We start from the raw sequence: 57,671 nt of genomic DNA on the forward strand, positions 1-57,671 counted from the left end.
CCGTCGGGCAGGGGCACGACGGCCAGAGTGGTCACTGGGCCGGTGGGGCCGGTGAGGGTGGGGCCGGGTTGTCCGGTGGTGGGGTCCCACAGTCGCACCGTGCGGTCGTCGCCTGCGCTGGCGAGGAGGGTGTGCCCGTCGGGGACGGGGAGTACGGCTAGGGCGGTCACCAAGCTGGTGTGGCCGGTGAGGGTGCGGTGTGTGGTGCCGGCCCACATGCCTGCGTGGATGGTCCAGCGCCGGGGGGTATGGCGGGCGGCGTTGTCTGCGAGGGTGGTGGCGCGGGTTTTGCGTGCCCAAACGTGCAGCCACCAGGCGGGTGGGTCAGCGGGGTGGGTGTCGATGTCGCTGAGAGCCTGTTCGTAGGCGTTGACAGCTGCGGCCCCGGCCGGGGTGGTGAGGCGGTGTCGGTGGCGCAGGACGCTGTCTGGCCGGCAGGCCAGCAGGAATCCGGGGTCGCCGGCCAGGTTGTCGAGTTTGCCGGCGAGGGCAGCGTGTTCGGGTAGGTGTGTCGTGGTGTAGGCGCTGCTGGTCCTCCAGGTGTGTTGGCTGATGGGTTCGGGGGGTGTGAGGGCCGCGGTGATGCGGTGGTGTGCATTCCGGGTGGCGGTGGTGAGGTCGTCGGCGAGGTGGCGTAGGTGTTCATCGTCGCTGGCCGCGAGTGACGCGCCGGTGGTGAAGTCGCGCAGGCTTTGGTGGCGAGGGTGGTAACGGTCGTCGTGGGCGGTGGCTGCGCGGTGGACGGCGAGGAAGGGGCGGAACAGTTCACGGAGGAGCGCGCGGGTGTCGGGTTCGGGGACACCGGCCCAGGCGGCAATAGTGGCTGCGTTCTGAGGTTCGCGGATGGCGGTGAGGGTGGCCAGGACGGGCAGGCCGTGGGCCTGCCATGTGGGTTCGCCGAGTTCGGATCGCCAGCGGCGGATGTTGTCGGCGTAGTAGCCGGCGAGTCCTTCGGGGAGCCGGTCGACGTCGGCGGGGCTGTGGCCGTGGTCGCGGATCTGGTCGAGGACGGTGAGGGCGTAGATCCATACTCCGCCGGAGCGTTCCAGCAGTGTTCGGCAGAACCGGTCCGCGGACATCCCGGCGTGGTGGAGGGCGTAGATGATCAGGGGGTCGGTGGTGCTGAGGGCGGTGAGGTAGTCGAGGAGGTCTTGACGGTTGGAGGTGCTTTCGACGTCGATGCGTTCGATAACCCGTGTCCCGGTGGGGATGGTGAGGGTTTTGGGTCGTGTGGTGGCGATGATGATCGTGCCGGGGGGTAGAGCGGTGGGGAGGCCGAGGGGGAGTTCTCCGACGGGTGGGGGAGGTGCTTCGTCGAGGCCGTCGACGAGCAGCACGACCGGCTGGTTTCTCTGGCCCGTGTCGCTGTCGCGGGTTTGGGCGGCGTCGCAGAGGCGACCGTAGAGCCAAGTGGCGGTGTCGGCGTCGTCGGGCAGAACGCCGCCGGAGACGGCGTCGAGTTTCCAGCGGGCGATGAGCTGGGCGGCGAGGTTGCGGCGCGCACGTTCGGGGCTGCGTCCGTCGGGGAGACGGGTGAAGTGCGCAGGCCAGGTCCGGGTGAACGCCAGGTAGGTGGCGAGGGCGGATTTGCCCATGCCGGCTTCGGCTTCAATGAGCAGGTAGCCGCCGCGGCGTTGCTGGACGCACCGTTGGAGGTAGGCGTCGATGGTGGTGATGAGGTCGACGCGTCCGCGGAAACGAGCGACGGGGTTGTCCGGCTGCGTGGGGTCGGTGAGGCGGAGGTCTCCGGGGAGCGGGTCGAGAGGGATGGCTGCGTGGCGGAGTAGCTGGAACGGGCCGGAGAACCGTTGCTGCCAAATCTGCCCGTAGTTGATGCCGATGGCCTGCCCATTCGGGGCGCTGACATGGTCGACCGCAGGCCGGCTCTGGCCGTCGGGGGTCATCGGCCGGGGGTGTTCCGGTTCTGGGTGATCTGCCCGTAGTTGATGCCGATGGCCTGTCCGTCGGGCGCCGTGACGGTCCCGATGTGGATGCCGCCCGCAGCGGGGGTGCTGGTGGTGCCCGTGCCTGCGTCGGGTTGGGTTGGGGGGAAGGGTGGCGGGGGCGGCCCAGCCTGTGGGCTGGTGGGGAAGTGGGGTGCGGTTGCGGGTTTCGCCCGCCCGCCGGAGACGGCGAGTTCTGCGGTGCGGAGTAGGTCTGCGCGGGCCGTGTCCTGCGCAGTGCCGAACAGGTCAAGAGAGACGACCTGGCTGAGCAGGCCCGGCCGTGGGCAGTCCTCCACGCGGGCGACGACGAGCTTCCGTGCGGCGCCGGTCGGGTCGGACGCCCAGGCGGCCTGCCACTCGGCGGCGCCGTAGACGGAGCGGGCGTAGGCGGCCGAGAGCACGGCGATCGTCCGCGACGCGGCGGCGACACCTTCGTCCATGCCTCGGACCCAGTTCGATCCGGGGGTGAAGTCCCACGCCTGGATCAGCACGCGGTAGCTGGCGTCTTCGAGGGTCCAGGCAATCCACTCTGCCCACGGCCGGTCGGGTTGGGCGTAGGAGACGAAGAAGTCCCAGCCCATGCCGCTGCTGCCGGTGGTGGTGCTGTGCGTGTTGCCCCCGTTGCTCACCCGGACAGTGTGCCACCGGGACAGGCCGGGTCAGACCGTGCTCGTACGGCGTTGGGCCAAGGCCCGGGTAGGGCGGGCGGCCGGGGCATCGAAGCTGCGGGCGGTGCGGCTGTGGGGGCTGATCCCGCTGCCCCCTAAGCGATCTTCTACGGCTAGTAGAGATAGAAAAGTTATCAGGTCGTTGAGCGCTGTGAGCCGAGATGCGGGTCGGCTCCTGCTCTGCTGGTCCAGGTCACAGAGCTACCGGCGACCGACGGGGAGCGGACAGGACACCCGGTGCCTATCAAGCGCCAGAGCGGGTTTCGGGGCCGCCCGATGGATCTTGCTCGGCATCGTCGCAGGTCAGAGGGCCGATTTGTGCGCCCGGCAGGGATCGAACCTGCGACCCAGTGCTTAGAAGGCACGGCTTACACCAAGTAACACTCGATCCGGCGCGGCTCCGCCGGTCTACCGGCGTCCACCAACGTCCGTTGGCGTACGTGCTCGTTGCTACAACGGTAGCTACACCTGCCTGTGCCCTTGGCGCGAATGCGCGTGCCAGGGCGGCGGGGGAAGTCACGTCCGTTGCCAGTCGTTGCCGGCCTTCCATGCAACGCTGATGTCCACGGTGGCGCAAAGTTGCAGCAGGTCCGGGCGCGGTTTCGAGGGGACAAGGAGGACCAGGCGCGGGGGTGGGTCTATGAAGCGCTGGTAGTCGAGGAGCTGGCCGATGCCCATGCGGATGGCCTCGCGGGTGACGGTGCCTTTGGCTTCGATGAGCTCACCGGCCGTCGCGTCGTAGAGATCAGTGAACAGTGGCCGTGGCTCGTTGGGGGGCACGATCTGCTTTCTGCACACCTCATGACCGAGAGACCGAAGATGCGCGGCGTAGGAACGGACAAGCGCGGCTTCCCGACGGAAAGCGGTGGTCGGCTCCTCTGGGCTGATCATTCCGTACTGCTCGGTGTTCGACGCCTCCACTGGTACAGAGGTGACACGGCCGGCTGCAGTGGGGGTCGCAGGCAGGGGTGCGTCGAACGCCTGCACGGGTCCCTCGGGGCGCAGCCGGAACATGATGACCGTTCGAAGCGGCCCGCCGCCGGTCTCCGGGGCTTCGCTGGTGTACCAGGGGCGGTCAGGGTCGACCTCGAACGGCCCCAGGTACTCGACGCCTTCTCGCACGACACGGAAGAGGCGAAGCGTACGGCCCTGGTCTCGGTGGCGCAGGATGGCCAGGTTCCCCTGAACCATCTGCTGATCTCCAAGCTGCCCTTCCCCGGTGTAGTGGAAGCAGCCGTCGTCGCCCCACCCATCGAAGTAGCCATGTGCCCTTCCCCGTACCGGATCAGTGAAGATCAGTACGTTGGGGGTGGACCGGGACGGACCGATACCGCCTTGTCGGCGACCGCCGTACCGCGCGTGGATGTCGCGCCGCACCGCGACCACTCCCGGCTGGATCTCCCAGAACACATCAGAGGTCCCACCAGCACCGGTGGCCTGCTCGATGAGAGCGCGCAGCGCCACCACGAACTGCTCACGATTGTGGTCCTCCCGCAGGAGCTCGAAGGCGGGCGCGGAGAGACCGAACTCGGGATCTTCCTGATCCAGCCAGCGGCGCGGCTGTGAGCTGTGCGCCGGTGGAGGCGGAGTGCTGGCGCGGATCTCCCACAGTGGCGAGTCTCGTAGCGCGACGACGGGATACTCCGGTGCTGCCCGTCGAGGATCCGCAGTACCGCCGGCCACAAGAGCGGCCGCAAGTCCTTCGCGGACCTGCGACCATCGGCTCAGTCGTACGCCTTCTGCCGCGGCACGCTCCACAGCCCACAGCAGCGTCACCGGCTGGTGCGGCAGCAGGGCACCCCGGTTGGAAGCACGCCGGAGCGTGCCCAAAGCGCTTAAAGCGTCATCGAGATCCACTACGCAACCGTACGGCGGATGCCCCTTGGCGCGACGCCTGGATGTCGCTGCCGACGCACGAACAGACCCCTGCCTTGCAAAGTCACTTGGGATCGCGCACAGACGTCCATGGATGTCCGCCGGCTTGGCTACACGGTTGGCTACAGGCAGTCCGGCGGATCTGGACGGGTTACGCAGCATGTGCGGCCTCCGAGGCCAGCGGTACAGCTGCCCGAGCAGAGCGACCTCCCAAGAAGATCGCGGCGGCAGCTCGCATGGGGCGCTGCTCGGTTCGTCGGGACGGGCCAGCCCGCGGCCCTTCGGAACTCGAGGCCGGTGGGCCGACTCACGCCAATAGTCAACAGCTGTCAAACTTTGAAGCGTTGTATCTTGCTTGCCGTCAAACCCAGCTGCCCTGACCTGGAGTTTTATAGCGATGACCTGGTAGTTGCGCCTCGAGTAGAACAACACCTCCAAAAATCTGCCTCGAGGAGGATGATCTCTACCTCGAGGCAGTTGACCAACGCCTCGAGATAGGGCAAAGTGAAGGCCCGGCGACGTCGTCGCCGGGCCTTCGTCCCCAGTTAGGGGTGCTCGCAACGCCACACTAGCTGGGGCGGAGGTCCTCACGCCAGCTGTTTCGGAGAGAGCTAGAGTGGACATCCGTCCGAGCGCCGAAATTCCCTGGGGCGAGGGCAGCCTCGTGCCCTGCATCGTGGTCGACAACCACAAGCTTCAGGCGGTAATGACCGTCGCCGCGCTGCGGCAGGCCGTCATCGAGCCAACCGATCTCGAGAATCCGAAGATCCTCGAGGCGGACAGCCGTAAGCGGGTCGCTGCAGAAGTTCGAAAGCTCGTGCAGCGAAGTGTGACGAATGCCAAGAGGACGAACGTCGCCGTCTACGGTCAGTATATTCTTGAAGGTATCCGGGGTGAGCGCGCCCTATGGGACACGCCAACTATGCAGCTGTTCCGCGAGGATCCTCTCGAACTCTACTACCTTCCAGACAATAAGGGAATCGGCTTTTTGCTCCGGCCGGGGGATTTCCTTGTAAACACGGATGGAGAGACGCAACGCCTCGCGTGGGCTTGGGCTTCTTCCCGCGAGCCAAGCGTGGATCAGGTGAAGGTAGCGGTTACGATTGCGCACGGCAAGTCCGTCGATTGGGCACGCCAAATCTTTCACGATTTCAACCTTCTAGGAGTCCGCCCCAACGTTGCGGTGGGGATCAGTATGGATAGCTCGGACCTTGCAACGCGACTTGCACGCGAACTCGAGGACCAGTCCCCGGTGCTGCGACGTAGGGTCATGCAGACCGGCCGGCAGCTTGGGAAGAACAGCCCAGAGCTGCTAACGGTCAGCGCTCTTCGTTCCGCGGTTGTCACAACACTTCTCGGACGATCGGGCCTAGCTCTCGGCTCGAAGCCTGTCGGAGATAAGTTGGCCGGCGTTGACGTCGATGCAGTCCGAAAAGCCATCATGGCGACCTGGCTGCCACTCCTCGAGATGCTCCAGCCTGAATTTAATAGGCGCAACGACACCGTGATTAGCGCTCCCGTTATAATGGCCGGTCTGGGCATGCTCGTGCATCAGACTATGCCCAACCCGCCACGGGCAATCACCACTCCCTTGCTGACCTTGGAGGACCTCAGGAGTCGGTTGTCTAAGGTTCGCTGGGATCGGACGCTGATAGTCGATGGTAAGGCGATTTCTCCCTGGGAGGGTATCGCCGGAAAGATCACTCCATCCGGGGCATTTTCGATCGGCGGAATCAAGGAATACGGCCACGCGGTGCTTGAGGCTCTGGCGGAACCGACATCCGATGCCGGGATGAAGGTGCGACTTCTCCAGGCCGTAACGGCAGGCTAGTTCGGTGGATTGGGGGAGCTCGTAGCCTCCTCGGGCTCTCCCCAATCTCGTCCAACGGTAGTTGGCCTTTTTGCTGTGTCTCGAGCGCGACGCGCCCGGCGAGCACGGCCGCTTGCGGCCGCGCGCAGTCGGCCGCGCGGCGCGGTCTTGATCATAAAACGAGCATTTCGGCAGTCTCGGGCTCTCGCTGACGGCCTGGTGGCGGTCGCCGTACCGTGATCGGGTGGATGTAGCGGTTGCTGAGCGGTTGGCGAGTGAGCTGCTGACCCCGTTGGGGGATCGGTGGCGGCATGTCCAGGCCGTTGCTGCGGCTGCCCGTGAGGTGTCCGCGGCTGTCGCTCCTGGCGAGCGTGACCTGCTCGTCGCCTCTGCCTGGCTGCATGACATCGGCTACGCCCCACCGATCGCTCACCTGCGGTTCCATCCGGTGGACGGTGCCCGGTTCCTCGAAGCCCGGGACGCCCCGGAGCGGCTGTGCGCCCTGGTCGCCCACCACTCGTGCGCCCGCTACGAAGCCGAGGAGCGGGGACTGACGGCGGAACTCTCCGCGTGGGAGCTGGAGGTCTCGCCGGTGATGGACGCGCTGTGCGCGGCGGACATGACGACGGGTCCGCAGGGCCAGCGGTTCACCTTCGCTGAACGGATCGCGGAGATCCTCGCTCGCTACGGCGAGGGGTCGATCGTGCACCGGTCGGTCACTCGGGCGCGGCCGGATCTCCAAACCACCGTCGAGCGCACCACCGCGCGGCTTGCGGCGGCTCAGCCAAGGTAGGGCGTCGCGCGGTTCTCCAGGTAGTGATCGATCCTGAGCCGCATCGACGGGTGGATGTTCAGCGTGTCCAGGTCCTCGGGTGCGACGAACTGGACCTCCTTCGTCTCGCTGGAGGTGCGTAGCTCTCCGCCGAGGTTGCGGGTGGTGAAGCAGAGCGAGAACTGCTGGCGGACCTCGCCATCGTCGTAGGCCAGGACGTGCCGGGGGTTGGTGTAGACCCCGATGAGTCCCGTCACCTCGATGTCGATGCCGGTCTCTTCCTTGGTCTCGCGGATCGCGGCGTCGGTGATGGATTCGCCGAGATCCATGCCGCCGCCAGGCAGGGCCCACAGGTCGTTGTCGGTCTTGTGGACCATGAGGATGCGTCCGGCCTCGTCGGTGACGACGGCGGTGACGGAGGGGACGACACTGTTCGCCTTGGGAGCGTTCGGGTCGTTGAAGTAGTCGATTCGCGCCAAGAGGGTTCAGGCTCCTTCGGTGGTGGCCCAGATGCGCTCGAAGCTGGCGGCGTAGTGGTCGAACAGGCCACCGGGCTGGGCGCGTAGGTGCATGACGGGGGAGTGCGCGGCGGGGGCGCCATAGACGTGGGTGTTGACGAGCATGTCGCCGTCAAACCGGTAGATCGAGTTGTAGAGCGTGGTGGCGTGTAGCCGTAGCTCGATCCCGGGTGCCTCGCGGAGGGACGCGAGGTAGGTGAGAGTGATCCGGGTCCGGGCGGCGAGCCCGTCGCCGATGCCTTCCTCTTCGCCGCGGAGGGCGACGGCGGGTGATTCGGGGTCGCCGAGTGCGTAGCGGATCGTCACGCCTTCCGCGCCTTTGCGGCGGAGGACGGTGGTGAAGTCGGCGTGGCCGTCGGGGAGGAACAGGCCGGCGATCACGAGGACGTCGACCTGGTGGCGCGCGCTGGCGAACAGCGTCCGCCACAGCTCGGAGGGGACGGCTGTCCGACTGGGATAGACGCGCACGATGTCGCCGGGCACGTTGACGACGGGTGCTCCGGGTTCGGTCCGTGGCTCGGGGACGGTGCCGGGTCTTTCGGCAAGTCCGATGCGCCCCCGGGGGATGTCGATGCCGTCGGCGATGCGCTCGAAGATCTCCAGGCTGGCGACCTGGCGGCGGCCGGTCGAGATCTCGCTGACGTGTGACTGCGGGAGGCCGCAGACGGCGGCGATCTGCGTCTGGGTCGCGCCGGTCCACTGGCGGTAGATCTTGAAGACGGTGCCGATGTCACGGCGGGCGAGTGCGTCGGCCATGTCTGGCCGGTCCCAGAGTCCCGGCGGGGCCTGGGGTAACGGGCGACGGACGGACACCACGGGCGCCTCCGGACGGTAGGTACAGGACCGCCTGTCCTTGATCGGACGCGCAGAGCCTATCCGGTCTCCGTATAGATCGGAACCCTCGGCGTATACGGCCGGCGGCCTTCCGTGACAAGCCGTCCGGTTGGACGGTGGGCGGGCACCAGATCCGCCGCAGGTCGAACACCTTCGCGGGTCGGTTCCGGTGCCTCGTCGCCCACCATCGAACGCAGGAGGACGGAACGTGATGTTCGACAGAGCAGACAGAACGAGTGGAGGTGATCCCGGGCCGCTGCTGTTCGGCATCGTCCGCTTCGAACCGGGCGAGACCCGCCAGGTACGGGACACGGTCATCACCTTCAACTCGCCGGCCGCGGCTGACCTGTTCGCGGTCGAACAGGGCTGGCACGACTACCAGGTCACCCCGCTGCGGTTCTTCGTCCACGACGTGCGGCCACCGGCCGTGGACTGGACCAGGTTCGATGACCTCGTGACGCGCTTCGCGGACCACCGGCGGTGGACATGACCTCCGCGGGCATGGGTCCGTTCCTACCCCCGGTGCCGGCTGGCGAGGGTGACGCCGAGCGAGCGAGGGAGAAGCTGCCGGCGGTAGTGATGCTGCCATGGGGCGCGGAGGAGTGGGCGGTCGTCGTCCAGCCGGGTTCGGACTCCGAAGATCTCCTGCGGGCGGTGGCGCGGATGCCCAGCGGGCTGAAGTTCACCGAGTCGTTCGGCGATGTGGACGTGGTGCTCGTGTACCGGGTGCCCGCCGGCGACCGCGCGCCGGTCGAGAGCGACGGTCCGGGGCCCTCACGGCGGGGCTGCGCGGGTGCGGCGCTGCGGACGGCGATGGATGCGCACCCGGCACGGCCTGACTCGCGGTGGATGACCAAGGGGGAACGGACCGCGTTCCGGGCTGGCCAGGTGGAGGCGCTCGAATCGGTCCGCCGGGCCGTGCTTCACGGGATCGGGGTTCCGGTGGCCACGACGGCTGGCTGACCGACCACCACAACGTCTCGGCCCCATAACGGGCCGGTACCAGCGGAAGCTACTCCGTCGGTACCGGCCCGTTATCGTTGCCGCTGTTCGTCCTCGGTGGGTCGGTGGGCGCGATCCGTTCCGAGAGATCGGTGAGTCGCTGTTCGATCCGCAGCAGGACGGCGAGGATCTGACGATTGATCGGCGTTCCTGCGCGGTCCTCGCTCTGGCCTGAGGTCGTCTCGCTGGGCTCCTCGGCGTGAACGAGGATGCGGGTCAGGTGGTCGTCCGGCCAGTCGAGCGCGCGGGCGACGGCGGCCAGGGTGGCGTCCTGGACCCGTCGGCCCTGGGCGCCGTGTTGGAGCTGGCGTAGCGTCGCGACGGACACACCTGACGCGGTGGCGAGTGCTTGCTGTCCCATCCGCTTGCGGGTCATCCTCGCGTTGAGGGCGTCGGCGACCGCCTGCCAGTCCTCACCCTCGACTCTGCCTCGTGCCGTGTACGGTGGAATCCCCCGTTTGTTTGTCACCTGTCAAAGGTAGCGTTGTGGCGGACGGGCATTCCAGCCGGTGAGTGGATAATTTCCATCCGGAGTCCGTATACGTCGGAACGAAAGCGCTTGGCGATTGGTTCGTGAGCGGTTCAGAGTGGGTGTTGCCCGACAGCGGCCGGAACACCGGCGGCGGGGCTGACCCTCACGGAGGTAGACGAACCGTGGCGGTTCCGCGACGCATTCCGGTGCGCTTCGAGGACGTGTTCCCCGCGGGGGCGTTCGTCCTCGGTGTGGAGGCGGCGAACGACTACGAGAAGGCCAAGGCCGGTGCGCCCGACCCGCAGGAACGGGACCCGAACACCGGCGAGCGGATCTGGACGGTGCGCGTGCTCGACGCGGACCCGGCGGCGCGCCAGGCGGAGCTGAAGGTGAAGGTCCCCGGCGAGGTTCAGCCGGTGCTGCCGGAGGTCCTGGCGGGCACGCCGTTCCGGCCGGTGCTGTTCGAGGGCCTGACGATCACCCCCTGGGTGGACAAGAACGGCAACTTCCCCAAGCAGGCGTACGCCCTGCGTGCCTCGCGGATGCGCCCGGCGGTTCCGGCCCGGCGTCCGACCGGAGCGGCGGCGTGAGCGGCGAGGGGAAGCGGTCGTACACGACACTCGGGCTGCACATCGGCGCGGAGTGGTCGGTGCTCTGCCACACCTACCCCGACCGGGCGCCGATCCTGGTCGTGGACGCGGGACGGGTGAGCCTGAGCATCTCGGCGATGGAGCAGGCTCCGGACGCCCGGCACGCTGACTTCGCGTACAAGCTGCTCGCGGCGGTCAACGACTACCTGATCGTTTACGAGAACTACCAGTTCGAAACCCAGGAAGTCGCGAACGCCGCCGCTCCGAACGACGACGCCTCCGGGTCGCGCGCCGCGTAGCTTTCTCGCTGCTCGTCGGCTACATCGAGGAAACGACTTCCCGTTCCTCGGCTCTTTCTCCTTTTCGTCGATTCCCTCTGTCTGTATTTCGTGCGCTCGAAAACAGGTGGTATTGCCATGTCCAGAATCAACGGTGACCAGCGTTTCCCGCGGGTGCCGTCGCGGGCCGACAAGGTGCGCGTGCCGGTGTGGATGCTGCTGTTGGCGGTGGCCGGAAAGGTGCTGTGGCTGGCGCTGCGGGGCTGCTGGCGTCACCGCGTCGCGGTGGTGTCCGCGGTCGGCCTGCTCCTGGTGGTGCACCGGATCGGGCTCGTCGGCCTGGCCGTGCTCGTCGCGGGGCTGGTCCTGGTGGCGGTCGTGTGGTGGCGGGTGCATCCGCGGTCGTTCGGGCCGGTGGCCTGGTGGCTGTGGGGCCGGGCGCGGCTGACGTTCGTCTACCGGTGGCGCTGGAAGCCGGCGATGGTTCATACCGACCTGGCGATCCGCATGCCGACGTCGACCGGTGATCAGGTGAACTTCGACGAGTACTTCCCGCGGATTCGGAAGATCCGCTCGTCGCGGTCGGTGGACGTGCTGCGGGTCGAGCTGCTGCCGGGTCAGACACCGGCGCAGTGGGCGGAACAGGCTGAGGCGCTGCGGCACGTGTTCCGCGCCCGGCGCTGCCAGGTGCAGGCCGAGACGGTCCGCTTCGTCCGCGTCTCCTTCCACCACCGGGACTCGCTGACCCGGCCGGTTTCTCCTCCCAACCTGGACGACTCCGGCGACGGTGCCGACTCTGACCCTGTCGGCGCCGTTCCGTCCGCAGCCGTCCGCCGTGGTGAGGGTGCGGCGCGGCTGCTGGCCGGGTTGTCGGCGGTGCCCGTCGGACGGTGCGAGGACGGCCGTTCCTGGACGCTGCCGGTCCGGGGAACTCACGTGCTCGTCGCGGGTGCGACCGGTGCCGGTAAGGGCTCGGTGCTGTGGTCGGTCATCCGCGGTCTCGGCCCGGCGGTACGGGCGGGGCTGGTCGAGCTGTGGGTGTGCGACCCGAAAGGCGGCATGGAACTCGCCTTCGGACGGGCGATGTTCACGCGCTTCGCCACGGACACGGCGTCGATCGCGGATCTCCTCGACGACGCGGTGACCGTCATGCAGAACCGGACGGCCCGCCTCGCCGGGAACACCCGGCTGCACGTCCCGACGGTCGCGGAACCGCTGATCGTCCTGGTGGTCGATGAGATCGCGTCCCTCACGGCGTACGTCACCGATCGGGATGTGAAGAAGCGGATCGGAGCGGCGCTGCCGTTGCTGCTCTCGCAGGGTCGGGCGCCCGGGGTCGTGGTCCTGGCGGCGGTGCAGGACCCGCGTAAGGAGGTGCTTCCGTTCCGGGACCTCTTCCCGGTCCGGGTCGCGCTGCGGATGACCGAACCGGAACAGGCGGATCTCGTGCTCGGCTCCGGTGCCCGTGACCGTGGCGCGCGGGCGGAGGAGATCCCGCTGTCGCTCCCCGGGGTCGGCTACGTCCTGCACGACGGCGATCCCGATCCCGTCCGGGTCCGGGCGGCCCACGTCGACGACGGCGAGATCGCCCGGACCGTCGACCGTTACCGGCCCGTCCTGGGTGGCTGGGTGCCGGACATCCCCGATGACCTTTTCGACCTGGACGGCGGCGAGTGGGGAGACGGCGAGCGTCTCGACCCTGCCGCATGAGATCCACCGGCCCGGCCGGCTCGCCGGACTTCGCCGCGCCGATACCGGAGCTGCCGGTGTGCGCGACCTGCGCTCATCCGCGGATCGCCCACCGGCGGCGCCGGTGCCGGGCCTCTGATGGCTGCGGGTCTCCCTGCGGCTGCTCCCGCTTCACCGAATCGTCCGCCAACCCGTCCGGCGGACACCACGACCCCGACGTCACGGAGGACCCTCCCGCGTGACCACTTCCGTCACCGGCACTGACCCGGCCACCTCGTGTGCACCCACCAGCCGTGACGATCGTGATGATCGTCCGGGTTCCCGGGCGGCGCGGATGCGGATGCCGCTCGCTCGCGCGGTCGTCGAGACCGTCGCCGTGGAGAACGGCGTGTGTGTCCGGCCGATGGCCATGCGCCGGACGAACCTCGACACCGGCGAAACCGCGATCATCCCGGTGCCCTGCGGGGCCACCCTGGCGAGCAAGTGCCCGCCGTGCGCGGAGAAGGCCAGGCGGCTGCGGATGGCGCAGTGCAAAGCCGGCTGGCACCTGGATGACGAACCGCTTCCCGACCCGGACCCGCCGTCCGCCGAAGCGAAGATCCTCGCCGGGTTCCGGGCTGATCTCGAAGCCGTCCGGCGGGAGGCCGAACGGGACAGTGACCCGGCCGGCGTCGCTGAGATCGACGAACTCATCGGCCAGGTGGACGAGGAACTCAACGCGCTCGGCGTGCGGGGGAAGGCGGCCCCGGATGATCGGGATCGCCCTCGCCGGGCCCGGTCGACCCGCCGGCGGCAGGACGCACCCGACCTGCCTCGGCTGCCCGTGGACAAGCGCACGATCGGCCGAACCTACGAAGCGACGGACGGCACCACCTGGCGGCCGTCGATGTTCCTCACGCTGACCTGCGACACGTACGGCCGGGTGAACTCCGACGGCTCCCCGGTCGATCCGGGCTCGTACGACTACCGGCGGGCGGCCCGGGACGCGATCCACTTCCCGAAGCTGATCGACCGGTTCTGGCAGAACCTCCGCCGGGCCGTGGGGTGGGAGGTGCAGTACTTCGCCGCGCTGGAACCACAGCGGCGGCTCGCTCCGCACCTGCACGCGGCCATCCGCGGCACCATCCCGCGTCTGCTGCTTCGCCAGGTGGCGGCGGCCACGTATCACCAGGTCTGGTGGCCTGCTGCCGACCGGCCCGTCTACGAGGACGGTCACCTTCCCGCCTGGGATGACGACACGGCCGGCTACCTCGACCCGGACACCGCCCGCCCGCTGCCCACCTGGGATGAGGCGCTGGACGAGATCGGCGAGGATGACGAACCGGCGCACGTCGTCCGCCTGGGCCCGCAGCTGCGCGCGGACGGCGTCACGGCGAACTCGGCGCACACCGGCCGGATGATCGGCTATCTGACCAAGTACCTGACGAAGAGCCTCGACGCCTGCCACGCGGCCACGTCCGAAGCGCAGCGTCGGCACGTCGACCGGCTCGCGGCGGCGCTGCGCTACGAACCGTGCTCGCCCACCTGCTCGAACTGGCTGCGCTTCGGGGTCCAGCCGAAGAACCCGAAACCGGGTCTCGTCCCTGGGCGGTGCCGGGGGAAGGCGCACCGGCGGGAGACGCTCGGGTTCGGCGGCCGGCGGGTCCTGGTGAGCCGCAAATGGTCAGGCAAGACGCTGACCGATCACCGGGCGGATCGGGTCGCCTGGGTCCGCGAGCAGCTCGAAGCTCTCGGCCAGACCGACACCGGTCCGGTCGCGTCGGCTGCTTCGGGCCTGGACCCGGCTCGGACGGCGTGGACGTTGCTCCGGCCCGGTGACCCGGCCGCGCCGCGCCGCGAACACCTGCTTCTCCAGGCCGTCGCGCAACGCCACGCCTGGCGCGCGCAACTCGACGCGGCCCGCCGTGCCACGGCCGGCGAACTTCCGGCAACCGGCCCACCGGTTCCGGCTCACGCTGCCTGATCTACCGCCCTGATCCTGTGGAGAGGACCGTGACCAAGCTTCTGCTGACGGTCGACGAAGCCGCGGAACTGCTCGGTGTCGGCCGGAGCACCGTGTACGACCTGATCCGCGGCCACCGGCTCGAATCCGTCCGCATCGGTCGTTCCCGGCGCGTTCCCCGCGTGGCTGTTCTCGCGTACGTCGACCGGCTGCGCAGCGACGGAGAAGCGGCGTGAACGGCTGGCAGACCGGCGACTCGGCGCGCGGACCCCCGGTCGTCCGGAAGTTCGGTAAAGCGGTCCCGGCGGGTGCGACCAACACCCGACCGGGACCTGAGACCTCACCCCTGCCTGTGACAGGAGCAAAGCCCTATGTCCATCTTCTCGTCTCGCGGTTTCGGCGCATGGCGCACCCCCGGCAACGGTGAGAACCCGCTCGTCTCGGTGTGCGCGACCGACACCGGCCATGAGCTGACGATCCGCCCCGGTGCGGACGTCGGCGACGTGGCGGAAATCCTCGCGGGACTGCCCGTGGACGCCTTCTTCACCGAGCACTTCGGCGACGTCGACGCGGTCCTGGTCTTCCGTCGGGTGCCCGGTCTTTCGGCAACGGTCCTGGACGGCTGGAACCCCTCGGCGGGTCCGGCGGCGGCGAGCGTCCCGCGCCCGTAGCGGCTGTTCTGCCTGCTCTACCCCCATTTTTCTTCCGTTCTCTGGTGGCGCTTGAAGCTGTCGGGGTGTCGGACGTGTCCAGGGTCGGCCGGAGGCCGATCGCGTAGCGACGCGCAGCGCCCTGGACGCGGCCGGCGCCCCGACAGACCATCCCAGCGCCAGAGAACGGAAACCCACCGGCACCGGGCAACGCCACCGCGGCCCGCGTGAACCTGTCCCGTTCTTCCGGCAAGGAGAACCCACCCATGCCCAGCAACACCAACGGCCCATCGAACGGCCGGCGCAAGGAACGCACCAAGCGTGCGAACGGTCAGGGCTCGATCTACCAGCGCGGGGACGGCCTGTGGGTCGGCGCGGCCTACGTCCTCATGCCGGACGGCACGACGAAGCGGCGGCCGGTCTACGGCAAGTCGGAGGAGATCGTCCGCGGCAAGCTCACCGAACTCCAGGCCAACTCGGACCAGGGAATCCCGGCGGATGCCACGGGATGGACGGTCGAGCGGTACCTGACGGCCTGGCTTGCCCAGACCGTGAAACCGAACCGCCAACCGAACACGTATGTCACCTATGAGAAGGCAGTCCGGATCTACCTCGTGCCGGGCCTCGGGAAGAAGCGGCTGAACAGGCTGACCGGCGCGGACGTCCGGCAGTTCATCCGGCGGACGGAGAGCACCTGCCGGTGCTGCGCGCGGGGAGCGGACAAGGCACGACCGGAGGGGGAGCGGCGTTGCTGCGCGGTCGGCCAATGCTGCAAGCGGCTGCCGTCGAAGCGTCAGGTTCAGGTCGTGCACGCCGTGCTCCGTAACGCGCTCCAGGCGGCCGTCCGGGAGGAGCTGATCCGGCGGAACGTCGCGAAGCTGGTGCAGGTCTCCACCCCCCGTTACGGCGTCGACCGCGGCCTGACCGTCGAACAGGCTCACGCGCTGCTCGACGCGGCGGCCGGCGACCGGTTGTATGCGCTGCTGGTCCTAGCGCTGTTCCTCGGGATGCGGCGCGGGGAGCTGCTCGGGCTCCAGTGGTCGGACATCGACACCGAGCGGGAGACGCTGACCGTTCGTCACACGCTCCTGCGGGTCGGCGGGGAGCTTCGGCTGTGCCCGCCGAAGACGGAGGACTCCGAACGCACGCTGCCGCTCCTCGGACTGGTCGCGGATGCGCTCGCGGAGCATCGCAAGCTTCAGGACGCTGAACGTGAGACGGCCGGCGACGCCTGGGTGCAGACCGGCTATGTGTTCACGACGAAGATCGGGACTCCGATCGAGCCGGACAACCTGCGCCGCTTCTGGATGCCGCTGCGCCGTGCGGTCGGTCTCGACGGGGTGGTCTTCCACGGGCTGCGCCACACCTGCGTCACGCTGCTCCTGGACCTCGGCGTGCCGCCGCACATCGTCCGCGACATCGCCGGGCACTCGGCGATCGAGGTGACGATGACGATCTACGCGCATGCCTCGATGGGGGAGAAGCGGCGCGCCCTGGGCAAGCTCGACGGGCACCTGACCGAGCCCCGGAGCTGAGGGCCGTTGCTGCACCCGTTGCTACAAAACGCCTCCGTCAGCAAGATCGGCGGGGGCGTTTTGGCTGGTGCGCCCGGCAGGGATCGAACCTGCGACCCAGTGCTTAGAAGGCACTCGCTCTATCCGCTGAGCTACGGGCGCGTTGTTCCATTGTGGGGCTCGCGGACGAGTCCCGGGTGGGATGGACAGTGTCCACCCCGGGGCGGTCGAAGTTGCACCGACCCCCGGTGTCCCGCCCGTCGGCTCCGCCTGGGGAGGCGGAGCCGACGTCCCGTCCTCTGGGCCGCCGGCCGTCCGGCGCTGGTCGGCGACGCGGTACCGGAAGCCGGTCGCGTGTCGCCGGCCGGGGCAGGTCGGCCGAGTGCGGCGTCAGCTGACCAGTTTGCTCAACTCGTCGAACTCGGAGTCGGTGAGGCTGACTCCTGCCGCGGCGACGTTCTCCTCCAGGTGGGCGGTCGAAGACGTGCCCGGGATCGGCAGCATCACGGGTGATCTGCGCAGCAGCCATGCCAGCGCCAGCTGCGCGGGTTGCGAGCCGTGCCGCTTCGCGGTCGCGTCTAGGACTCCGCCTGGTCGCGCGAGTGTACCGGTCGCGACGGGAAACCAGGGGATGAAGCCGATACCCTCGCGTTCCGCGTAGTCGAGGACGTCCTCGGAGCCGCGGTCCGCGAGGTTGTACCGGTTCTGCACGCTGACGATCTCCGCCAGCGACCGGCTGTGCTCCAGTTCGGCGACGCTGACCTCCGAGACCCCGATGTGGCGGATCTTGCCCTCCTGCTGCAGCGCCCGCAGTTCACCGAGGGACTCCTCGACGGGAGTCCTCGGGTCGATGCGGTGGAGCTGGTAGAGATCGATGCGCTCGAGCTTGAGGCGGCGCAGCGACATTTCGACCTGCTGGCGCAGGTATGGGGCGCGTCCCACGGCGGTCCACTCGTCCGGCCCCTGCCGCGTGAGGCCGCCCTTCGTCGCGATCACCAGGCCGTCCGGATAGGGGTGTAGGGCCTCGGCGATCAGCTCCTCGCTGACGTGCGGGCCGTAGGAGTCGGCCGTGTCGATGAAGTTCACGCCGAGCTCCACCGACCTCCGCAGCACCGCGATGGCTTCCGCCCGGTCCGTGGGTTCACCCCAGATACCCGGCCCGGTGATCCGCATCGCGCCGAAACCGAGCCGGTTCACGGGTAGTTCGCCTCCGAGCAGGAACGTCCCGCTCGCCGCCGCGGTCACGTCGCGGCTGGCTGCCTGAGTCGACATACCGTTCCTTTCTCCACGTGTGCGGGCACCGTCGCCAGGCACCGGCGGACAGGACACCGTCCGGTGGGGTGGTGCGCCGTCCTGCACGGCGGCAACCCGGATCCGCCTCCAGGTTGTTCCCGCCCGCCCGCCCGCCGCGCTCGCTACGTGCCCCGTGCTCGACGGCTGGCCGTCAGCTGCCGGTCGTCGGGCGTCAGCTGTCAGCCGTCGGGCGGCGGCCGCCTCCGCCGCTGGCAAGAACGAACGTAGAGACGCGCCACCGTGCGGGTGTGTCGCGAGGGCGGCCTGTGGATGGCGAACAGTTATCCACAGCTGACCGGAACAGGTTCCCAGCGGCTGGAACGCGGCGCAGAGTGATGGCGTGGGTGCGCGGCCGGCCAGCTTTCGCCGCCTGGATCCCTTCGGGTCCGTCGTGGTGGGCCGCCGTCCTCCGGGTCGTCTCCCTGTCCCCGAGATGTTCGCCAAGGAGCCTCTGATGCTCGACACCACGATCACACTGATCGGCAACCTCGTGGAGAATCCGGTGCTGCGGGTGACCGCCAGCGGCGTCTCCGTCTGCGGTTTCCGGGTCGCCTCCACCCCCCGCCGCTACGACCGCTCCGAACAGCGCTGGGTGGATGGGAACACCCTCTACCTGCGCGTCTCCTGCTGGCGTCAGCTCGCCGAGAACGTCTCGGTCAGCCTGTCGCGGGGAGACCGCGCTCTGGTCGTCGGCCGCCTGCGGCAGAACAACTTCGAGACGCAGGACGGCGACCGGCGCGTCACCTACGAGATCGACGCGGACGCGGTCGCGGCGGAACTCACCTGGCGCCCGGTCGACGTCCGGCGGGTCGCGCGCGGGGCCGGTCCCGCGGACGAGGTTCCGGTGGCGGAGACGGGTGAGCACCCGGGCGACCCCTTCGGCGCCGACTCCCACGAACTCGACGACAGCGGCACGGGGGGAAACGGCTCCTCCGGGGAGACGGGAGACGCAAGCCCGGTTCCCGTGGAGGCGGGCCGGCGGTTGGCCGTCGAGGCCTCCGCGAACGGCGGGTCGGGGTTCACGCCGGCGGGGGCCGTCCCCGTCGACGCCGCGCCGGTGGGCGGTAGCGCCCGGGCCACCGGAGGGTCGGGTCTGGAGCGGTCCGAGGCCGGGCCGGCGCCGGTGCCGGCCTCGCTGTTCGCGGAGCGCGGGAGCGTGCGCGGGATCGGGATCAGGCGCGGGCTCACGACGCCGGACTTCCCCACCTCGAGCACCACCTCAGCGTCCTCCGAGGGCGTCACCTTCGGCCTCGCCGACGTCGTCGGCGAGGCCCGCCTGCTGGGGCTGGGCGGGGCCTTCGGATAGCGGGGTCGGTGGCGGTCGCGCAATGGGCGGGTCTGACCGACATGCGGTGACCGATGGGGCCACCAGCCGAAAGGCGGTCCAGGCCGCTCGGTACCGTGCCGAGGGTGAGCAGGTCGAGTGATCCCGGCGCCGGCGCGGTTTCCGCGCCGGATGAGCCGTCCGACCGGATCGGCAAGGCCACCGCGAACCAGATCGGCGCGGTTCCGCCGGATCAGGGCGGCACAGTCCTCCGCGGCCCGGCCGGCCGGGCGGACACGGACCGCGCGGTGGGCACCGAACCGGTGGTGGGCACCGAACCGGTGGCGGACAGCGAACCGGTGGCCGGTGTCGAGCCGGTGGCGGGTGCCGAAGCCGTTGCGGGCCGCCTGGTCGTGACGCCCGAGTCGCTGCCCCGGCGGCTGTGGCGTCGGTGCCAGGCGGTCAGCCCGGCCGGCCGGTACGTGGCGGTTCTGGCCGTGGCCAGTGCGGCGGCGGCCGTCCTGCTGCGGCACAACCTCTTCCCGTACCTGTCGATCAACAATGACGAGGTCATCTACCTCCTGCACGCCCGGACGCTGGCGGACGGCCATCTCTTTCCGTCGGCGCCTGACCCGGCCGCGTCGTACGCGCCCTGGCTCGCCGCCATCTCGGGTGATCATTTTGTTCTGAAGTACACGCCGTTCGTCCCGGGGCTGTTCGCGCTGGGTCTCATGCTGACGGGCAGCGTCTCGCCCGTGCTGGCGGTCGTCGCGGCGGCGGCGGTGATCGTCACCTACCTGCTGGGTGTCGAGCTGGCGGGGGAGCGGAAGGTCGCGGCGCTGGCCGCGACGTTGCTGGCGTTCTCCCCGTTGGTGATCGTGCAGAGCGCGCTGGTGTTGAGCTACCTGCCGGTGCTCGTGCTGATGGAGCTGGCGTTCCTCGGCCTGCTCCGTGGGCTGAAGACCGGCGGACCGGGCGCCGGTGGGTCGAGCGGCGGCAGGCTGAGCAGCGGCGGGCCGAGTGCCGGGGGGCTGAACGGCACCGGACGGCGCTCGGGGCGGCCCAGCGGGCGGGCGCTTGCCGGCGCGGGGCTCGCGGTCGGGGTGGCCGTGGCGGTGCGACCGTACGACGTGGTGCTCCTGCTCGCCCCGGTGGCGGTCTGGGGTGTCGTGACGGCGCGCGGGTCCGGGCGGCTCGGGTGGGCCCTGCGCTGGACGGCGGCCGGGCTGGTGCTTCCGGCCGTGATCCTGCTGGCTTCCAACGCGGCGGCGACCGGCAGCCCGTTCAGGCTGCCGTTCGCGCTGCTCGAACCGGACGACAAGCTCGGCTTCGGCCCGCGCAGGCTCTACCCGTCGGACGGCGGGCATGACTTCGGGCTCGGTGACGGCCTGGCCTCGGTCGGGGATCATCTCTGGCTGCTCGGCGGCTGGGGCTGCGGCGGGGTGGTTCTCGCCGTCGCCGCGATCGTGGCGGCCGCGCGGCGCCGGCTGAGTGGCCCGGGGTACGCCCTCGGCCTCGGCATGCTGCTCTTCGTGGTCGGCTACCTCGGCTTCTGGGGGGCGTGGAACGCGGCGGAGCTGTGGGGCGGCATCCGGTACGTCGGGCCGTTCTACCTGATGCCCGTGCTGATCGGGCTCGTGCACCTCGGCGCGCGCGGGCTGGTCGACCTCGCCTGCTGGTCCCGGCGCCGGGCGGCCCGCGCGGTCACCGGGGTGTGCGCCGCGGGCGTCGTCGGGCTGACCACGTTCATCCTCGTCGGCGCGATCGACGCGAACGCGACGATGACGGACCACGACCGTGACCTGGCGGCGATGCTGCGGGCCCTGCCCGGGCGGTCTTTGGTGCTGGTGGCCGCCAGCCCGCCCTACCTGGGCCATCCGAGCGCGGTGCCCACCAACGGGCCCGCTCTCGACGGCGCCGACGGTGACGGCGCGTTGCTGTTCGCGGTCTCGCGTGGGGTCGCAGATCTGAAGGTCGTCGCCGACCATCCCGATCGGACGCCGTACCTGCTCCGCCTGCCGCCGGCCTACAACCGGTCCCCGGGCTCGGTGACGCGTTCACGGGTGGACGCGCTCACGGTGGCCACCGGTCGCGGTGTCGGTGTCGAGGTCAGCGTGGACGCGCCGCCGCGCGGGACCCGGGCGGCCCAGCTGGTGTTCGAGGCCGGTGGGGTCCGGCTGACCTACCCCGTCTCGGTGAACGGGCCGGTGACGGCCAGGCTGACCCTCGACGGGGACGGCCTGGACCCCGGCGACGTCACGGAGGTCGTCACCTACGGCGGTGGCGAGACCAGGGGGTCGCCGGCGGGGATGACCGCCGGGCGCCCGGCCGGCCTGGCGAAGATCACGAAGGTGCCCGGGGCGGGGACGTCGGTGACGGTGTCGCTGCTGGCCACCCCGGCATCCGGCGGTCGTGCGCGGACCGTCGACCGGCAGGTGATCCCCGTCCTGGTCGAGGATCCTCACGGCGCGGGGCCGGCGGACGTGGCGGTTCTCGCGCCGAGCGCCCACGTGGACGAGACCGGCCAGGGCCCGCGACCCGCCGTCCGCATCGCGCTGTCCTGAGCCGCGCTGTCCTGGGCTCTCAGTCCAACCGGTGGATCGACGGCAGGGAGTAGGCGCCGCTGAGCACCTCCTTGCCGGGCAAATACATCCGCAGGACGAGCCGGAAGTCACCCGCCGCGGCCGGCAGCCAGTTCACCGGCGTCGCCGCGTCGGTGTCCGCGCCCACGCCCATATCCGCGCCCGCGTCCGTGTCCGGAGCGTCGCTCTGGATCAACACCGGGACGGAGCCGTCAGTGGCGTGGACGAGATCGTCACGGCTGTCGATCGCGTACCGGTGCAGGGCGTTGTCGACGAGGTAGCCCTCGGGCTCGTCGTACATCGCGAGCGTCCAGAACGCGTCGACCGCCGGCGGCGGGAGGCGGAGCAGGTAGCTGTGCGCGCCGGTGAGGTGGCGCCCGTCGGCGTCCACCGAGCAGCAGGCTGACGTCGACTCGTAGGCGTGGACGATGCCGAGCGGGCGCCGGGCGGCCATCGCCCGGGCGATCCGGGCCTGGGCCCGGTCCGGGATCTCCCAGTGCCGGTCCTCCAGCACACCGGGGCCGAACCGGTCGAGGTTGTAGTCGGCCTCGTGCAGGGTGCCGATCCAACCCTGGTGGGCCCGGCGGCCGGCGGCGGCGAGCCGTTCCAGCTCGTCCCGGCCGGTGCGCAGGCCGCTGCGTAGCGACCAGGCGAGCCGCGGATCGGGGTCGATGTACGGAGACGGGTCCGTCAGCAGGCCGAGGGCCTCGAACCGGCGGGCGTAGTCGCGTTCGGCGGCCGGCGGGGGGAAGGCGCGCATCCAGGTGCGCAGTTCCTCCCAGAAGCGCAGGTCGTCGCAGACGCGCTTGGAACGGTCCGGCGGTCCTTCCGGTCGCCGCACGCCCGGGTCGAGCGGGCGCAGGGTCAGCGTGTCCTGAAGGGCCCGGACGGCGGGCAGGTCCGCCGGTCCGCGATAGCCGAACCGGGCGATGACGCTGATGACCCGCGACGGCGCCTCGACCACCCCGCCGTACGCCTCGACCACCCCGCTGTCCGCCTCGACCACCCCGCCGGACGCGGAGCCGTCGACCCGGTCGCCGTGGATGGGGCTGTCGGCCACCGCGCGCACGGATCCGTCCGCCGGGCCGGGCGGGAGCAGCAGGATCTCGCCGCCGCCGTCGCCGGTGACCCGGGTGCCGAGATAGGAGAACACGTTCAGCCACACGTCGTAGAGCTCCAGGACGAGGTAGCGCCCGGGGGTCGGCGGCACGTGCAGGACCAGCGGCCCAGGGCTCAGGTCGACCTGGGCCAGTGAGACCAGGACGTCCGGGCTGACGTGCTGGAAGTGCGAGTGCGGGCCGGGCGGGTCGGTCTCGTGCGCGAAGGCGTTGAAGCCGGCCGACCCGATCGGCCCGAGCCCGTCGTGGGCGACCCTGATGATCTGCCGGACGGCGCACACGAGGGGATAGCCGAAGAAGAACGCCTCGCAGGCAAGTCCGACCCGCTGGTCATCCGCTCGCATGTGGCCTCCCGGGAGCCCTGGCCCACCGGCACCTGTCCGACGTCCGACGTCCGTTGGCGGCCGACCGGTGCCCATGGTGCTCGCCTGACCTCGGGGCGTACCCGATCCGGGTCCGGTCGAACATCGGGCGGGACCGTCGGCGGCTCGCGGTGGGATCACCGCCGTGGGGCTTCTGGGCGCCATGCCCTAGGGTTGACACATGGCGCAGTACGTCTTCCAGATGCGCAAGGCCCGCAAGGCCCACGGCGACAAGGTGATCCTCGACGACGTCACCCTGGCGTTCCTGCCCGGCGCGAAGATCGGCGTCGTCGGGCCGAACGGCGCCGGAAAGTCGTCGCTGCTCAAGATCATGGCCGGCCTCGACCACCCGAGCAACGGCGACGCGATCCTGAGCCCCGGCTACACGGTCGGCATGCTCGCGCAGGAGCCGGTGCTCGACGAGAACAAGGACGTCCGCGGCAACGTCGAGGACGGTGTCCGTGAGATCCGCGCGGTGCTCGCCCGCTACGAGGAGATCAACGAGAAGATGGCCGCGCCCGACGCGGACTTCGACACGCTCCTCGCCGACCAGGCGACGCTGATCGACAAGATCGAGGCGGCGAACGCCTGGGAGCTCGACAGCCAGATCGACCAGGCGATGGACGCGCTGCGCCTGCCGCCCGGCGACGCGGCCGTCGCCCCCCTCTCCGGTGGTGAGCGCCGCCGGGTGGCGCTGTGCAAGCTGCTGCTCGAGGCGCCCGACCTGCTGCTGCTGGACGAGCCGACCAACCACCTCGACGCGGAGAGCGTCGCCTGGCTGGAGCAGCACCTGGCCCGCTACGCCGGGGCGGTGCTGGCCGTCACCCACGACCGGTACTTCCTCGACAACGTCGCCGGCTGGATCCTCGAGCTCGACCGCGGCCGCGCCCACCCCTACGAGGGCAACTACTCCACCTACCTGGAGAACAAGGCGTCCCGGCTCAAGGTCGAGGGCCAGAAGGACGCCAAGCGCCGCCGGGCGCTCGCCCAGGAGCTCGAGTGGGTCCGCTCGAACCCGAAGGCCCGCCAGGCCAAGAGCAAGTCCCGCCTCGCCCGTTACGAGGAGCTGGCCGCCGAGGCGGACAAGGCCAGGCCGCGCGACTTCGAGGAGATCCAGATCCCGCCCGGCCCACGGCTGGGCAGCCTGGTGATCGAGGCGAAGAAGCTCACCAAGGGCTTCAGCGAGCGGGTGCTCATCGGCGACCTGTCGTTCACGCTGCCCCGCGGTGGCATCGTCGGCGTGATCGGCCCGAACGGCGTCGGCAAGACCACGCTGTTCACGATGATCGTCGGCCAGGCCTCGCCGGATTCCGGCGAGCTGCAGATCGGCGAGACCGTCGACATCGCCTACGTGGACCAGTCCCGCGGTGGCCTCGACGCGAAGAAGAACGTGTGGGAGATCGTCTCCGACGGGCTGGACCACATCGTCGTCGGGAAGACCGACATCCCGAGCCGGGCGTACGTGTCGTCGTTCGGGTTCAAGGGCCCTGACCAGCAGAAGCCGGTCGGGGTGCTCTCCGGTGGTGAGCGCAACCGGCTGAACCTGGCGCTGACCCTCAAGCGCGGCGGCAACGTGCTGCTGCTCGACGAGCCGACCAACGACCTGGACGTCGAGACCCTGCGGTCGCTGGAGGAGGCGCTGCTGGAGTTCCCCGGCTGCGCCGTGGTGGTCTCCCACGACCGGTGGTTCCTGGACCGGGTCGCGACGCACATCCTGGCCTGGGAGGGCACCGAGGCCGACCCGGCCCGCTGGTTCTGGTACGAGGGCAACTTCGCCGACTACGAGACCAACAAGGTGGAGCGGCTCGGCGCCGACGCGGCCCGCCCGCACCGGGTGACCTACCGCAAGCTCACCCGCGACTAGCCGCCGCGAAACGACCGGCCGAAACGACCGGCGCGGGCCGGGAAGTCCTTCGACTTCCCGGCCCGCGCCGCGTCAGGACCGGAGCTCAGCCCGGATCGGCAGGATCAGCCCGGGCGGTTCTGCAGGGAGTTCGCGGCCATCAGCAGGTAGTCCCAGAGCTGGGCACGGTGTTCCGGGGCGAGACCGAGGCTGTCGACCGCGGATTCCATGATGCGCAGCCAGGCGTCCCGCTCGGCCGGGCCGATCGCGAACGGCACGTGCCGCATCCGCAGCCGGGGATGGCCGCGCTGCTCGCTGTACGTGCCCGGCCCGCCCCAGTACTGGATGAGGAACAGCCGCAGCCGCTCCTCGGCCGCCGCCAGATCCTCGTCGGGGTAGAGCGGCCGGAGCACCGGATCGCTGGCCACCCCCTCGTAGAACCTGGCCACCAACGCGCGGAACGTCGCCTCGCCGCCGACGGCCTCGTAGAAGTCTGCGCGCGGTCGCGCGGGTGACGGTTGGTTCACGGGTCCATTCTGCGCCACCGGACGGCCGCCTCCCGGCCCCGGCCCCGGCCCCGATCGGCCGGACGTCGGGCCCGGTGTCGGTCGTGGCCGGGTCTGCCAAGGTGAGCGGTCCGCCGGGCGGTGGACGTCCACCGGATGCCGGTAGCCGGGTGGGTCAACCCGAACGGGGGATGACCCACGCGGTGGTGTCCGGGGGCAGGACGAGCGTCCCGCCGTGGTAGCCGACGGGCCCGCTGGCCAGCACCAGCCGGCCGGCGATCTCCAGGCGCACCTCGCCGCGGGTGGCCATCACGCAGGTGAGGGCGCCGGCGGCGGCCGTCCGGTCGAAGGCCAGGCAGTCGGCGGGCAGATCGTCCCGCCAGCGGAACCCGGCCGCCGGCTCGGTCCGGAGCTCCGGTTCGGTCTGGAGCTCCGGCTCGGCCTGGCGCCCCGGGCCGGCAGGGAGCCCCGGCCCGGCCGGGCCGCCGAGGAAGGGCAGCGCGCGGCGCAGGGCCAGCGCGCCGCGGACGAGCACCCTGGTCGACATCGGGTCCACGGCCTGGGCGGACGCGGTCAGCGACGCCCAGTCGGGCGGTTGCGGGAGCCACGGCTCGGCGGTCCCGGCACTGAACCCGTACGGGGGCGCGTCGCCGGACCACGGAAGGGGCACCCGCGCGCCGTCCCGGCCCGGTGAGGTGTGGCCGGACCGTTCCCAGACCGGATCCTGGCGGGCCTCGGGCGGGACGTCGACCTGCGGCAGGCCGAGTTCGTCGCCCTGGTAGAGGTAGACCGTGCCGGGCAGCGCCAGCAGCGTCAGCAGTGCCGCCCGGGCCCGGCGCAGGCCGGTAGCGCCGCCGCCGTAGCGGCTGACCGGACGGACGACGTCGTGGTTGGCCAGCACCCAGGTCGGCGGCGCGCCCACCGCGGCTGTCGCGGCCCGGGCGGCGTCGATCGCGGCCCGCCAGGCCGGGGCGGCGAACGGCGCGTACAGCAGCGAGAACGTGAAGGTCAGGTGCAGCTCGTCGGGGCGGACGTACCGGGCCAGGCGCCCCGGGTCGGCGACCCAGGTCTCGCCGACGAGCACCCGCTGCCGCCCGTCGCGCCGGTCGTGGGCGTCGACGACCGCCCGCCACTCGCGGTAGATCTCGTGGACGCCGTCCTGATCCCACGCGTGCGGCTCGATCTCCTCCCGGAAGCCGGTCTCCGGCGTCGGCGGCGCGCCGGTCGGATGGTCGCGCAGCCCGCCGTCCTTGACCAGGCCGTGCGAGACGTCGATCCGGAAGCCGTCGACCCCCCGGTCCAGCCAGAATCGGATGATCTCGGTGTGCGCCGCCCGGACCCGCGGGTGCTCCCAGTTCCAGTCCGGCTGCTCCGGGGCGAACAGGTGCAGGTACCACTGGCCGTCCGGCACCCGGGTCCAGGCGGGGCCGCCGAACACCGAGACCCAGTTGTTCGGGGGGAGCGCGCCGTCCGGGCCGCGCCCGTCCCGGAACAGGTAGAGCTCCCGCTCCGGCGCGCCCGGCCCGGCCGCGAGCGCCGCCCGGAAGGCGGGATGCGCGTCGCTGGAATGGTTCGGGACCAGGTCGACGACGACCTTCAGCCCGGCCGCGCGCGCGTCCCGCAGCAACGCGTCGACGTCCGCCAGGGTGCCGAACAGCGGGTCGACGTCGGTGTGGTCGGCCACGTCGTAGCCGTGATCGGCCATGGGGGAGCGGTAGAAGGGACTGACCCAGATCCCGTCGACGCCCAGGTCGGCGAGGTCGGGCAGCCGCCGGCGGATGCCCTCGAGGTCGCCGACCCCGTCGCCGTCGGCGTCGGCGAAGCTGCGGACGTAGACCTCGTACATCACAGCGTCGCGCCACCACGCCGGGTGGTCGGTTCCCGCGGGCGGCGCGGCCGGGCCGGAACGGCCGCCGGACTGCCCGGGTTCGCCCGCACGGTCTGTGACAACGGGATTCATGGCAGCATCAAACCCTCTTGGCGGGCACGAAGTAAACGGGATGCTCCGGTTACGGAAAGTGTCCGTCGAGCGTCTCGCCGGGCGCGATGTCCGACTCCCGAACTACACTTCCGCGAGTGGATGACGTCACTGTCCGTTATGGTGTGCTTCCTGGGGGTGGATGTGTCCCGATGGGTAAACGTCCCCTCCGTGTTGCGGCCGATCCGGTCGAGGCATCCGGAGGGGAGAGTCGAGGCCAGGTGATCGACACGGATTCCCACTCGGCGGGCTGGGCCGCCACGACGGCCACGGTCGGCCGTGCCATCGTCCGCGAGCTGTCGGGCACCCGGCGGCGGCGGCGTGCGCACGTCACCGAGGAGGCGACGCTCGAACAGCTGTCGTTCCTCGCCGACGCGAGCCTGGTCCTGAGCAGCTCGCTCGACCCACAGCGGATCATCGACATGATCGCCGCCCTGGTGGTGCCCCGGCTGGGGGGCGCGGCCGTGGTCTGGCTGCGCGGGGAGGGCGACTGTGTCCGGCTGGCCGGCTCGGCCTTCGCCAACCCGAAGGCCGCGGAGTTCGTCCGGGCCGCGATCGACTTCCACCCGCCGACGGTCACCGAGGACATCCCGCCCGGCGTCGTGATCCGGACCGGCCAGTCGTACTACGTGCCGCGCTACACCGAGGAGGTCGTCCGCCGCCTGTTCCCGGGTGAGGCCGGCGCCCGGTTCTCCGACGACCTGCGGGCCGGGGCGACCGTCACCGTGCCGATGTACGCCCGCGGGCGGGTGCTCGGCGCGCTCACCGTCAGCCGCCGCGACGACGTCGAGTACACCGCGCTCGACATCCGCCTCATCGAGGAGCTGGCCCGGCGCGGCGGCACCGCGCTCGACAACGCGCAGCTCTTCCGGGACGTCGAGGAGTCCGCGCTGACCCTGCAACGCTCGATGCTCCCCGCGCACCCGCCCGCGCTGGACGGCATGGAGATCGCGATGGAGTACCGGCCCGGTACCGCCGGCACCGAGGTCGGCGGGGACCTCTACGACGTCATCCCGCTGCCCGGCGGGCGGGTCGGGGTGGCCATCGGCGACGTGATGGGCCGCGGCCTGCACGCGGCCGCGGTGATGGGCCAGCTGCGGGCCGCGCTGCGGGCGTACGCGTTGGAGGACTGGGGCCCCGCCGAGCTGCTGGCCCGGCTCGACCGGGTCGTCGACTCGCTGCCCGGCCTGCAGATGGCGACGTCCATGTACGCGGTGTACGACCCCTACTCGGGCCGGATGACGATCGCCAGCGCGGGCCATCCGCCGCCGCTGCTGCTGCTGCCCGACGAGGAGCCCGACTACCTCGTGCTCGAACCCGGACTCCCACTCGGGACGGGTGAGCAGGGCGTGTTCTCCGAGCTGACCATCTCGCTGCCGCCCGGCTCGGCGTTCGTGATGTTCACCGACGGCCTGGTCGAGTCCCGGCGCCGGCCGCTCGCGGACGGCCTGGAGCACCTGCGGTCGGGCCTGGGCGAGCAGATGGCCCGTCCGCGCGCTGTTCGGGCGTTCCTCTCGTCCTCGGGCGCCGCGCCTGAGGACACGCCGCCCACCGCCGCCGAGCCCGCCGAATCCGCTGTGTCCGCCGCGTCAACCCCGTCGACCGCGTCGACCGCGGGTGATCCGTCGGTATCCGCCGTGCCGCCGGCGGCCGGCGGGCCCGCGGTGGCCGGCGGGGCCACCGCCGCCCCGGAGCGGCGGATCCGGGAGCGGCGCTCGGGCCGGGACCGCCGTGGCGGCTACCGCAGGACGCGGGGCAGCGGCGACCGCCGCCGCGCCGGCGGTGGCTTCGCGGCCCGCAGCTGGTCCGGGCCGGACGCGGTGAGCGGCAGCGGGTCGGGCCCGAGCGAGGAGACCGCCCGGACCCTGCTCGAGCGCTGCCTGCTGGCCGCGGACCTCCCGCCGCGCACGGACGACGACATCGCGCTGCTCGCGCTGATCACCCGGCCGCTACGCCCGCCGCTGCTCCAGCTCGCGCTGCCGGCCGTCGCCGCGTCGGCCGGGCAGGCCCGCACGGCCGTCCGGCACTCGCTGCTCGACGCCGGGATCGGCTCACTCGACGACGCGATCCTGCTGGTCAGCGAGGTGGTCACCAACGCGGTGCTGCACGCGCGCAGCGATCTCGTGCTGCGGGCCACGCTGGAGCCCGGGCGGCTGCGGGTGAGCGTCGAGGACAGAGAGGGCACCGCCCTGCCCCGGCCCGGCGGCAGCTCCCAGAACGATCCGGAGGCCGAGCACGGCTGGGGCCTGCTCCTCGTCGAGGCACTCGCACAGGCCTGGGGCGTCGAGACGACGCCGGACGGCAAGCGCGTCTGGTTCGAGATGGAGATCCCCGACGAGGCCGACCACACCTGAGCCGGCGGGCGTCGTCCACCGGCGGGCGACGCGCGCCGAGGCCCGGTCACCGGTCGGCCGGCGTCGCCGGCGGGCCGACCGGCGTCGCCGGGGGAGTGGACTCGGCCCGGCGGACGATGGTCCGCAGCATTCCGCCGAAGACCACGGCGTGGAACGGGCTGACGGCCCGCCAGTAGAGGTGACCCGGCAGCCCGCGAGGCAGGAACAGCGCCCGCTGCCGGTAGACTGTCGCGCCGTCGGGGCCACCGCCCGGCTCGACGCGCAGCTCGAGCCAGGCGTGGCCGGGCAGCCTCATCTCGGCACGCAGCCGCAGCAGCCGGCCGGGGACCATCTCCTCGACCCGCCACAGGTCGATCGCCTCGCCGGTACGCAGATGGGCGGGATCGCGCCGGCCGCGACGGTGCCCGACCCCGCCGACGAGAATGTCGAGCCACCCACGCGCCGACCAGGCCAGCGGCCAGCTGTACCAGCCGTTCTCGCCGCCGATCCCCTCGACGACCCGCCACAGGCGGTCCGCCGGCGCGGCGACGGCCGTCGACCGCTCGTCGGTGCACAGCGAGCTCCCGGCCCAGGCCGGATCGGTCGGGACGGGCTCCCCCGGCGGAGCGGCGCCGGGCAGGACCCCGTCGGACGAGTGGCCGGACGACCCGTTGGACGGGTGGCCGGCCAGGTAGGCGGTGACCTCGGGGAACGGCGCGGCGATCGGGCTGCCCGGCCAGACCGCCGTCGACCACCGGGTCTCCACCGCCCGGTCGCGGACCCGCGCCAGCGCGTAGGCGACCGCGGTCTCGAACGGCAGCAGCCCCTTGGGAGGGTCCGGCACCCAGCGTGCGATGTCGTGCTCGCCGACGACGACCTCCGACCGCAGCGAGCGGACCAGCGGGCGCGCGATCGCCTTGGGGACCGGCGTCACCAGTCCGACCCACAGTGACGACAGGCCGGGGGAGAGCACCGGCACGCGGATGATCACCCGGCGGCGCAGGCCCTCCACCGCGGCGAAACGCTGCATCATGTCGGCGTAGGTCAGGACGTCCGGGCCGCCGATGTCGAACGAGCGGTTGATCTCGGCCGGCAGCCGCAGACATCCGAGCAGGTAGTGCAGCACGTCCCGGACGGCGATCGGCTGGATGCGGGTCCGCACCCAGCGCGGGGTGAGCATCACCGGCAGCCGTTCGGTGAGGTGGCGCAGCATCTCGAACGACGCGCTGCCGCTGCCGATGATGATCGCGGCGCGCAGCACGACCGTCGGCACCCCGGAGTCGAGCAGGATCCGCGCGACCTCCTGCCGGGACGCCAGATGCGCCGACAGGCCGACGCCGGTGGTCGGGCTCAGCCCGCCCAGGTAGATGATCCGGCGCACGCCGGCGACCCGTGCCGCCCGCGCGAAGGCCTCGGCCGCCCGGCGGTCGACGGCCGAGAAGTCGCCGCCGGTGTCGATCGAGTGGATCAGGTAGTAGGCGACGTCGACGCCCTCCATCGCCGCGGGCAGCGACGCGGGGTCGAGGGCGTCGGCGCGGACCACCTCGACGTCGGGGAGCCGGGCCCAGTCGACGTCGGCCAGCCGGGCCGGATCACGGGTCATGCAGCGGACGAGATGGCCCTGGCGGAGCAGGCGGGGAGCCAGCCGACCGCCGATGTACCCGGTCGCACCGGTGACGAGTATGCGCACCCCGGGTACCTGCCCCGGCCCGGCGGCGGGTACCGCCCGGCGACCGGGTGGGACGGGCCAGGCGGGCCGGGACCGGTCGGGTGGGCCGGGACGGTTCAGACGGGCCGGGTCAGGCGCTCGCGGCCTCGGAGACGTCCGCCACCGTGCTCAGGTACCGCGACCACCGCGGGTCCATCCGCCGGGACCCCAGAATGCGCCAGGCGGCTCCGCTCGGCGCTCTGGGCGCCGTGCGAAGCCGCCAACCGAGGTCCGCGACGGCCCGGTCGGCTTTGACGTGGTTGCAGCGGCCACAGGCCGCCACGACGTTCTCCCATACGTGCGGACCGCCCCGGGAACGGGGGATCACGTGGTCAAGGGACGTGGCCGGGGCGTTGCAGTACACGCACCGGTGATGGTCGCGCGCCAGCACGCCCTTGCGGGTGAGCGGAATCTGTGAACGGTAGGGCACGCGCACGAACCGCGCCAGCCTGACGACGATCGGAACCTCGACGGCGGCCGTCGACGAACGCAGCACCTGGCCGGCGGATTCGACCATCACGGCCTTGTCGGTGAGAACGAGCACCAGTGCTCTTCTTTGTGACACCACGCACAGAGGCTCGTACGTGGCATTGAGAACCAGCGCCTCTGCCACGCGCCGACCTCCTGCCCACCCGAGGGTCCTCGCGGACCGTCCTACCCAGCGTCTCCGGTGACAATGGACAGTCAACCTTCTTCGGCGGCAGAACGCGAGCCTGTTTGCATGGTCATCAGTCCCGGCAAAGCGCCGATGTGCATATCCGGTGCGGTTTGTGACGAACAACAACCTGATTCGACCGTGTGTCGTGACCATAAAATCACGGCGTGTGACGGCCTGTCGGTCGTGTCCGTGTGTGGCCGACCCGGGGGTGCCCGCCGGTCCGAACCCACCGATGGGCGAGACTGTCAAGGTCGACTCGGCGCCGCGCCAGCCGCCCGCACCAGCGGGGCGCCGCCGGGGGATGGGTGCCGGCCGCCTCGCCGCGGCCCGGCCGGGGGGCTTCCAGACGCACACGGCGCCCGATCGGCGTCGATCCGACTGAGAGACCTGCTTACGGAGGATGGCCGACGTTGTGCCCATCTCGCGTGTCCCGTTCGGCTCTGTCCGGTTCGGCGGCGTGCCCGCCGAACCGGTCGCGGCCGGGCCGCCCCCCGGGGTCCTGGGTGGCTAGCCGTCCGTGCTGGCTCAGCCGATGATCCCGATGCTCGGCGCGATCCTGGCGCCCACCGCGGCACCGACGGCCGCCGCGACGGTCTCGCCCGGCCCCGTGCCCTCGGTGCCGGTCTCGCCCAGCCCGACGACGGATCTCGTCTCGATCGAGAGCGTCGCGAACGCGCTGCGGGACGCCTGCGGCACCGACCCCGGCCTCATGTGCCGGACCGTGTACGACGTCACGGGCAGTAACTATCTTGCCTCCGGTGCCGAGGTGTTCCTCGGCACACCGATCAAGATTCTGCTGATTCTGCTGTTCGCGATGGTGATCCGGACGCTGCTGCACCGGTTCATCCGGCGGACCACCGAACGGGCCGCCTCGGGGCGCAGCACCGGCCTGCTGCGCGGGCTGCGGTCGAACACCTTGCTGGGCGCATTCGGTGATCCGACGGTTCTGCTCGAGCGGCGGCGGCAGCGCGCCGGAACCGTCGGATCGCTGCTGCGCAGCGTGACATCAATCTTTGTGTTCGGGATGGCTTTCCTCACGATCCTCGGCGAGCTCGGCCTGAATCTCGCCCCGATCGTGGCCAGCGCCGGAGTGCTCGGCATCGCGGTCGGTTTCGGCGCGCAGAACCTCGTGCGTGACTTCCTGTCGGGCATGTTCATGCTGCTGGAGGACCAGTACGGCGTCGGTGACGTGATCGACGTCGGCCCGGTCTCGGGCACCGTCGAGGCGGTGAGCCTGCGGATGACGCGGCTGCGCGACGTCGAGGGGACGGTCTGGTACGTCCGCAACGGCGAGATCACCCGGGTCGGTAACAAGAGCCAACAGTGGGCACGCACAGTTCTCGACGTGCCGCTCGACTACGACACCGAGGTCGCCGCCGCGAAACGGGTGCTCGTCCGGACGGCCGACAATCTGTGGAAGGACGAGGCCTGGTCGGGCCTGATCCTGGCCGAGCCGGAGGTCTGGGGCATGGAGACCATGACCGCGGACGGCTACACGCTGCGGATCGCCATCAAGACCCAGCCGCTCAAGCAGTGGGACGTCGCCCGCGAGCTGCGGGAGCGGGTCCGGGCGTCGCTCGGCCGGGCCGGGATCGAGCTCGGCTCCGTCCAGCGCAGCGAGGTCGTGGTCGTGGACGATGACGACGACGACGAGGCCGGGAGCTCCGAGGAGGACACTCCGGCCCCGGGCACGGACGATCTGCCCGCGCCCAGGATCGATCCGCCCGCACCGGCCCGTTCCGGGCACAGCGCCTGAAGCGGGGCTGAGGATCCGGCAAGGTCTTGCTGAGATGCGCGTCCGGAGCCTAGAACTGTCGGGCGAGCGGGGCAGACTGGGGCCGTGCGAGTACTGGTGGTGGACGACGACGCGGCCGTCCGCGAGTCGCTGGAGCGGTCGCTGAGGTTCGAGGGCTACGAGGTGCGTACGGCGCCCGACGGGGTCGCCGCGCTGGAGGTGGTGGCGCGCGACCAGCCGGACATCGTCGTCCTCGACGTGATGATGCCGAGGATGGACGGCCTGGAGACCTGCCGCCGGCTGCGGGCGCGCGGTGACGAGGTCCCCGTTCTCATGTTGACGGCCCGTGACGGGCTGGCCGACCGGGTCAGCGGCCTCGACGTGGGCGCCGACGACTACCTGGTGAAGCCCTTCGCGCTGGAGGAGCTGTTCGCCCGGCTGCGGGCGCTGATCCGCCGGTCCACCCTGGTGACGCGGGCCGGCGCGGGCCAGGGTTCGGCACCGGGCGTCGATTCCGGTCAGGGGGTCCCCGCCGTGCTCTCGTACGCGGGGGTGGCGCTCGACCCGGCGAGCCGCCAGGTCCTGCGGGAGGGCCGGGAGCTGACGCTGACCAAGACCGAGTTCGAGCTGCTCGAGCTGTTCCTGACCCATCCGCGCCAGGTCCTCTCCCGATCGATGATCATGGAGAAGGTCTGGGGCTACGACTTCGGGCCCTCCTCGAACTCCCTGGAGGTGTTCGTGAGCTACCTGCGGCGCAAGCTCGAGGCCGGCGGCGAGCCACGGCTGCTGCACACGGTGCGCGGGGTGGGCTACGTCCTGCGTGAACCCGCCGCCGACCGGGTGTGAACCCACTGCCGCCGCCCGGACCGGCCTTGGCGCAGCACCCGTCGAGCCCGCCGAACCCGCCAGGTCCGTCGAGCCCGTCGAACCTGCTGACCGAGGGGCGGCGGGTGGGGGGTCCCGCGCCCCGGCCCGCGGCGTCGCGCTGGCCGAGCCGGCTCCCGCGGCTGACGCTGCGGGCCCGGATGGCGCTGCTCGCCGGGGTGGCCGTCGCCGCCGCGGTCGCCGTCGTGGTCAGCGTCGCCCTCGGTGTCACCCGGATCGTGCTGAACCAGGCGATCGACGACCAGCTCCTCGAACAGGCCAAGGCGTCGGCCGGCAACCTGCAGGCGAGCCAGATCAGCGTCCGGGCCCTGAACTTCGGCATGGAGCTGCAGTTCCTCGACGACGAGGGCGTGCCCCTGGCGAGCGCCTTCCCCTCGTTGGAGACCTTCGCGATCCCGGTCGACGCGGCCGACACGGAGGTCGCGCGGGGCCTGCGCCGCAAGAACCTGCACACCGTCACGGTCGAGGGCCAGCGGTACCGGGTGGCCACCGTCCCGCTGCGCTACCCGCCGCCGCTGACCGGCACCGGGGCCCTGCAACTGGCCCGCTCCACCTCCGACGTGGATCGCACGCTGCGCGATCTCGGGCTGGTGCTGTTCATCGTCGGGCTGGTCGGCGTCGTCGGATCGGTGATCGCCGGCCGGCTCGTCGCCCGCGCCTCGCTGAAACCGGTGGACGCCGCCGCGGCCGCCGCGGAGGAGGTGGCCCGCACCCAGGACCTGTCCGCCCTCATCCCGGTCACCGGCTCGGACGAGATCGCCCGGCTGGCGACCAGTCTCAACAGCATGCTGCGGGCGCTGGAGGCGTCCCGGATGCGCCAGCGCCAGCTCGTCGACGACGCCGCCCATGAGCTACGCACGCCGCTGACCAGCCTGCGCACCAACATCGAGCTGCTGATGCGGGCCGAGACGACCCCGAACCGGGCGCTGCCCGCGGCGGACCGTGACGCGCTGCTGCGCGACGTCGACGCCCAGATGCGTGAGCTCACCGCACTGGTCAACGAGCTGATCGAGCTGGCCCGCGACGAGGTGCCCACGGAGGAGGTCGAGCGGCTCGACCTCGCCCAGGTGGTGCGGGCCGCCGCGGACCGGGCCCGGCGCCGGGCGAACAGCAAGGGCATCCGGATCGAGGTGAGCGTCGAACCGTCCCTGGTGGACGGGCGGCCGAGCCTGCTGGAACGGGCGGTGACCAACCTGCTGGACAACGCGGTCAAGTTCAGCCCGCCGTCCTCGACCGTGCGGGTGGTCAGCCGGGCCGGTGAGGTCACCGTCGCCGACGAGGGCCCGGGCATCGCGCCGGCCGACCGGGCCCGCGTCTTCGAGCGTTTCTACCGGGCCACGGCGGCGCGCAGCCTGCCCGGCTCCGGCCTCGGCCTGGCGATCGTCGCGGACGCGGCGGCGATACACGGCGGGAGGGCCGAGGCCGCCGAGTCGCCGTCCGGCGGCGCGCTGCTGCGGATGACGCTGCCGTGCGTGGCGGCCTGGGAGCCAGGGGTTCCCTGGGACGGCGACGACCCCGTCGGGTACGGCGGGTTCGTCGCCGACGGCGGGACCGTCGGTTCGGTCGGTTCCGCCTCGTCGGTTGGTCCCGCCCCGTCGGCCGGTTCCGTGCCGGTGGACGGCCCGCCCCCGGAAGGTGCCCCCCCGGTGAGTTTCGGGCCCGCCGCGGACGCGGACTCGCCGTGGCGGCGGCCGGCCGGCGGCTCCACGGCGGTCGCGGAGCCGCCGCGGGGTCCGGCCCCGGCACCCGGCGACGGCGTGGAGCGGGCCGGGGGGTGTTCGACGACCCGCCCGGGGCAGCGGGCAGGATCAGGTCCGTGACCTCCGCGACCGAGCGCCCCGACCAGCCCGCCGTGCCGCCCGCCGCCGTGCCGCCCGCCGCCGAGCTGGCGGCCGGCCCGCCGGCCGGCGGCGCCGCGGTCGCCGCTGATGGACAGCCGGGTCCGGCGTCAGTCTGGGCCGGTCTCGACGAGCTCGCGGCCCTGGCCGCCGAGTTCGGGGTGGCCACCACCTACGACGGTCAGGACGGCACGCCGGTCACGGTGTCGCCCACGGCCGTGCGGGCGGTGCTGGGCCTGCTCGGTGTCGACGCGTCGGACCCGGCCGCCGCGCTGGCCGGGGCCCGCCGGGCGCGCCGGCGGCGTCCACTGCCCCCGTGCGTGGTCGTCCGGGCGCAGGCTCCCGTACCGGTCGCCGTGCACGTACCCGCCGATGCCGTCGCCGCCGCCGGTGGCGGCGTCACCGCCGAGGCCGTGCTGGCCGGTGGGGCGAGCGTGCCGCTGTCGGTCGGGCTGGGCGGTGCCGCCGTCGGGGAGATCGACGGCCGCGCCGTGTACGCGGGCACGGTGAGCCTGCCGTCCGGCCTGCCGCTCGGAGATCATCGCCTGCGGCTGAGCTTCGGCGGGAGCACCGCGGAGTGCCCGCTGATCGTCGTCCCGGAGCGGGTGCCCGACTTCGCGGCCGCCGCGGGCCCGGCCGGCGGCGCGGCCGAGCCCACCGGGCGGGCCTGGGGCTGGATGATCCAGCTGTACGCCCTGACCTCCGCGGGATCGTGGGGGATGGGTGACTATGCCGATCTCGCCACCCTCGCCGAGTGGTCGGCGCGTGACGGCGCCGACGTCCTGCTGGTGAACCCGCTGCACGCGGTGGCGCCGACCTTCCCGGTCGAGCCGTCGCCGTACTCGCCGGCGAGCCGGCGCTTCGTCTCACCGCTCTACCTGCGGCCCGAGCTGACCCCGGAGTACCGGCACGCCACCGAGGCGGTGCGGGCCGAGGTCGACCGGCTGGCCGCGGTCGCCCGCCGGGAGGGGACCCGGGACGGCCTGATCGACCGGGACGCGGTCTGGCGGGCCAAGCTCGCCGCCGTCGAGCTGCTGTTCACCTCGTCCGGCGGCGGGACGGGCAGCGGGCCGACCGACGGGACCGATGGCGGGCCGGGTGGCGCGCGCGGGGCCGACGGCGCGCTGCGTGACTTCGCCCTCTGGTGCGCGCTCGCCGAGCGGCACGGCCGGGACTGGCGGAGCTGGCCGGCGGATCTGCGCGATCCCGCCGGGCCGGGGGTCGACGCGGCGCGCGTCGAACTGGCGGAGCGTGTCGCGTTCCATGTCTGGCTGCAACGGCGCTGCGACGACCAGCTCGGCGCGGCGCAGGCCGCCGCCAGGGCGGCCGGGATGCGGGTCGGCGTCGTCCACGACCTGGCCGTCGGGGTGGATCCGGGCGGCGCGGACGCCTGGGCGATGCGTGGCGTGCTGGCCACCGGCGCCTCCGTCGGCGCCCCACCGGACGGCTTCAACCAGCAGGGCCAGGACTGGGGCCTGCCCCCGTGGCGGCCCGAGGCCCTCGCGGAGAGCGGCTACGCGCCGTTCCGGGCGATGGTCGCCGCGGTGCTGTCCCGGGGCGGTGGGCTACGGGTGGATCACATCCTCGGGCTGTTCCGCCTGTGGTGGGTCCCGGACGGCGCCGGTGCCGCCGGCGGCACCTTCGTCCGTTACGACGCCGAGGCGCTGCTGGGGCTGCTCGCCCTCGAGGCGCACCGGGCCGGCGCCCTGGTCGTCGGTGAGGATCTCGGCACCGTGGAACCGTCGGTGACCGAGGCGCTCGACGGCGCCGGGATCTTCGGCTCCTCGGTGCTGTGGTTCGAGCAGGCGGCGGACGGCTCGCCGCTCCCGCCGGGCGAGTACCGGGCCCGGACCATGGCCAGCGTGACCACGCACGACCTGCCCACCGCCGCCGGCTTCCTCGCCGGCGAGCACGTGCGCGTGCGCGCCCGGCTCGGTCTGCTCGCCCGTACCGACGAGCAGGAACGCGCCGCCTGGCTCGTCGAACGCGCCGGACTGCTGCGGCTGCTCGCCGAGGAGGGCCTGGTTGGCCCGTCGGCGGAGGCCGCGGCGGAGGAGGACCACCTCGAGCCGGAGCTGCGCTCGGCGGCCGCGCTCGGCCTGCACGTCCTGCTCGCCCGGTCCCGCGCGCGGATCGTGCTGGTCGCTCCCGGCGACGCGTTCGGCGACGTCCGGCAGCCGAATCTGCCCGGGACGGTCGACAGCTATCCCAACTGGCGGCTGCCGGTCGTCGACGACACCGGCGAGCGGGTCACCGTCGAGCGGCTGATCACCGATCCGCGGCCGCGCCGGCTGGTCGAGGCGCTCGGCGTGATCACCGCCGACCGGGCGGGATCCACCACCACCCGGCGCCCCTGAAACGCTGTGTCACGCGTCGTCGGGACACGGCTGTGCTCGTCGGCGGCGGGGGCGAGCCAGCTCGCACCCCTGGGCACGGACCGCGCCGGCCGTTCCCGGTACCCTTCCGGACGTGATTCCACGTCGTCCGCGCCGTACGTCTCGGCGGTCCGCCGCGGCCGGCGATCTGCCCCCGACCTCCAGGTCGGGTCAGCGGGTCGCCGCGCGCCGCGTTCTGACCGTCGCTGCGTTGTCCCTGTTCACGGTGCCCTTCCTCGCGGTGTCGGCCTCCGCGCAGGATGTGGGGACTCCCTACGACCCCGACCCGCTGTCGGCTGTCCATGCCTGGGCGCTCTACGGTGGAACGGTCGTCGGCGGCTTCCTGCTGGCGTTCCTCCTCACCGCGGTGACGAGCCGACTGAGCCGCCCGTCGCGCTACCGTCCGGGCCAGCCGTGGGAGCACGACGAGATCTGGATCGGCGCGAAGCCGGAGGACATCGAGGCGAAGCGTTCGCGGGCCGCCGTACCGGGTGCGGGTGGTGCCAGTGGCACCTGGTGAGGCGTTTACCCACGAGCAGACCGAGCGGATCGAACGTGCTCGGCAGTCCGCGCAGACCCAGACCGGCATCCGCTTCGCCGTCCGCGTCGGTGCCCTGGACGGCGATCTGAAGCTCGCCGCCGAGCGGCTGCTGGGCGGCCTGGCCGATCCCCGCAGCGACGAGGCGGTGCTCGTCGCCGTCTCGCCGGGGCAGCGGTTCGTCCGCGTCGTGACCACCGCGGCCGCCAAGAAGCGCATCAGCGACTCGGCCGCCGGTCTGGCCGCCCTGGCCATGACGTCCAGCTTCGCCCTCGGTGACCTGGTGGGCGGTGTGATCACCGGGCTGCGTCAGCTCTCCGACGCCGCCGGCGCGCCCGCCGCGCCGAACGGGTCCCGCCGCTGACCCGAACCTGATCCACCGCTGACACCGACCGCCGCGCCGGGCCCGAAGCCCGGCGCGGCGGACCGTCAGCCGGCCGAGCCGGCCACCGGCCCCGCAGTGTCCTTCGCCCGCGCGGCGAGGGCCCGCACGAGCCCGTCCCGGCCTTCCATCAGGGCCCGGCGCAGCGCCGGCACCGGGTCGCGCTCCGCCAGGTAGGCGTCGGTCAGCTCCACCGTCGACTGCTCGATGACCCCGGACGGGAACAGCATCTGGGTGATCGTCTGGGCGGTGTCGAACGAGCGGCTCTCCCAGATGCCGCCGATCTCGGCGAAGAACCGGTCGACGTACGGCCGGGTCAGCTCGAGCTGGTCGGAGATCCAGAACCCGCCCATCGTGGCGACCGCCAGGTGGTTCGACAGGGTGTCCGAGTCCATGACCGCCGACCAGGCGTCCGCCTTGGCCTGGGCCGTCGGGCGGGCGCTGCGCGCGGTGGCGGCGCGCTTCTCCCCGGTGGCGGTGTTGTCCCGGGCGAGCTCCGCGTCGATCTCGGTGTCGCCGTAGACCCCGCGCGCGACGAGCTGGATGAGCAGGGTCCAGCGCAGCTCGGTGTCCAGGGCGAGCCCCTGCACCACGTCGGTGCCCTCGAAGATCGCCTTGACCCGGGCGATCTGCTCGGGCTCCTCGGTCTGGGCGAAGGCGGTGGCGAAGACGAGCTGCAGGTCGCTGCCGGGCTCGGCGGAGCGCATGAGCTCCTCGGCCCGGGTGGTCAGCTCGCGCAGCGCCGCCGGGCGGTTCGCCGGGTCGCCGTAGCTGTCGACCGTGAGCGCCGCCTTGGCGACCAGCGACTGCACCACGCCGATGTCGTCCTCGGCGTCGATGCCGGACAGCACGAGCCGGACGTAGTCACGGGCCGCGAGCTCCGCGTCGCGGGTCATGTCCCAGGCCGCCGCCCAGCACAGCGTGCGCGGCAGCGAGGCCGAGATCGTCCCGATCGAGTCGATCAGGGTCCGCAGCGACCGCTCGTCCAGCCGGACCTTGGCGTAGGTGAGGTCGTCGTCGTTGAGCACGATCAGGTCGGGCTGGCGGCCCCCGACGAGCTTCGAGACCTCGGTGATCTCCCCGACGACGTCCAGCTCGACCCGCTCGCGGCGGACGAGCGCGCCCGTGGTGTCCCGGTCGTAGAGGCCGATCGCGATCCGGTGCGGGCGCAGCGTCCGCGACGCGGTCGCGGGGGCGCTCGCCGGCTCCTGGACGACGTCGAACGAGGTGAACAGGCCCGACGAGTCGGTGAGGAACCGCGGCCGCAGCGTGTTCGCCCCGGTGGTCTCCAGCCAGTCGGCCGACCACGGGCTCAGATCCCGCCCGCTGGCCTTCTCCAGCTCGACGAGCAGGTCCTTCAGCGAGGTGTTGCCGTACTCGTACTTGCGGAAGTAGCTGCGCAGGCCGGCGAGGAACTCCTCCTGGCCCACCCAGGCGACGAGCTGCTTGAGGACGGAGGCGCCCTTGGCGTAGGTGATGCCGTCGAAGTTCGTGCGCACCGCGTCCATGTCGGGGGCGTCGGCGACGATCGGGTGCGTCGAGGAGAGCTGGTCCTGGCGGTACGCCCAGCCCTTCTCCGCGTTGGCGAAGGTCGTCCAGCCGTTGGTGAAGCGGGTGGACGTCACCTGCGCCAGCACGGACATGTAGGTGGCGAAGGACTCGTTGAGCCACAGGTCGTCCCACCAGCGCATGGTCACGAGGTCGCCGAACCACATGTGCGCCATCTCGTGCAGGATCGTCTCGGCCCGCCGCTCGCGGCGCGCCTCGGTGACCTTCGCCCGGAAGACGTACTCCTCGAGGAAGGTGACGCAGCCGGCGTTCTCCATCGCGCCCGCGTTGAACTCCGGCACGAACAGCTGGTCGTACTTCCCGAACGGGTACCGGTAGTCGAAGACCCGGTGGTAGAAGTCGAAGCCCTGCTTGGTGATCTCCAGGATCTCGCCCGGGTCGAGGAACTCGGCGAGCGAGCGGCGGCAGTACACCCCGAGGTCGATGCCGTCGTGGTGGTCGCGCACCTCGTGGTACGGCCCGGCGACCAGGGCGGTGATGTAGGTCGACATCACCGGGGTCGGGGCGAAGGAGGTCCGGGTGGCGTCGTCGGCGGCGCTCGCGCTCCCGGTGACCACGCTGTTGGAGATGATCCGCCAGTCGGCGGGCGCCGTCACCGCGAGGGTGAAGGCGGCCTTGAGATCCGGCTGGTCGAAGCAGGTGTACATGCGGTGCGCGTCGTACGTCTCGAACTGCGTGTACAGGTACACGGCGCTGTCGACGGGATCGACGAAGCGGTGCAGGCCCTCGCCGGTGCGGGAGTAGGCGCACTCGGCCACGACCCGCAGCTCGTTCGTCGCGGCGAGGCCGGGCAACGCGATCCGCCAGCCGTCGAAGACCTCCGCCGGGTCCAGCGACCGGCCGTTGAGGACGATCTCGCGCACCGCCGGGGCGGCCAGCTCGACGAAGGTCGACGCGCCGGGCTCGGCACAGGTGAACGACGCGGTGGTACTGGACAGGAAGGTCTCGTCGCCGACCGTGAGGTCCAGCTCGACGTCGTAGGACGAGACGGCCAGCAGGCGGGCGCGCTCGCGCGCCTCGTCGCGGGTGAGGTTGTGAGGCACCCGGATCCTTTCGCAGAAACGTCGCGGAGTCGGCGAGGACGCGCGGCCCACTCGCGCGTGCGCGCGTTCCCTCGCGGTCACATGCGGCCGTGGTCACCTGCGGCCGCGGTCGCAGGCGGTCATGACGTTGACCTCGGTGGCCAGTCTCCCATGCCCGGCGGCGGGCCCGGTGACGTCCGGGGCCAGCTGCGGGCCCGTCCCCGCCGGGCCCGGCGCCCGGCCCGGCGGCGGGCACCTCCGGCCTGGTCCGGGGGTGGAATCGTCCTGTCCGAACGTGTGCTGAGTGTGTTGTTCTCACCCTTGGTGGAAGCTTGCACTGAGCGTCGGGTTGGATGTGTCGAAGGACGGAACCTTCAGACACCGGACGTAGGGGGTGGCCGTGCGGCGGGTGGCGGGACTGGGCCGGGTCCCAATCCGTCGTGGTCAGAGGAGGGCCACCGCGGACGCCGCGGCCGGCTCCGGGGCCGCCGGCTCCGCCTCACCTGGCTCAGCGGGCTCCACGGGCTCAGCGGGCTCGGTCACACCGGGTGCCGCGGGCGCGGCGGGCACACCCGCGGGCGCGGCGGGTTCCGGCGGGGGCCCGGGTTCTGACGGCCGGCCCGCGCCGGCCGGCCCGCGCCAGCGCATCCCGCGCCGGCTGCGCCTCGCCAGGGCGGGGGCCGGCGCCGGCCCTCCGGAGCAGCAGCCGGGCCGGGGCGGCTCGGCCGGCACGGGCGGCAGCGGTGCCGGCGGCGATCTTGCGCAGGCCTCGACGGCCCACCGCGCCGAACAGCACGTGCCGGTGTCCCTGCGCGTCGCCTCAGCGTGGTCCTGGCGTCTGCTCATCATCGGGACGGCCATCTACATACTGGCCATGATCGTGGGGCGGGTGCGGATCGTCGTGATCCCGGTCATCGCCGGCCTGCTCATCGCCGCCCTCATCCACCCGATCGCGCACCGGTTCCAGCGGATGGGGGTACCCAGGCTCGGCGCGGCGTTCGCGGCCCTGCTGATCTTCCTGCTGCTCGTGGTCGGGGCCGGTGTCGCGGTGGGCTTCAACGCCGCCAACGAGATCCCCGCGGTGGCCGACCAGGTCAGCGAGGGGGTGGACCAGGTCCGTGACTACCTGACCGACGGTCCGTTCCACCTGTCCGAGGGGCAGATCGACGACCTGGTCGACGACATCCGCAACAGCCTCACGAGCAACCGCGGCCGGGTGGTCTCCGGGGTCCTGTCGACGGCGTCGGTCGCGGCGGAGGTGCTGACCAGCATCCTGGTCGCGCTGTTCTCGACCTTCTTCTTCCTCTATGACGGCGAGCGGATCTGGAGCTGGATCGTCACCCGCTTCCCCAGCGGGGCCGAGGACCGGGTCCGCGGCGCCGGCCGGGCGGCCTGGAACACCCTGACCGGCTACATCCGGGGAACGGTGTTCGTCGCCGCGGTGGACGCGGTCGGCATCACCATCGGACTGGTCGCGGTCGGTGCCCCGCTCGTGGCGCCGCTGGCGCTGCTCACCTTCTTCGGCGGCTTCATCCCGATCGTCGGCGCGACCGTCGCCGGCATCGCCGCCGTGCTGGTCACGCTGGTGTCGAACGGCCTGCCCGACTCGCTGATCATCCTGGGTGTGGTGATCGCGGTGCAGCAGGTCGAGGGCCACCTGCTGCAGCCGCTGGTGATGCGCCGGGCGGTCCGGCTGCATCCGCTGGCCATCGTCATCGCGCTGTCCGCGGGCGGCGTGCTCGCCGGGATCCCGGGGGCGATAGCCGCGGTGCCCTTCGTCGCGGTGGTCAACCGGGTGGCGACATACCTGGCCTCGACCGGGAAGGATCCACAGCCCGCGGATGGTTGACGTGGAACGAGGTCCGATGGCTCGGAAGGGCCATCGGCCCGGACACCGTCCTGTTCCGTGCGCCACCTTTGGAGCCGCCATGTCAGCCGACGCCGCCGTCTCGGTCGATTCTGTCGCCGACGGGCCCGCCGCACCCGCCGACCGGGCGGGATCCGTGGATGCCGCCGGCACCGCGGTGGGCACCGTCGAGGCGCTGCCCACGCCCGAGCCGGCGGTCGTCGACGCGGACTTCTGGTTCGACCCACTGTGCCCCTGGGCGTGGCTGACCTCACGCTGGATGCTGGAGGTCGAGAAGGTCCGCCCGGTCCGCACCAGGTGGCACGTCATGAGCCTGGCGATCCTCAACGACGGCCGGGACCTGCCTGAGCAGTACCAGGAGCTGATGAAGCAGGCGTGGGGGCCGGTACGCATCTGCGTCGCCGCCGCCGCGACCGCGGGCGAGGAGGTGCTCCTCCCGCTGTACACGGCGCTGGGCCGCCGCCGTCACCTGGAGAAGGCCGAGCTGACCGAGGAGACCTTCACCGCCGCGCTGGAGGAGGTGGGCCTCGACCCGGCGTTGGCGGCGGCCGCGCACTCCACCGAGTGGGACGAGCGACTGCGGGCCAGCCACTCCGACGGCATCGGCCGGGTCGGCATGGACGTCGGAACGCCCGTCATCGCGATCGGGGACAACGCGTTCTTCGGCCCGGTGATCACCCCGGCCCCGCGCGGTGAGGCCGCCGGCCGGCTCTGGGACGGCGTGCTCCTGGTCTCGGAGACGCCCGGCTTCTACGAGCTCAAGCGCAGCCGGGAGCAGGGCCCGATCTTCGGCTGATCCGGGAGGGGTTGGTCACCCGCGCGCGGCGGCGGACCGTGACCGGGCATGATGGCGCATCATGCGCGTCCATCTGGGTTCTGATCACGCCGGGTTCCACCTGAAGAAGGCTCTCGTCGCGCGCCTCGCGGAGCTCGGCCACGCCCCCGTAGACCACGGGCCCCTCGAGTACGACCCCGACGACGACTACCCGCCGTTCGTCATGGCCGCCGCGGCCGCCGCCGCGGCGGAGCCGGACAGCCTGGGGATCGTGATCGGCGGCTCGGGAAACGGCGAGGTCATCGCCGCCAACAAGGTTGACGGGGTGCGTGCGGCCCTGGTCTGGAGCGAGCAGACGGCGACCCTCGCCCGCCAGCACAACGACGCCAACGTGATCAGCGTGGGTGCCCGCATGCACTCGCTGCCCGAAGCGGTGGGGCTCGTCGAGATCTTTCTCGCGACGCCGTTCAGCGGGGAGCAGCGTCACCTGCGCCGGCTGCGGATGATCTCCGCCTACGAGCGCTCCGGGGAGATCCCCGAACCGTCCCCCTCCTCGCCGGCGTCCTGAGCGCCGTTCGGCCCCGGTTTCGGCCCGCGCCGGGTTCCACCGGCCCGGCGCGGCCGACCGGCGCGCGCCCGGCCCGCTGACGGGCTCGGCGGGCCTGTCGGCGGGCCCGATGGTTCCGCTGTCGGACCCGCCGGGCTCGTCGGACCCGATGGTTCCGCTGTCGGACCCGCCGGGCTCGTCGGACCCGATGGGCCGGGGTGATCGGTGGAGCGGGTGGCGGCGCGGCCCGCCGCCGGATCCGCGGGGCCGCCGGGCCCCGCCGGCGCGGGGTGGGCGTGGCGCAGCACGACCGCCTGCTCCGCCCAGGCCAGGTCCGCCCCGGTGGGGCGGGACACGTCCCGCGCGCGCATCGCGGCGCTGAGGCTCAGCCGGGAGCGCCCGGCGCCCACCAGGCCACGCAGCATCGCGTCGGTGCGGTGTTGGTCGTCCCGTGGCATGCCGTCTCCCGTCAGGTCCGCGACGCGGTGGCCGGTGGCCGGTGGAGCCGGTGGCCGGTGGAGCCGGTGGCCGGTGGAGCCGGTGGCCGGTGGCCGGTGGCCACCGTGCGTCGGGCGCGTGCGGGCCGCTGTGAAGGCCCCGCACCGTATGGTGCCCGCGCGGGTGCGCGGATGCGCGCCTCCCCGGGTAGAACGGCCGGCGGAACGCACGATGGTGCTATTCCGTGGGCGTAGTGACCACCCGCATCTCCCGGTACCGGTACCCCGTGGTCAGAGGGGCTGTTCCTATTCGGAAATCTCCTGGTAGCCCCGTGTTCGCGGGGGTGTCGGGAACTCGGCCCGCACCGGGTGCCGGGGCGACGGGCGGCCCTGCCGCGGGGCGCTGTCGGGGCCACCCGCCGGACATCCCCGCCGCGGTTCGTGCGACCGTCGACCAAGCGTCGCCGTCAGGTCCCGAAGTTTCATGCTGTTTCCGGGCCCGGGGGCATATGTGATGATCCGGGGCTTCTCGGGAGGTGGATGTGGACGATGGGTAGCACCTTGGTGTCGATGAGTACAATGTTCCCGGTGTTGCCGCTGGCCGTGAAGAACCCCGTCTGCCCAGCGGTGTCGATCTTCAGGCCATTCCGTATGCTGAGCGCCGATCTGCGGCGATCGTCGCGCGGGTATGGCCGGTAAGCGAGTGGAGCTGTCGTCCACGGGCGCCCGGACGTCGCCAGGACGGGAGGAAGTTGACAGAGCGCGCAGCTCCCCCGAAACTCGGCAATTCAGACTGGCCGCCACGGACAGACTCCATCCGGTGAGGGTCCGGTCATCGCTCCTGTCGTCACAGCCGAGGGGTGAGTAATGGACCGTGTGCCCGTGAGCGTCGTCATTCCCGCTTACAACGAGGCACTTCGTCTTCCGGCGTCCCTGCCGCGGCTGCTGGCCGTCGTGGGAAAGATCCCCAGGGCCGAGGTGATCGTCGTCGACGACGGGAGCACCGACGGCACCGCCACGGTCGCCGAGGACCTGCTCGAGGGCTTTCCCAACCACCGTGTGGTGCGTCTGCCGTGGAACTGCGGAAAGGGCACCGCGGTAAGGGCGGGCGTGTCGGCCGCGCACGGCCAGTCGATCGTCTTCATGGACGCCGACGGGGCCTCCGACGTGAACGACCTTCCGTTGCTGCTCGCCGCGCTGGAGCACGCCGAGGTGGCGCTGGGCTCACGCCGAATCGGCGACGGGGCCACCCGGACAAGCGGCCGTAGGGCCGGGAGCTGGGCTTTCAACCAGATTACGCGTTCACTCGCGGCGCTGGACGTCGCTGACACGCAGTGTGGCTTCAAGGCGTTTCGGCACGCGGAAGCCAAGATTCTTTTCAGTCTCGCGCGCTCCACCGGATTCGGATTCGACGTCGAGGTGCTCTCGATCGCGCGCTCGGTGGGCTATCGCATCGCCGAGGTGCCCGTGCGCTGGGAGGAGACGCCCGGCGGCACCTTCCGGATTACCCGGCACACCCCCGCGATGCTCGTCGACGTCGTCCGGGCCCGCCGGTACCTCAGCCGGGTCGGGCTTCCTCCGGTCAGCCGTCGCCCGGTCAGCCGTCGCCAACGGCTGGGCGAGCTCGGCGTCGTGGACGCGTCCGAACTGTTCGGCCGCCCGGCCACGCCGCGCCCCGTGGTGGGCGGCACGCCGTCCGCCGTGGGGGACCCGCAGGGTGCCTCGCCCGGCCAGCTGCCGGCGCCCGCGGCGCCCACCCGGCCCGGCACACCGGCCCGGCCGACGGCCCGCACCCGGCCTGGCACACCGGCCCGGCCGGTGCCGGCCGTCCGGCCCACGGCCGCCGCTCCCGCCGGGCCCGCCGCCGCTCCCGGCCGGCCCGGTCCCGCCCGGCCCGGTCCCGCGAACGCCCCCGTCCGGCCCACTCCCGCGGCTCCGGTCCTACCCGCCGGTCCCGTGCCGCCCGCCGCTCCCGCGGTACCCCGTCCGGCCCCCGCGCCGCGTCCCGCTCCCGCGGTCTCGGCCGTGAGCGTGGCGCACGGGCCCGCGCGGTTAACCCCGGCGTCCTCCCGTGGTGAGATCCCCGGTCCTTCGCCCGCACCGTGACCAGTGGAGCCCGCTCGGGTCCGGCCGCGCCGCCGCGGGAACCGGCCGCCGCCCGGGCGTCGTCGGCTCCCGCCGGTCGCACCGGTCCTCAGCCCTGTCGGTGCGAGGTTGTATGAAGGTCGGGCCAATCCCGACTACTGCCTGGAGCCTCCCATCTCCTCCTCGCCGGCCGGCCACGCCGTCCGCCCGGGTCCGACCGACCCGGCCGCCGATCACACGCCCGCGGGAGCCCGTGCCCGTGGCCCGCGCGGGGCGGGCCGGCCACGGCCCGACCGCCCCCACGGTGCGCCCGACCGGGCCTCCCGCCGGCCGCTGCTGGGGATGTTCGCCGGCTTTGTCGTGCTGTTCCTCCTCCAGTCACCGGGGAAGCTGACCGCCGACACCAAGCTCGACGTCCCGCTCGAGCCCTGGCGGTTCATGTCGGCCGCGACCCACCTGTGGAACTCGACGTCCGACTTCGGCTTCCTGCCGAACCAGTACGCCGGCTACCTGTTCCCGATGGGCCCCTTCTTCGGGCTGGGGAACCTGCTCGGCGTACCACCGTGGATCACCCAGCGGCTGTGGATGGCGTTGCTGCTCACCGCCGCCGCCTGGGGCACGGTCCGCCTCGCCGAGGCACTCGGGATCGGCAGTCCGGGCGCCCGCTACCTGGCCGGCCTGAGCTACGCGCTGTCGCCGATGTTCCTGGGCAAGATCGGTGCGACGTCCGTCGCGATGGCCGGGGCGGCGATGCTGCCCTGGATCACCCTGCCGCTCATCCTGGCGCTGCGTCCCGACGGCACCGGCGGGGCCGACACCGGCCACCGGGACGACACCGGGGAGCCGGCCCGGGAGCTGGCCGACACGCGGATGTCGCCGCGGCGCGCCGCGGCCCTGTCGGGGCTGGCGGTGCTGGGTACCGGCGGCGTCAACGCGACCGTCACGCTGTGCGTGCTGCTCTGCCCGGCCGTCGTACTGGTGTTCGCCGGCGGGACGAGGCGGGCCTGGGCCCTGCGCGCGTGGTGGTGCGTGTGCGTGGTGCTGGCGACCGCCTGGTGGGTGCTCGCGCTGGCCGTGCAGGGCCGCTACGGGCTGAACTTCCTGCCCTTCACCGAGACCGCCCGGACCACGACGGGGACGACGTCGGTCGGCGAGACGCTGCGCGGCGCCGCGGACTGGATGGCGTACCTGTCGCTGCCGACCCCGTGGCTGCCGGCGGCCCGCGAGTACGTGAGCACCCCGCTCGCGATCGTCGCCTCCGCGGTGGTGTCCGCCTTCGGCCTCGCCGGGCTGGCCCGCCGTGACCTGCCGGCCCGTCGTTTCCTGCTCATCACTCTCGCCGTCGGCGTGGTCTCGGTGGCGGCGGCCTATCCGGGCCAGCCGGGCAGCCCGCTCGCGGACGGTGTGCGCTCGCTGCTCACCGAGCCGTTCGGGTTCCTGCGCAACGTCTACAAGTTCCAGCCGGTCGTCCGCCTCCCGATGGCCCTGGGTCTGGCGCATCTGCTCGGCGTGGCCTTCTCGTGGCGGGCCGAAGGGCGCCGAGCCGAGGAGCCCGCCGCGGCGCGGGCGCGGGGGCCACGCCCTGACCGGCGCCGGCTCGGCCCGGCGCTGGTCGCGCTGGTGGCGATCGGCGCGCTGGTCGCCGGGATGGCACCGATGCTGCGCGGCCAGGGGTTGCAGCCCCGGCCCTTCAAGGACGTGCCGGACTACTGGGTCGAGGCGGCCGACTGGCTCGCGGACCATCCCGAGGGCGGGCGCGCCCTGGTGCTGCCCGGTGCCCCGTTCGCCGAGTACCAGTGGGGCCGTCCCCTCGACGAACCGCTGCAGTGGCTGGCCCGGTCGCCGTGGGGGGTGCGCAGCCTCATCCCGCTGGGCGGTGTCGGGACGACCCGTCTCATGGACGGGATCGAGCGCATGATGGCCACCGGCTCCACCCCCGGGCTCGCGGTGGCGCTGTCCCGGTCGGGGGTCGGCCAGGTGCTCGTGCGTAACGACATCGAGCAGAAGGACTGGGACATCCCGCCGTCGACGGACCAGCTGCACCGCTCGCTGCTCAGCTCCGGCCTGGTCCGGGCGGCGTCCTTCGGACCCGAGGTCCAGGCCCGCACGGGAGCCAAGGCACGGCTCGTCGAATCCCTGAGCAAGTCCGAGGATCAGGTGCCGGCGCTCGAGATCTGGACGGTCCCGGGCGGCGCCAGCATGGTCCAGGCCTATCCGGTCGACACCGGGGTCATCGTCTCCGGCGGCCCCGAGGCGACCGTCCAGCTCGCCGGCCAGGGGCTGCTGAGCGCCGATCGGGCGGTGGTACTCGCCGCCGACCTCGCCGAGGCGGACCAGTCCGCCCCGAGCGGTGGGACGACGATCACGCAGGCGCCCATCGCGGATCCACCACCGGCGTCGGCCGTCCTCACACCCACGACCGCCTGGGCGGTCACCGACACCAACACCCGCCGTGACTTCACGTTCGGCATCGTGCACGACTCGGCGTCCTACCTGCTCGGCCCGGACGAGACCGTCGCCGGCCGGTCCGGCGCGGTGAGCCAGTGGGTCGACCGGCCGGTGGCCGGTCACCAGACCGTCGCCGGTTACGCCGGGGGGATGTCCGTCCAGGCCTCGTCCTACGGCTACGACCTGCTCGCGGCGCCCGACTTCGCGCCGTTCGCGGCCGTGGACGGCCAGACCTCGACGGCCTGGACGGCGCTGCGCCGCCAGGGCGCGACCTCCCAGGGGCAGTGGATCCAGCTTGACGTCGGCCGGGAGATGTCCGCGCCCTACATCGACATCCGGCTGCTGGAGGAGGGCGACTGGCGTCCGGTGGTCGAGGCGCTGCGGGTGACCACCGAGCGCGGGTCGGCGGTCACCCAGGTCTCGGAGACCGAGGACATCCAGCGCCTGGCGGTGCCTCCGGGCGAGAGCCGCTGGTACCGGATCACCTTGGACAAGGTCAGCCGGGAGAGCGACCCCGTCCTCGGCGCCGGCCTGCGCGAGATCGAGATCCCCGGCGTGCGGTTCCAGCGGTACGCCCAGACTCCGGCCGACATGGCCGACCAGTTCCGAGCCCCGGGGGAGGGGCTGGTCGCCTACTCCTTCGAACGGACCAGGGTCGACCCGCTGCAACCCTTCGGCGGATCCGAGGAGATCACGCTGTCCCGGCGGTTCGAGGTGCCGCGCCGACTCACCTTCACCCTCACCGGCACCGCGAGCGCCCTCCTGCCGCCGTCCGGCGCCGCCGTCGACACGTCCGACGATCCGTTGGTCATCCCGTGCGGCCAGGGGCCGGCACTGATGATCGACGGTGTCCGCCACGACATCCAGGTCGAGGGCAGATACAGCGACATCGCCACCGCTCGGCCGTTCCGCCTCAGCCTGTGCTCGGCGGGCAACCAGATCACCCTGGACCCGGGGGATCATCTGATCACCGTCGACCTCGGTGCCTCGACGATGCTCGTCGACTCGCTCAGCCTGGTCGGCGTCAACGCGGCGACCAGCGACGAGAAGCCGCGGGCGACCCGGGTCGGAGAGTGGGGCGCCGAACGGCGCACGGTCGAGATCGGCGCCGGCGCGCGGTCCTTCGTGTCGGTGCGGGAGAACGCCAACGCCTCCTGGACGGCGACCCTGGACGGCAAGCCGCTCACCGCGGTCCGACTCGACGGCTGGGCGCAGGGCTGGATCGTGCCGGCGGGGGGCGCCGGCACGATCGTGATCGAGAACCTTCCCGGCCAGGACTACCGGCGCAACCTGCTCATCGGCCTCGCCCTGGTCGTCCTCCTGATCGTTCTGGCGGCCGTCCCGGGCCGGCACCGGCTCCGGCGCCGCTCCGCTCCCGACGGGTACCCGCTGGGCCTCGACCCGCGGCGCGTCCCGCCGATCGGGCTGCTCGCCCGCGTGCCGGGCGCGTGGGCCGGGACGGCGCTGGCCACCGCCGCGGTGTTCCTGGTCGCGGGCTGGCTGGCCCTCGCGGTACCGGTGCTGGTCCTCGTCGGCCGTCGGGTCCCGGTGGTGCTCGGCGTGCTGGCGGTGGCCGGCATGGTCGGTTCCGGCATCGCCGTCGCGGTCAGCCCCGACAGCATTCCGCTCTCCGACGAGGGCGCGTTCGGCTGGCCGGCCCAGACCCTCGGCTCGCTGGCCTTCGCCGCGACGATCGCCGCGCTCGCGCTGCGCCGGGCCCAGCCGGGCTCGCCCACGCCACCCGAACCGTCCTCAGCCGACCCCGCCGGTCACTTCCCGTCGCCGTCCGGCGACCGCGGCGACCGCGGCGACCGCGGCGACCGCGGCGACCCCGACGACCGCGGCGACCGCCCTGGCCGCGGTGGTTCCGCGAACGCCGACCTCTCCGGAAGGGGACGCTCATGGCCTCCCTGAGCACGCGGGCCCTGCGCGCGGTACGTGAGCCACGCGGTCGGCCCAGCCACACTCCCGCCCCGGGCCATGCCCCCGGGCGCGCCGAGCCCCGGGGCCGGGCCGGGCCGCGCCGGCCCGCCGCGTCGCCGGCCCGCGGCGCGGCGGGCCCACCGCCGCCGCCCGCGCCGTCCGGGCGAGCGGGGGCGGCGCCGGTGGGCCCGGAAGGGGGCAGCCACCGGCCGTTCACCGTGACGGAACAACTGATCCTCGCCTCGGATCGGCGCTGGTCGCCGCTGACGGTCGGCGTCGTCGCGGAGACGGACGCGGTGATCGACCTGGAGCGGCTGCGCCGCTCGGTCCGCCGGTCGATGCGCAGCCACCCGATGGCCCGCGCGCTGATCACCCCGGGCGCCGGCTCGGCGCCCGGCTGGCGGTTCCCGCCCGGAGCCGAACCGCTCGGCGAGCCGGTTCACGAGATCGACGTCGCTGCAGACGGCGCAGACGGGGCCGACGGGGGCGCGGCTGCCGACGCGGGTTCGGGCGGCGCGGTCTGGCGAGCCCTGGAGACGCTGTCCTCCCGGCCGTTCGACCTGCGGTCCTCCCCGCCGGTGCGCTTCCTGCTGGCCCACCGCCCGACCGGGGATGTCGTCGGCCTCGTGGCGCACCACGCCGCGCTCGACGGGGTCAGCGCGCTGGCGCTGCTCCAGGAGGTCCTCGCCGGCTGCCGGGTGGACCGCCCGGGCCGCCTGTCGGCCGGAGCCGGCGGGCCGGCCACCGCGGCCGTGCCCGCCCCGCCACCCGCCACGGCGTCACCCGCCCCGTCAGCCGGCTCGGCGGCCCCCGCGGCGCGGCCGGTCTCCGGGCGGAGGTCGCGCCATCTGGTGCCGACCGGCCCGCGGCGGGCCCGGGGTTTCGGGATGTACTGCGTGGACCTACCGGTCCCGCGCGGGCTGCCGCTGGCGGACGGTCGGCGGATGACCGTGAACGATCTGCTGATCTCCGCCGCGCACCTCGCGGCGGAGCGGTGGAACACCGAGCGGGGCCGTCCGACCGGCACCGTCCGGGTGCGGATGCCGATGGACGCGGCACCCGCCTCCTCGGCCGGCACGGCCCGTAGTGCGGGCAACCTGGCCGGCCAGGCGATGATCGGTACGAGCGCGGCGGACCGTGCGGCGCCCCAGCGGCTGGCCCGCAGGGTCGTCGAGCAGACCGTCGACGCCAAGCGGACCCCCTGGCGGTGGGCTGACGCGCCCGCGACCGCCGCGGTCACGGTCGCCATGTCGGTGCTGCCCGGGCCGCTGGGGCGGGTGGCCCTGCGCGGTGCCGTCGCGGCGACCCGTGGCTTCCTGACCCCGACCCTGGCCGTGAGTAACATCGGGCGCCCGGACACGCCACCGGCCACTGACGGGACGGCGCCGACGATCACCGGACTGTCGTTCACGGCCACCACGGGGATGCCGCAGGGGCTCCTGATCTGTGCCGCGGGTGGAGCGGACCGGCTGCGACTGATGTTCTGCCATCACCGCCGGCTGTTCGACCCGGCCGGGGTGCGGCGCTTCGCCGAGGTCTACCAGGTGGCGCTGGTGGAGATCGCGGGCAGCCTGGCCGCGGCGTTGAAGTGACCGCCGCGGGCCCGGCCCGCGGCGGTGGGGCGCCTCAGGACCGGGCGGCGGCGTGACTGCGTCCGGTGCGTCTCGCGCCGGCCTGCGTGGCGGCGAGGAGCAGGTCCTCGCCGGTGGCCGCGCGGGGCCGTTGGGCCGGCCGTAGCCCGCGGCGGGCGAGCGCCGTGCGGGCTCCGGTGCTGTCGGCCCCGTAGAACAGCGCGACGAACCGACGCCGCGGGCCGGACAGCCCGGCCGCGGGCCAGGCGGCCTCCGGCCCGGCCGTCTCGGGCCTGATCGTCTCGGGTCCGGTCGCCTCCGGTTCCGGGGTGACCTCGAAGACCAGGTCGGTCCGACGCAGGACGGGGACCTCCGCGTCGAGCGGAAGGTCGAACTCGACCCAGGTCGCCTGGTCGTCGCGGCGCCGCCGGTCCCGCCGACGGCGGGCGGCGAGTGGGCGCGCCGGCGTGTACCGGGCCGGAGGCTCACCCGGGCCCACGGCCGAGCGTCCGCCGGCGCTGGCTCCGGTCCCGGTGCCCGCCCCCACGTCCGCACCGGCCCCCGCGCCGGGACCGGCGAGCCGGTCGAGCTCGGATCCGATGACGGCGGCCAGCAGATCGGCGCTGGTGTCCCAGCCGAAGCCGCCGGCCCACGCCCGCGCGGCCGCGCGGATCTTCCCGGCCCGTGCCGGGTCGGCGAGCAGGGTCAACGCGCGATCGACCGTGTCGGCGAGCTGTCCGGGCTCGTCCACCAGCCAGCCGGTCACCCCGTCGCGGACCGAGTCGCGCAGCCCCGGCACCCGGAACGCGACCGCCGGCACCCCCATCCCGTTCGCCTCGAGCACCGACAGGCCCCATCCCTCGCCGTGGGAGGGGTTCACCGTCAGCCAGGCCGAGGCCAGCACGGTGTCGCGGACCTCGGCGGCCGCGAACCCGTACCAGCGCACGGTCGCGTCCGAGGAGCCGTCGCCCTGCGTGAGCATCAGTCGGGCGGCGATGTCGGCGAGGCGGGCGCGGTCCGGCCCGTCGCCGACGAGGTGCAGGCTGAGCCCCGGGTGCCGTCGGAGCAGCGTCGGCAGCGCCTCGATCAGCAGGTGCAGGCGCTTGTGCGGGACGAGCCGGCCCACGCACACGATCGTGGGCGCCGCCGCCCTCGCCGCGTCGGCACCGCTGCCGGCGGCGGTCCGGTCACCGGCGAGGGTGACGCCGTTCGGGACGAGGAACCGGGCCCCGGGCAGCGCCAGCACCCCGCGGGCCTCGTCCCTGGTGGACGGCGAGACCACGGCCACCGGCCGGCGGCCGTAGACCCACCGGCTGCCCGGGGTCTCGAGCAGCTGGCCGATCCGCGCGACCGGCCGCGGGAAGTACAGCGGGAACTGCTTCTGGTGGACGTGGTGCAGCACCTGCACCACCGGGATCCGTCCCGGCAGCACCAGCGGGCTGAAGAACGGGATGCCGTTCTGACAGTCGACGACGGCGTCGACCGGGTCCCCGGAGCGGGTCATCCGTGCCAGCCGGGCGAGCACCGACGGATAGACCCCGAAAGTGCCCCCGCCGCGGCGCACCTCGACTCCGCCGTCCGTCGACGCGGCGGCGGCGCCCGGCGGGCGGGAGGTGAGCAGGGTGACGCGGACGCCGGCCGCGGCGAACCGCTCCGCGACCGAGTGGCAGAACAGCTCCGCCCCGCCGGCCTGCGGATGGGCGTTGTCGCGCCAGTTGAGGAAGACCAGGTGACGCCCGGCGAGGGCGTGAACGGGCCGGGGCGCGGCTGTGGTCACCGGATGTCTCCCATCGCTGGAGGTCTTGCGGCGCAAACCTACTGGCCGGCCACCCCCCACCTTCGGGGGGCGGTACAGGACCGCCGCCCGCGACGGCACGATGTGTGTGGTCGTACGATTACCGGCAATTCCGCCCTTAGGTCGGTGGCCCGCCTCGACCGGTGCGCGGCACCGACCGCGGCAGGCACCCACAGATCCAGGACCGCAGATCCAGGACCACGGACCCAGGAAGAGGCAGAGTGGCGACGCGCTCCCGGGCGATGCTCGCCGGGATGTTGGCCGGCCCGGCGGCGCTGGCGGTCGCGGGTGTCCTGGTGAACGGCCTCAACCTGTTCATGAACCTGGTGCTCGCGCGGGTGCTCGACCCGGCCCAGTACGGCGCGGTGGTCGTCCAGGTCAGCATTTTCATGATCCTCTCGGTGTTCGGCAACGCGTTGCTCATCGCCGTCGTGCAGCGGGAGACCTCCGGCGACGGCGACAGTCGGCGCGCCCAGTGGGCCTGGATCAGGCGCCTGCGCGGCGCCTGTGGCCTCGGCGTGGTCGCCGCGTCGGCGGTAGCCGTACTGCTGTGCCGGCCGGCCGCGGCCCTGCTCTCCTACGCCCACCCGCTGGCCGTCGCGGAGGCCGTGGTCGGGGCGGCGGTGTGGACGCTGCTGTGCGTCGAGCGCGGGGTGCTCCAGGCCCGGGGCGCCTACTCGCGCCTGGCGGTCAACTTCGTGGTCGAGGCGGCGTTGCGGATCGGGCTGATCGTCGTCTTCGTGGGCGCGGGCCTGGGGGTCAACGGCGCGGGGCTCGGGTTGGTGCTGGGCATCGCGCTCGGCGCCGAGCACGCCCGGCTGGGCGTCGCGAAGGTCCCCCGCCCGGCGCGGGCCGCGGTGCCCCCCGCGGCTGCCACGGTTCCCGGCGGCGCGCCGCTCGCCGTCCGAGAGCAAGCCCTCGGCCTCGACGGGGCCACCGACATGCCCGTGGCCGGGCCGGGCCCGCTGACCGCCACCGGCCCGCTGCTCATCCCCGGGCCGACGCGATCCGGCCGCGGCGGGCTGCTGGCCGACACCTGGGTCGCGCTCGGCGCGCTCGTCCCGCTCGCGCTGCTGCAGAACATGGACGTCGTGATCGTCGGCTGGCTGGACCACGACGGGGCCGGCGCCTACGCGGCGATCTCGACGGCGTGCAAGGTCCCGGTGTTCATCGGCCTGGCGGTGGCGAACTTCCTGCTGCCCGAGGCCGCGCGCCGGCGGGCCGCCGGGCACGGCACGGCCCCGGCGCTGGCGGTCGCGGTCGCGTTCGTCGTCACCCCGGGGCTGCTGCTCGCGGGCCTCGGCACGGTGGCCGCCAGACCGCTGCTGTCGATGGTCTTCGGACCCGACCTCGCGGGCGCGGCGTCCTCGCTGTCCGTGCTCGCGCTGGGGATGACCTGCCTGGCCGTGACCATGATGTTCACCACCTACCTGCTCGGCGCGGCCCAGCGGCGGGTCGTCGCCGTCCTGACGGCGTGTGCCGTCGTCACGGCGGCGGGGCTGGGCCTCGCCGGCGGGGACGCGATGCGGACCTCGGTGGCCGGGCTCGTCTGCCATGCCACGACGGCGCTGGCCCTCGGAATCCTGGTGCACCTCCTGCACCGCGCCGACGCGCGGGCCGCCGCCGCGCGGGCCGCCGCCGCGCCGCCCGCCGGCGTGGTGCCGACCGCCGCCG

General features: G+C 72.6%; 42 protein-coding genes and 2 tRNA genes (1 of these 44 running past the window's edge). 28 read left to right on the forward strand and 16 right to left on the reverse strand.

Annotated elements, in window-relative coordinates; all coding sequences use genetic code 11:
* The 4 genes from B056_RS44445 to B056_RS36705 form a co-directional block, all read right to left on the reverse strand.
* On the reverse strand, positions 1-1,904 hold a 1,904-nt coding region (locus B056_RS44445), incomplete at its 3' end, for an NACHT and WD repeat domain-containing protein (RefSeq protein WP_018502794.1).
* Complete coding sequence (locus B056_RS0115600) at positions 1,901-2,575, reverse strand: toll/interleukin-1 receptor domain-containing protein (RefSeq protein ID WP_018502795.1); 675 nt, start codon at positions 2,573-2,575, stop codon at positions 1,901-1,903. The genes B056_RS0115600 and B056_RS44445, both read right to left, overlap by 4 nt.
* A 358-nt stretch (positions 2,576-2,933) precedes the next feature.
* A tRNA-Ser gene (locus B056_RS0115605) sits at positions 2,934-3,010 on the reverse strand.
* Between the two features lie 120 nt (positions 3,011-3,130).
* Positions 3,131-4,471: a hypothetical protein gene (locus B056_RS36705; RefSeq protein ID WP_230203016.1), complete on the reverse strand. Its 1,341-nt coding sequence runs from the start codon at positions 4,469-4,471 to the stop codon at positions 3,131-3,133.
* Positions 4,472-5,105: 634 nt separating this feature from the next.
* Between B056_RS36705 and B056_RS0115615 the strand changes: the two genes are divergently transcribed.
* Positions 5,106-6,320: a DNA sulfur modification protein DndB gene (locus B056_RS0115615; RefSeq protein WP_018502798.1), complete on the forward strand. Its 1,215-nt coding sequence runs from the start codon at positions 5,106-5,108 to the stop codon at positions 6,318-6,320.
* 223 nt (positions 6,321-6,543) lie between these two features.
* A complete protein-coding gene (locus tag B056_RS0115620; RefSeq protein ID WP_026239747.1) occupies positions 6,544-7,092 on the forward strand; it encodes an HD domain-containing protein in 549 nt (182 codons plus the stop codon).
* On the opposite strand, the gene B056_RS0115625 is transcribed toward B056_RS0115620, so the two are convergent.
* Positions 7,080-7,550 carry an NUDIX hydrolase gene (locus tag B056_RS0115625; protein ID WP_018502800.1) on the reverse strand — a complete coding sequence of 157 codons (471 nt, stop codon included), beginning with the start codon at positions 7,548-7,550 and terminating at the stop codon, positions 7,080-7,082. The genes B056_RS0115620 and B056_RS0115625 overlap by 13 nt on opposite strands.
* A gap of 6 nt (positions 7,551-7,556) precedes the next feature.
* Entirely contained in the window at positions 7,557-8,345 is a 789-nt protein-coding gene (locus B056_RS0115630) for a helix-turn-helix domain-containing protein (RefSeq protein WP_018502801.1), read from the reverse strand.
* Positions 8,346-8,634: 289 nt separating this feature from the next.
* Here B056_RS0115630 and B056_RS0115635 point away from each other — a divergent pair, with 289 nt between their 5' ends.
* Together B056_RS0115635 and B056_RS0115640 are read left to right on the forward strand one after the other, a co-directional pair.
* Positions 8,635-8,913 (forward strand): hypothetical protein, encoded by a 279-nt coding sequence (locus B056_RS0115635; RefSeq protein ID WP_018502802.1) that lies wholly within the window; start codon positions 8,635-8,637, stop codon positions 8,911-8,913.
* Positions 8,910-9,386 (forward strand): hypothetical protein, encoded by a 477-nt coding sequence (locus B056_RS0115640; protein ID WP_035751637.1) that lies wholly within the window; start codon positions 8,910-8,912, stop codon positions 9,384-9,386. Before B056_RS0115635 ends, B056_RS0115640 begins: the two co-directional genes overlap by 4 nt.
* A 49-nt stretch (positions 9,387-9,435) precedes the next feature.
* On the opposite strand, the gene B056_RS0115645 is transcribed toward B056_RS0115640, so the two are convergent.
* Complete coding sequence (locus B056_RS0115645) at positions 9,436-9,894, reverse strand: helix-turn-helix domain-containing protein (RefSeq protein WP_026239749.1); 459 nt, start codon at positions 9,892-9,894, stop codon at positions 9,436-9,438.
* Positions 9,895-10,079: 185 nt separating this feature from the next.
* Between B056_RS0115645 and B056_RS0115650 the strand changes: the two genes are divergently transcribed.
* The 7 genes from B056_RS0115650 to B056_RS0115680 all read left to right on the forward strand — a co-directional run bounded on the left by B056_RS0115650 (position 10,080) and on the right by B056_RS0115680 (position 16,581).
* The gene (locus B056_RS0115650; RefSeq protein ID WP_026239750.1) at positions 10,080-10,487 is read left to right on the forward strand and encodes a hypothetical protein; all 408 of its coding nucleotides are present in this window, start codon (positions 10,080-10,082) and stop codon (positions 10,485-10,487) included.
* Positions 10,484-10,786: a hypothetical protein gene (locus B056_RS0115655; protein ID WP_018502806.1), complete on the forward strand. Its 303-nt coding sequence runs from the start codon at positions 10,484-10,486 to the stop codon at positions 10,784-10,786. Before B056_RS0115650 ends, B056_RS0115655 begins: the two co-directional genes overlap by 4 nt.
* A 117-nt stretch (positions 10,787-10,903) precedes the next feature.
* Positions 10,904-12,475, forward strand: a complete 1,572-nt coding sequence (locus tag B056_RS0115660; RefSeq protein WP_020572518.1) for an FtsK/SpoIIIE domain-containing protein — start codon at positions 10,904-10,906, stop codon at positions 12,473-12,475.
* Between the two features lie 313 nt (positions 12,476-12,788).
* The gene (locus B056_RS0115665; protein ID WP_018502808.1) at positions 12,789-14,417 is read left to right on the forward strand and encodes a replication initiator; all 1,629 of its coding nucleotides are present in this window, start codon (positions 12,789-12,791) and stop codon (positions 14,415-14,417) included.
* A 29-nt stretch (positions 14,418-14,446) separates the two neighbouring features.
* Positions 14,447-14,632 (forward strand): helix-turn-helix domain-containing protein, encoded by a 186-nt coding sequence (locus B056_RS0115670; protein WP_026239751.1) that lies wholly within the window; start codon positions 14,447-14,449, stop codon positions 14,630-14,632.
* A gap of 135 nt (positions 14,633-14,767) precedes the next feature.
* Positions 14,768-15,067: a hypothetical protein gene (locus B056_RS0115675; protein ID WP_018502810.1), complete on the forward strand. Its 300-nt coding sequence runs from the start codon at positions 14,768-14,770 to the stop codon at positions 15,065-15,067.
* Between the two features lie 245 nt (positions 15,068-15,312).
* Complete coding sequence (locus B056_RS0115680; protein WP_018502811.1) at positions 15,313-16,581, forward strand: tyrosine-type recombinase/integrase; 1,269 nt, start codon at positions 15,313-15,315, stop codon at positions 16,579-16,581.
* A gap of 65 nt (positions 16,582-16,646) precedes the next feature.
* Here the strand turns inward: B056_RS0115680 and B056_RS0115685 are convergent.
* A tRNA-Arg gene (locus B056_RS0115685) sits at positions 16,647-16,722 on the reverse strand.
* Positions 16,723-16,950: 228 nt separating this feature from the next.
* Positions 16,951-17,832, reverse strand: coding sequence for an aldo/keto reductase (locus B056_RS0115690; protein ID WP_020572519.1), 882 nt, complete (start codon positions 17,830-17,832; stop codon positions 16,951-16,953).
* A gap of 475 nt (positions 17,833-18,307) precedes the next feature.
* Between B056_RS0115690 and ssb the strand changes: the two genes are divergently transcribed.
* Both ssb and B056_RS0115700 read left to right on the forward strand, forming a co-directional pair.
* Positions 18,308-19,159 (forward strand): single-stranded DNA-binding protein, encoded by an 852-nt coding sequence (gene ssb / locus B056_RS39470; RefSeq protein ID WP_230203018.1) that lies wholly within the window; start codon positions 18,308-18,310, stop codon positions 19,157-19,159.
* A gap of 53 nt (positions 19,160-19,212) precedes the next feature.
* Entirely contained in the window at positions 19,213-21,681 is a 2,469-nt protein-coding gene (locus B056_RS0115700; protein WP_154677055.1) for a hypothetical protein, read from the forward strand.
* A 19-nt stretch (positions 21,682-21,700) separates the two neighbouring features.
* Here the strand turns inward: B056_RS0115700 and B056_RS0115705 are convergent, their stop codons facing one another.
* Positions 21,701-23,161 carry a DUF1254 domain-containing protein gene (locus tag B056_RS0115705; protein ID WP_018502815.1) on the reverse strand — a complete coding sequence of 487 codons (1,461 nt, stop codon included), beginning with the start codon at positions 23,159-23,161 and terminating at the stop codon, positions 21,701-21,703.
* A 199-nt stretch (positions 23,162-23,360) separates the two neighbouring features.
* Here B056_RS0115705 and ettA point away from each other — a divergent pair, with 199 nt between their 5' ends.
* A complete protein-coding gene (gene ettA / locus B056_RS0115710) occupies positions 23,361-25,043 on the forward strand; it encodes an energy-dependent translational throttle protein EttA (RefSeq protein WP_018502816.1) in 1,683 nt (560 codons plus the stop codon).
* A gap of 104 nt (positions 25,044-25,147) precedes the next feature.
* On the opposite strand, the gene B056_RS0115715 is transcribed toward ettA, so the two are convergent.
* Together B056_RS0115715 and B056_RS0115720 are read right to left on the reverse strand one after the other, a co-directional pair.
* Positions 25,148-25,567, reverse strand: coding sequence for a globin (locus tag B056_RS0115715; RefSeq protein ID WP_020572520.1), 420 nt, complete (start codon positions 25,565-25,567; stop codon positions 25,148-25,150).
* Between the two features lie 136 nt (positions 25,568-25,703).
* Positions 25,704-27,488, reverse strand: a complete 1,785-nt coding sequence (locus B056_RS0115720) for a glycoside hydrolase family 13 protein (RefSeq protein ID WP_026239753.1) — start codon at positions 27,486-27,488, stop codon at positions 25,704-25,706.
* Positions 27,489-27,727: 239 nt separating this feature from the next.
* On the opposite strand from B056_RS0115720, the gene B056_RS0115725 reads away from it, so the two are divergent.
* Positions 27,728-29,860, forward strand: coding sequence for an ATP-binding SpoIIE family protein phosphatase (locus B056_RS0115725; protein ID WP_018502819.1), 2,133 nt, complete (start codon positions 27,728-27,730; stop codon positions 29,858-29,860).
* Between the two features lie 46 nt (positions 29,861-29,906).
* Here B056_RS0115725 and B056_RS0115730 read toward each other — a convergent pair whose 3' ends face one another.
* Both B056_RS0115730 and B056_RS0115735 read right to left on the reverse strand, forming a co-directional pair.
* The gene (locus B056_RS0115730; protein WP_018502820.1) at positions 29,907-31,529 is read right to left on the reverse strand and encodes an SDR family oxidoreductase; all 1,623 of its coding nucleotides are present in this window, start codon (positions 31,527-31,529) and stop codon (positions 29,907-29,909) included.
* A gap of 109 nt (positions 31,530-31,638) precedes the next feature.
* Positions 31,639-32,160, reverse strand: a complete 522-nt coding sequence (locus tag B056_RS0115735) for an HNH endonuclease (protein WP_026239755.1) — start codon at positions 32,158-32,160, stop codon at positions 31,639-31,641.
* A gap of 586 nt (positions 32,161-32,746) precedes the next feature.
* Between B056_RS0115735 and B056_RS0115745 the strand changes: the two genes are divergently transcribed.
* The 6 genes from B056_RS0115745 to B056_RS0115770 all read left to right on the forward strand — a co-directional run bounded on the left by B056_RS0115745 (position 32,747) and on the right by B056_RS0115770 (position 39,940).
* The gene (locus tag B056_RS0115745; protein WP_020572521.1) at positions 32,747-33,961 is read left to right on the forward strand and encodes a mechanosensitive ion channel family protein; all 1,215 of its coding nucleotides are present in this window, start codon (positions 32,747-32,749) and stop codon (positions 33,959-33,961) included.
* A gap of 84 nt (positions 33,962-34,045) precedes the next feature.
* Positions 34,046-34,786, forward strand: a complete 741-nt coding sequence (locus tag B056_RS0115750) for a response regulator transcription factor (protein WP_026239757.1) — start codon at positions 34,046-34,048, stop codon at positions 34,784-34,786.
* A gap of 179 nt (positions 34,787-34,965) precedes the next feature.
* Positions 34,966-36,645, forward strand: coding sequence for a HAMP domain-containing sensor histidine kinase (locus tag B056_RS0115755; RefSeq protein ID WP_230203024.1), 1,680 nt, complete (start codon positions 34,966-34,968; stop codon positions 36,643-36,645).
* Positions 36,642-39,020, forward strand: a complete 2,379-nt coding sequence (gene malQ, locus B056_RS0115760) for a 4-alpha-glucanotransferase (RefSeq protein WP_026239758.1) — start codon at positions 36,642-36,644, stop codon at positions 39,018-39,020. The genes B056_RS0115755 and malQ overlap by 4 nt, the downstream gene beginning before the upstream one ends.
* Positions 39,021-39,249: 229 nt before the next feature.
* Complete coding sequence (locus B056_RS36715) at positions 39,250-39,558, forward strand: hypothetical protein (RefSeq protein WP_018502827.1); 309 nt, start codon at positions 39,250-39,252, stop codon at positions 39,556-39,558.
* Positions 39,545-39,940, forward strand: a complete 396-nt coding sequence (locus B056_RS0115770) for a DUF5130 family protein (protein ID WP_018502828.1) — start codon at positions 39,545-39,547, stop codon at positions 39,938-39,940. The genes B056_RS36715 and B056_RS0115770 overlap by 14 nt, the downstream gene beginning before the upstream one ends.
* Before the next feature lie 65 nt (positions 39,941-40,005).
* Here the strand turns inward: B056_RS0115770 and pepN are convergent, their stop codons facing one another.
* On the reverse strand, positions 40,006-42,570 hold the full coding sequence (gene pepN, locus B056_RS0115775; RefSeq protein WP_018502829.1) for an aminopeptidase N: 2,565 nt from the start codon (positions 42,568-42,570) through the stop codon (positions 40,006-40,008).
* A gap of 379 nt (positions 42,571-42,949) precedes the next feature.
* Between pepN and B056_RS0115780 the strand changes: the two genes are divergently transcribed.
* The 6 genes from B056_RS0115780 (at position 42,950) to B056_RS36725 (ending at position 54,223) form a co-directional block, all read left to right on the forward strand.
* Complete coding sequence (locus tag B056_RS0115780; protein WP_026239760.1) at positions 42,950-44,398, forward strand: AI-2E family transporter; 1,449 nt, start codon at positions 42,950-42,952, stop codon at positions 44,396-44,398.
* Between the two features lie 79 nt (positions 44,399-44,477).
* Positions 44,478-45,212 (forward strand): mycothiol-dependent nitroreductase Rv2466c family protein, encoded by a 735-nt coding sequence (locus B056_RS0115785; protein ID WP_018502832.1) that lies wholly within the window; start codon positions 44,478-44,480, stop codon positions 45,210-45,212.
* Positions 45,213-45,273: 61 nt separating this feature from the next.
* Positions 45,274-45,759: a ribose-5-phosphate isomerase gene (locus tag B056_RS0115790; protein WP_018502833.1), complete on the forward strand. Its 486-nt coding sequence runs from the start codon at positions 45,274-45,276 to the stop codon at positions 45,757-45,759.
* Between the two features lie 1,298 nt (positions 45,760-47,057).
* Entirely contained in the window at positions 47,058-48,281 is a 1,224-nt protein-coding gene (locus B056_RS0115805) for a dolichyl-phosphate beta-glucosyltransferase (protein WP_230203020.1), read from the forward strand.
* A gap of 108 nt (positions 48,282-48,389) precedes the next feature.
* The gene (locus B056_RS36720; protein ID WP_230203021.1) at positions 48,390-52,622 is read left to right on the forward strand and encodes a DUF3367 domain-containing protein; all 4,233 of its coding nucleotides are present in this window, start codon (positions 48,390-48,392) and stop codon (positions 52,620-52,622) included.
* Positions 52,610-54,223, forward strand: coding sequence for a condensation domain-containing protein (locus B056_RS36725; protein WP_230203022.1), 1,614 nt, complete (start codon positions 52,610-52,612; stop codon positions 54,221-54,223). Before B056_RS36720 ends, B056_RS36725 begins: the two co-directional genes overlap by 13 nt.
* A gap of 34 nt (positions 54,224-54,257) precedes the next feature.
* Here B056_RS36725 and B056_RS0115820 read toward each other — a convergent pair whose 3' ends face one another.
* Positions 54,258-55,979, reverse strand: coding sequence for a glycosyltransferase family 4 protein (locus B056_RS0115820; RefSeq protein WP_018502839.1), 1,722 nt, complete (start codon positions 55,977-55,979; stop codon positions 54,258-54,260).
* 239 nt (positions 55,980-56,218) lie between these two features.
* Here B056_RS0115820 and B056_RS0115825 point away from each other — a divergent pair, with 239 nt between their 5' ends.
* On the forward strand, positions 56,219-57,671 hold the 5' portion of the coding sequence (locus B056_RS0115825) for a lipopolysaccharide biosynthesis protein (RefSeq protein ID WP_018502840.1). 98 nt of this gene lie beyond the right edge of the window; 1,453 of the gene's 1,551 nt are visible here — the first part of the coding sequence; the start codon lies at positions 56,219-56,221; its stop codon lies off the right edge, out of view.

This window comes from Parafrankia discariae (genome assembly GCF_000373365.1).
GTDB classification, from domain to species: domain Bacteria; phylum Actinomycetota; class Actinomycetes; order Frankiales; family Frankiaceae; genus Parafrankia; species Parafrankia discariae.

Bases quoted from the DNA above. Each gene is read 5' to 3' on its own strand.
- B056_RS0115630 (WP_018502801.1), bottom strand. From the start codon at position 8,345: ATGGCCGACGCACTCGCCCGCCGTGACATCGGCACCGTCTTCAAGATC.
- B056_RS0115635 (WP_018502802.1), top strand. From the start codon at position 8,635: ATGTTCGACAGAGCAGACAGAACGAGTGGAGGTGATCCCGGGCCGCTG.
- B056_RS0115640 (WP_035751637.1), top strand. From the start codon at position 8,910: ATGACCTCCGCGGGCATGGGTCCGTTCCTACCCCCGGTGCCGGCTGGC.
- B056_RS0115660 (WP_020572518.1), top strand. From the start codon at position 10,904: ATGTCCAGAATCAACGGTGACCAGCGTTTCCCGCGGGTGCCGTCGCGG.
- B056_RS0115665 (WP_018502808.1), top strand. From the start codon at position 12,789: ATGCGGATGCCGCTCGCTCGCGCGGTCGTCGAGACCGTCGCCGTGGAG.
- B056_RS0115675 (WP_018502810.1), top strand. From the start codon at position 14,768: ATGTCCATCTTCTCGTCTCGCGGTTTCGGCGCATGGCGCACCCCCGGC.
- B056_RS0115680 (WP_018502811.1), top strand. From the start codon at position 15,313: ATGCCCAGCAACACCAACGGCCCATCGAACGGCCGGCGCAAGGAACGC.
- B056_RS0115690 (WP_020572519.1), bottom strand. From the start codon at position 17,832: ATGTCGACTCAGGCAGCCAGCCGCGACGTGACCGCGGCGGCGAGCGGG.
- ssb (WP_230203018.1), top strand. From the start codon at position 18,308: ATGCTCGACACCACGATCACACTGATCGGCAACCTCGTGGAGAATCCG.
- B056_RS0115700 (WP_154677055.1), top strand. From the start codon at position 19,213: ATGGGGCCACCAGCCGAAAGGCGGTCCAGGCCGCTCGGTACCGTGCCG.
- B056_RS0115705 (WP_018502815.1), bottom strand. From the start codon at position 23,161: ATGCGAGCGGATGACCAGCGGGTCGGACTTGCCTGCGAGGCGTTCTTC.
- ettA (WP_018502816.1), top strand. From the start codon at position 23,361: ATGGCGCAGTACGTCTTCCAGATGCGCAAGGCCCGCAAGGCCCACGGC.
- B056_RS0115720 (WP_026239753.1), bottom strand. From the start codon at position 27,488: ATGAATCCCGTTGTCACAGACCGTGCGGGCGAACCCGGGCAGTCCGGC.
- B056_RS0115745 (WP_020572521.1), top strand. From the start codon at position 32,747: ATGCTCGGCGCGATCCTGGCGCCCACCGCGGCACCGACGGCCGCCGCG.
- B056_RS0115755 (WP_230203024.1), top strand. From the start codon at position 34,966: ATGGCGCTGCTCGCCGGGGTGGCCGTCGCCGCCGCGGTCGCCGTCGTG.
- B056_RS0115785 (WP_018502832.1), top strand. From the start codon at position 44,478: ATGTCAGCCGACGCCGCCGTCTCGGTCGATTCTGTCGCCGACGGGCCC.
- B056_RS0115790 (WP_018502833.1), top strand. From the start codon at position 45,274: ATGCGCGTCCATCTGGGTTCTGATCACGCCGGGTTCCACCTGAAGAAG.
- B056_RS36725 (WP_230203022.1), top strand. From the start codon at position 52,610: ATGGCCTCCCTGAGCACGCGGGCCCTGCGCGCGGTACGTGAGCCACGC.